General features: G+C 70.9%; 54 protein-coding genes (2 of these 54 cut by a window edge). 21 read left to right on the top strand and 33 right to left on the bottom strand.

Going from position 1 to position 56,459, the window contains the following annotated elements; genetic code table 11:
• A protein-coding gene (locus tag PHA84_RS20685) for a rhamnogalacturonan lyase family protein (protein ID WP_333742211.1) crosses the window boundary here: on the bottom strand, window positions 1-1,585 show its 5' end (the start). The gene continues 1,733 nt to the left of window position 1, outside the view; 1,585 of the gene's 3,318 nt are visible here — the first part of the coding sequence; its start codon is at window positions 1,583-1,585; the stop codon falls past the left edge of the window.
• 341 nt (window positions 1,586-1,926) lie between these two features.
• On the opposite strand from PHA84_RS20685, the gene PHA84_RS04570 reads away from it, so the two are divergent.
• Complete coding sequence (locus PHA84_RS04570; protein WP_270886911.1) at window positions 1,927-3,093, top strand: serine hydrolase domain-containing protein; 1,167 nt, start codon at window positions 1,927-1,929, stop codon at window positions 3,091-3,093.
• Window positions 3,094-3,159: 66 nt separating this feature from the next.
• Here the strand turns inward: PHA84_RS04570 and PHA84_RS04575 are convergent, their stop codons facing one another.
• The 7 genes from PHA84_RS04575 to PHA84_RS04605 form a co-directional block, all read right to left on the bottom strand.
• Entirely contained in the window at window positions 3,160-3,573 is a 414-nt protein-coding gene (locus tag PHA84_RS04575) for an SRPBCC family protein (RefSeq protein ID WP_270886912.1), read from the bottom strand.
• Window positions 3,574-3,695: 122 nt separating this feature from the next.
• Window positions 3,696-4,028: an ArsR/SmtB family transcription factor gene (locus PHA84_RS04580; RefSeq protein ID WP_270886913.1), complete on the bottom strand. Its 333-nt coding sequence runs from the start codon at window positions 4,026-4,028 to the stop codon at window positions 3,696-3,698.
• Window positions 4,025-4,489, bottom strand: coding sequence for an SRPBCC domain-containing protein (locus PHA84_RS04585; protein ID WP_270886914.1), 465 nt, complete (start codon window positions 4,487-4,489; stop codon window positions 4,025-4,027). Before PHA84_RS04585 ends, PHA84_RS04580 begins: the two co-directional genes overlap by 4 nt.
• Window positions 4,490-4,662: 173 nt before the next feature.
• Window positions 4,663-5,787 (bottom strand): sensor histidine kinase, encoded by a 1,125-nt coding sequence (locus PHA84_RS04590; protein WP_270886915.1) that lies wholly within the window; start codon window positions 5,785-5,787, stop codon window positions 4,663-4,665.
• Between the two features lie 23 nt (window positions 5,788-5,810).
• Window positions 5,811-6,614 (bottom strand): SAM-dependent methyltransferase, encoded by an 804-nt coding sequence (locus PHA84_RS04595; protein ID WP_270886916.1) that lies wholly within the window; start codon window positions 6,612-6,614, stop codon window positions 5,811-5,813.
• Between the two features lie 202 nt (window positions 6,615-6,816).
• Complete coding sequence (locus PHA84_RS04600) at window positions 6,817-8,424, bottom strand: Hsp70 family protein (protein ID WP_270886917.1); 1,608 nt, start codon at window positions 8,422-8,424, stop codon at window positions 6,817-6,819.
• 78 nt (window positions 8,425-8,502) lie between these two features.
• Window positions 8,503-8,949, bottom strand: a complete 447-nt coding sequence (locus tag PHA84_RS04605; protein ID WP_270886918.1) for a nitroreductase family deazaflavin-dependent oxidoreductase — start codon at window positions 8,947-8,949, stop codon at window positions 8,503-8,505.
• A 285-nt stretch (window positions 8,950-9,234) separates the two neighbouring features.
• Between PHA84_RS04605 and PHA84_RS04610 the strand changes: the two genes are divergently transcribed.
• Window positions 9,235-9,951: an FMN-dependent NADH-azoreductase gene (locus PHA84_RS04610; protein WP_270886919.1), complete on the top strand. Its 717-nt coding sequence runs from the start codon at window positions 9,235-9,237 to the stop codon at window positions 9,949-9,951.
• A gap of 8 nt (window positions 9,952-9,959) precedes the next feature.
• Here PHA84_RS04610 and PHA84_RS04615 read toward each other — a convergent pair whose 3' ends face one another.
• The 4 genes from PHA84_RS04615 to PHA84_RS04630 form a co-directional block, all read right to left on the bottom strand.
• Window positions 9,960-13,025, bottom strand: a complete 3,066-nt coding sequence (locus PHA84_RS04615) for an alpha-mannosidase (protein WP_270886920.1) — start codon at window positions 13,023-13,025, stop codon at window positions 9,960-9,962.
• A 28-nt stretch (window positions 13,026-13,053) separates the two neighbouring features.
• Window positions 13,054-14,352, bottom strand: coding sequence for a PP2C family protein-serine/threonine phosphatase (locus PHA84_RS04620; RefSeq protein ID WP_270886921.1), 1,299 nt, complete (start codon window positions 14,350-14,352; stop codon window positions 13,054-13,056).
• 132 nt (window positions 14,353-14,484) lie between these two features.
• The gene (locus tag PHA84_RS04625) at window positions 14,485-15,570 is read right to left on the bottom strand and encodes an AI-2E family transporter (RefSeq protein ID WP_270886922.1); all 1,086 of its coding nucleotides are present in this window, start codon (window positions 15,568-15,570) and stop codon (window positions 14,485-14,487) included.
• Window positions 15,571-15,800: 230 nt separating this feature from the next.
• On the bottom strand, window positions 15,801-16,196 hold the full coding sequence (locus tag PHA84_RS04630) for a hypothetical protein (protein WP_270886923.1): 396 nt from the start codon (window positions 16,194-16,196) through the stop codon (window positions 15,801-15,803).
• A gap of 227 nt (window positions 16,197-16,423) precedes the next feature.
• Here PHA84_RS04630 and PHA84_RS04635 point away from each other — a divergent pair, with 227 nt between their 5' ends.
• Entirely contained in the window at window positions 16,424-16,831 is a 408-nt protein-coding gene (locus tag PHA84_RS04635; protein WP_270886924.1) for a hypothetical protein, read from the top strand.
• An 80-nt stretch (window positions 16,832-16,911) separates the two neighbouring features.
• Window positions 16,912-17,583, top strand: a complete 672-nt coding sequence (locus PHA84_RS04640) for a DUF6766 family protein (protein ID WP_270886925.1) — start codon at window positions 16,912-16,914, stop codon at window positions 17,581-17,583.
• Window positions 17,584-17,629: 46 nt separating this feature from the next.
• Here PHA84_RS04640 and PHA84_RS04645 read toward each other — a convergent pair whose 3' ends face one another.
• Window positions 17,630-17,818 (bottom strand): BldC family transcriptional regulator, encoded by a 189-nt coding sequence (locus tag PHA84_RS04645; protein WP_270886926.1) that lies wholly within the window; start codon window positions 17,816-17,818, stop codon window positions 17,630-17,632.
• A gap of 191 nt (window positions 17,819-18,009) precedes the next feature.
• Here PHA84_RS04645 and PHA84_RS04650 point away from each other — a divergent pair, with 191 nt between their 5' ends.
• The 3 genes from PHA84_RS04650 (at window position 18,010) to PHA84_RS04660 (ending at window position 21,102) form a co-directional block, all read left to right on the top strand.
• Entirely contained in the window at window positions 18,010-19,101 is a 1,092-nt protein-coding gene (locus PHA84_RS04650) for a Glu/Leu/Phe/Val dehydrogenase dimerization domain-containing protein (protein ID WP_270886927.1), read from the top strand.
• A gap of 180 nt (window positions 19,102-19,281) precedes the next feature.
• The gene (locus PHA84_RS04655; RefSeq protein WP_270886928.1) at window positions 19,282-19,479 is read left to right on the top strand and encodes a DUF3073 domain-containing protein; all 198 of its coding nucleotides are present in this window, start codon (window positions 19,282-19,284) and stop codon (window positions 19,477-19,479) included.
• Window positions 19,480-19,608: 129 nt separating this feature from the next.
• Window positions 19,609-21,102 carry a purine-cytosine permease family protein gene (locus PHA84_RS04660; RefSeq protein ID WP_270886929.1) on the top strand — a complete coding sequence of 498 codons (1,494 nt, stop codon included), beginning with the start codon at window positions 19,609-19,611 and terminating at the stop codon, window positions 21,100-21,102.
• A 121-nt stretch (window positions 21,103-21,223) separates the two neighbouring features.
• Here the strand turns inward: PHA84_RS04660 and PHA84_RS04665 are convergent, their stop codons facing one another.
• From PHA84_RS04665 to purM, 3 genes are all read right to left on the bottom strand, one after another.
• On the bottom strand, window positions 21,224-22,060 hold the full coding sequence (locus PHA84_RS04665) for a hypothetical protein (protein ID WP_270886930.1): 837 nt from the start codon (window positions 22,058-22,060) through the stop codon (window positions 21,224-21,226).
• Between the two features lie 171 nt (window positions 22,061-22,231).
• A complete protein-coding gene (locus PHA84_RS04670) occupies window positions 22,232-22,720 on the bottom strand; it encodes a hypothetical protein (RefSeq protein ID WP_270886931.1) in 489 nt (162 codons plus the stop codon).
• A 53-nt stretch (window positions 22,721-22,773) separates the two neighbouring features.
• On the bottom strand, window positions 22,774-23,886 hold the full coding sequence (purM, locus tag PHA84_RS04675) for a phosphoribosylformylglycinamidine cyclo-ligase (protein ID WP_270886932.1): 1,113 nt from the start codon (window positions 23,884-23,886) through the stop codon (window positions 22,774-22,776).
• A gap of 96 nt (window positions 23,887-23,982) precedes the next feature.
• Here purM and PHA84_RS04680 point away from each other — a divergent pair, with 96 nt between their 5' ends.
• A complete protein-coding gene (locus tag PHA84_RS04680; protein ID WP_270886933.1) occupies window positions 23,983-24,858 on the top strand; it encodes a hypothetical protein in 876 nt (291 codons plus the stop codon).
• Between the two features lie 67 nt (window positions 24,859-24,925).
• Here the strand turns inward: PHA84_RS04680 and purF are convergent, their stop codons facing one another.
• Both purF and PHA84_RS04690 read right to left on the bottom strand, forming a co-directional pair.
• Window positions 24,926-26,464 carry an amidophosphoribosyltransferase gene (purF, locus tag PHA84_RS04685; RefSeq protein ID WP_270886934.1) on the bottom strand — a complete coding sequence of 513 codons (1,539 nt, stop codon included), beginning with the start codon at window positions 26,462-26,464 and terminating at the stop codon, window positions 24,926-24,928.
• A 22-nt stretch (window positions 26,465-26,486) separates the two neighbouring features.
• Window positions 26,487-26,711 carry a hypothetical protein gene (locus tag PHA84_RS04690; protein WP_270886935.1) on the bottom strand — a complete coding sequence of 75 codons (225 nt, stop codon included), beginning with the start codon at window positions 26,709-26,711 and terminating at the stop codon, window positions 26,487-26,489.
• Between the two features lie 79 nt (window positions 26,712-26,790).
• Here PHA84_RS04690 and PHA84_RS04695 point away from each other — a divergent pair, with 79 nt between their 5' ends.
• The 4 genes from PHA84_RS04695 (at window position 26,791) to PHA84_RS04710 (ending at window position 30,612) form a co-directional block, all read left to right on the top strand.
• Window positions 26,791-28,359, top strand: coding sequence for a molybdopterin-dependent oxidoreductase (locus tag PHA84_RS04695; protein ID WP_270886936.1), 1,569 nt, complete (start codon window positions 26,791-26,793; stop codon window positions 28,357-28,359).
• Window positions 28,360-28,461: 102 nt separating this feature from the next.
• On the top strand, window positions 28,462-29,118 hold the full coding sequence (locus PHA84_RS04700) for a fasciclin domain-containing protein (protein WP_270886937.1): 657 nt from the start codon (window positions 28,462-28,464) through the stop codon (window positions 29,116-29,118).
• Window positions 29,119-29,143: 25 nt separating this feature from the next.
• A complete protein-coding gene (gene sigK / locus PHA84_RS04705) occupies window positions 29,144-29,740 on the top strand; it encodes an ECF RNA polymerase sigma factor SigK (RefSeq protein WP_270886938.1) in 597 nt (198 codons plus the stop codon).
• The gene (locus PHA84_RS04710) at window positions 29,737-30,612 is read left to right on the top strand and encodes an anti-sigma factor (RefSeq protein ID WP_270886939.1); all 876 of its coding nucleotides are present in this window, start codon (window positions 29,737-29,739) and stop codon (window positions 30,610-30,612) included. The genes sigK and PHA84_RS04710 overlap by 4 nt, the downstream gene beginning before the upstream one ends.
• A 92-nt stretch (window positions 30,613-30,704) precedes the next feature.
• On the opposite strand, the gene PHA84_RS04715 is transcribed toward PHA84_RS04710, so the two are convergent.
• Entirely contained in the window at window positions 30,705-31,586 is an 882-nt protein-coding gene (locus tag PHA84_RS04715; protein WP_270886940.1) for an LLM class flavin-dependent oxidoreductase, read from the bottom strand.
• 55 nt (window positions 31,587-31,641) lie between these two features.
• Here PHA84_RS04715 and PHA84_RS04720 point away from each other — a divergent pair, with 55 nt between their 5' ends.
• From PHA84_RS04720 to PHA84_RS04730, 3 genes are read left to right on the top strand one after another with little or no spacing between them, the layout of a single operon-like run.
• Window positions 31,642-32,688, top strand: a complete 1,047-nt coding sequence (locus PHA84_RS04720; RefSeq protein ID WP_270886941.1) for a zinc-dependent alcohol dehydrogenase family protein — start codon at window positions 31,642-31,644, stop codon at window positions 32,686-32,688.
• A 22-nt stretch (window positions 32,689-32,710) separates the two neighbouring features.
• Window positions 32,711-33,556 (top strand): spermidine synthase, encoded by an 846-nt coding sequence (locus tag PHA84_RS04725; protein WP_270886942.1) that lies wholly within the window; start codon window positions 32,711-32,713, stop codon window positions 33,554-33,556.
• A gap of 24 nt (window positions 33,557-33,580) precedes the next feature.
• Window positions 33,581-34,612: a Gfo/Idh/MocA family protein gene (locus PHA84_RS04730; protein ID WP_270886943.1), complete on the top strand. Its 1,032-nt coding sequence runs from the start codon at window positions 33,581-33,583 to the stop codon at window positions 34,610-34,612.
• Window positions 34,613-34,722: 110 nt separating this feature from the next.
• Here the strand turns inward: PHA84_RS04730 and PHA84_RS04735 are convergent, their stop codons facing one another.
• From PHA84_RS04735 to purS, 4 genes are all read right to left on the bottom strand, one after another.
• A complete protein-coding gene (locus PHA84_RS04735) occupies window positions 34,723-35,085 on the bottom strand; it encodes a sterol carrier family protein (protein WP_270886944.1) in 363 nt (120 codons plus the stop codon).
• A 286-nt stretch (window positions 35,086-35,371) separates the two neighbouring features.
• Window positions 35,372-37,684 (bottom strand): phosphoribosylformylglycinamidine synthase subunit PurL, encoded by a 2,313-nt coding sequence (gene purL / locus PHA84_RS04740; protein ID WP_442952821.1) that lies wholly within the window; start codon window positions 37,682-37,684, stop codon window positions 35,372-35,374.
• The gene (gene purQ, locus PHA84_RS04745) at window positions 37,681-38,352 is read right to left on the bottom strand and encodes a phosphoribosylformylglycinamidine synthase subunit PurQ (RefSeq protein ID WP_270886945.1); all 672 of its coding nucleotides are present in this window, start codon (window positions 38,350-38,352) and stop codon (window positions 37,681-37,683) included. Before purQ ends, purL begins: the two co-directional genes overlap by 4 nt.
• A complete protein-coding gene (gene purS, locus PHA84_RS04750) occupies window positions 38,349-38,606 on the bottom strand; it encodes a phosphoribosylformylglycinamidine synthase subunit PurS (protein ID WP_270886946.1) in 258 nt (85 codons plus the stop codon). Before purS ends, purQ begins: the two co-directional genes overlap by 4 nt.
• A 153-nt stretch (window positions 38,607-38,759) precedes the next feature.
• Between purS and PHA84_RS04755 the strand changes: the two genes are divergently transcribed.
• Together PHA84_RS04755 and PHA84_RS04760 are read left to right on the top strand one after the other, a co-directional pair.
• Entirely contained in the window at window positions 38,760-39,542 is a 783-nt protein-coding gene (locus tag PHA84_RS04755) for a histidine phosphatase family protein (protein WP_270886947.1), read from the top strand.
• Window positions 39,529-40,425, top strand: a complete 897-nt coding sequence (locus tag PHA84_RS04760) for an NAD(P)H-hydrate dehydratase (protein ID WP_270886948.1) — start codon at window positions 39,529-39,531, stop codon at window positions 40,423-40,425. The genes PHA84_RS04755 and PHA84_RS04760 overlap by 14 nt, the downstream gene beginning before the upstream one ends.
• A gap of 33 nt (window positions 40,426-40,458) precedes the next feature.
• Here the strand turns inward: PHA84_RS04760 and PHA84_RS04765 are convergent, their stop codons facing one another.
• Window positions 40,459-41,367, bottom strand: a complete 909-nt coding sequence (locus PHA84_RS04765; protein ID WP_270886949.1) for a phosphoribosylaminoimidazolesuccinocarboxamide synthase — start codon at window positions 41,365-41,367, stop codon at window positions 40,459-40,461.
• Window positions 41,368-41,538: 171 nt separating this feature from the next.
• Here PHA84_RS04765 and PHA84_RS04770 point away from each other — a divergent pair, with 171 nt between their 5' ends.
• Window positions 41,539-43,035: an MFS transporter gene (locus PHA84_RS04770; protein ID WP_270886950.1), complete on the top strand. Its 1,497-nt coding sequence runs from the start codon at window positions 41,539-41,541 to the stop codon at window positions 43,033-43,035.
• Here the strand turns inward: PHA84_RS04770 and purD are convergent.
• The gene (gene purD / locus PHA84_RS04775) at window positions 43,032-44,315 is read right to left on the bottom strand and encodes a phosphoribosylamine--glycine ligase (RefSeq protein WP_270886951.1); all 1,284 of its coding nucleotides are present in this window, start codon (window positions 44,313-44,315) and stop codon (window positions 43,032-43,034) included. The genes PHA84_RS04770 and purD overlap by 4 nt on opposite strands.
• A gap of 329 nt (window positions 44,316-44,644) precedes the next feature.
• Here purD and PHA84_RS04780 point away from each other — a divergent pair, with 329 nt between their 5' ends.
• Complete coding sequence (locus tag PHA84_RS04780; RefSeq protein ID WP_270886952.1) at window positions 44,645-45,646, top strand: helix-turn-helix transcriptional regulator; 1,002 nt, start codon at window positions 44,645-44,647, stop codon at window positions 45,644-45,646.
• Window positions 45,647-45,791: 145 nt separating this feature from the next.
• Complete coding sequence (locus PHA84_RS04785; RefSeq protein ID WP_270886953.1) at window positions 45,792-48,017, top strand: HelD family protein; 2,226 nt, start codon at window positions 45,792-45,794, stop codon at window positions 48,015-48,017.
• 190 nt (window positions 48,018-48,207) lie between these two features.
• On the opposite strand, the gene PHA84_RS04790 is transcribed toward PHA84_RS04785, so the two are convergent.
• The 6 genes from PHA84_RS04790 to PHA84_RS04815 form a co-directional block, all read right to left on the bottom strand.
• Window positions 48,208-49,509 carry an adenylosuccinate synthase gene (locus tag PHA84_RS04790; protein ID WP_270886954.1) on the bottom strand — a complete coding sequence of 434 codons (1,302 nt, stop codon included), beginning with the start codon at window positions 49,507-49,509 and terminating at the stop codon, window positions 48,208-48,210.
• A gap of 86 nt (window positions 49,510-49,595) precedes the next feature.
• The gene (locus PHA84_RS04795) at window positions 49,596-50,462 is read right to left on the bottom strand and encodes a helix-turn-helix domain-containing protein (protein ID WP_270886955.1); all 867 of its coding nucleotides are present in this window, start codon (window positions 50,460-50,462) and stop codon (window positions 49,596-49,598) included.
• Between the two features lie 351 nt (window positions 50,463-50,813).
• Window positions 50,814-51,218, bottom strand: a complete 405-nt coding sequence (locus tag PHA84_RS04800; RefSeq protein ID WP_270886956.1) for a DUF3151 domain-containing protein — start codon at window positions 51,216-51,218, stop codon at window positions 50,814-50,816.
• Between the two features lie 91 nt (window positions 51,219-51,309).
• Window positions 51,310-52,338, bottom strand: coding sequence for a class II fructose-bisphosphate aldolase (gene fbaA, locus PHA84_RS04805; protein ID WP_270886957.1), 1,029 nt, complete (start codon window positions 52,336-52,338; stop codon window positions 51,310-51,312).
• Between the two features lie 141 nt (window positions 52,339-52,479).
• Window positions 52,480-53,268 (bottom strand): GNAT family N-acetyltransferase, encoded by a 789-nt coding sequence (locus tag PHA84_RS04810; protein ID WP_270886958.1) that lies wholly within the window; start codon window positions 53,266-53,268, stop codon window positions 52,480-52,482.
• Window positions 53,258-53,974 carry a TrmH family RNA methyltransferase gene (locus PHA84_RS04815; RefSeq protein ID WP_270886959.1) on the bottom strand — a complete coding sequence of 239 codons (717 nt, stop codon included), beginning with the start codon at window positions 53,972-53,974 and terminating at the stop codon, window positions 53,258-53,260. The genes PHA84_RS04810 and PHA84_RS04815 overlap by 11 nt, the downstream gene beginning before the upstream one ends.
• Window positions 53,975-54,122: 148 nt before the next feature.
• On the opposite strand from PHA84_RS04815, the gene PHA84_RS04820 reads away from it, so the two are divergent.
• Entirely contained in the window at window positions 54,123-54,836 is a 714-nt protein-coding gene (locus PHA84_RS04820; RefSeq protein WP_270886960.1) for a DedA family protein, read from the top strand.
• Window positions 54,837-54,848: 12 nt separating this feature from the next.
• Here the strand turns inward: PHA84_RS04820 and PHA84_RS04825 are convergent, their stop codons facing one another.
• The gene (locus PHA84_RS04825; protein WP_270886961.1) at window positions 54,849-55,649 is read right to left on the bottom strand and encodes an ABC transporter permease; all 801 of its coding nucleotides are present in this window, start codon (window positions 55,647-55,649) and stop codon (window positions 54,849-54,851) included.
• Window positions 55,646-56,459, bottom strand: the 3' portion of a protein-coding gene (locus PHA84_RS04830) for an ABC transporter ATP-binding protein (protein ID WP_270886962.1). Its footprint extends 71 nt past the window's final position; only the last 814 of its 885 coding nucleotides appear in the window; its start codon lies off the right edge, out of view; the stop codon is at window positions 55,646-55,648. Before PHA84_RS04830 ends, PHA84_RS04825 begins: the two co-directional genes overlap by 4 nt.

Consider the following 56,459-nt stretch of genomic DNA (forward strand, 5'->3'; position numbering starts at 1 on the left):
CATACGCGTCGACGTAGACGTTGCCGGTGTAGCCGGTCAGTGAGTTGTCCTTGGAGTTGGACGGGTCCCACTTCAGGATGATCTCGTACTGGCCGTCACCGTCCACGTCACCGATCGAGGCGTCGTTCGCGCGGTAGTCGTAGGCGACGCCGTCCGGAGTGGTCCCGCCGGCCGGCTTGTTCAGCGGTACGTCCAGGGTCTGGTCGTCCCAGACGGTGAACTCCTTGGTCGCCCAGCGCTCGACGCCCCCCACCACGGTGGCGATCCGGTAGACCGACGTGGCCTTCCCCTGAGGATCCAGGCGGTTGGTGGCCCCGGTGACGGGCGAGTCGGTGATGCGCTGCCCGTCCCGGTACACGTTGAAGGCCAGGTTCTGGGGGTCCAGACCCAGCAGGCGCCAGCCGACGTACACGCCGCCGTCCGTCGCTACGGCGACCGGCGCGCGGTCGAGGCGCTCGGCCTGGCGCACCAGGGTTGCGGTGTGGGCGACCTCGACAGGAGCGGACAGGTCCGAGCGGCCACCCGGGGCCACGGCGGCGACCCGGTAGACATAGTCGGCGGACCGCTGCGCGGCGGTGTCCGTCCACGTGGTGGCCTGCACCCGGATGACCCGGACCGGCTGGCGGTCGGGCCGGGACCGGTACACGTCATACGCCACGGCACCCGGCGTCGCGGTCCAGGACAGCGCGACACCGCCGTCCCGCCAGGCCCCGCTCAGGCCGGTCGGCGTGGCCGGCCGGGGGGCGGACGGGTCCACCACGGTGACCCTCAGCGGTTCGGTCCGCTCGCTCTCGAGGCCACGCGAGCTCAGGCTCGCGACCTGGTAGGTGTAGTCGTCGGCCAGCTGGACGTCGGCGTCGGTCCATGACGGGCTCGCGCCCGGTGCAACGTCGGACACCGCCACCGGCGCCGCACCAGCGGTCGACCTGAAGACCCGGTATCCGGCCGCGTTGCCGACCGCGTCCCACGCCAGCGTGACCGAGGCGCTGTCCGGGCGGGCGACCACGGTCGACGTCACGGCCTTCGGGGCCGCGACCGGCCGCAGGATCTGGATGGAGTTGACCCGGATCGAGCTGCCGGAGAAGCGCACCTCGAGCTGTCCGCCGGTGACCTGCACGTCATCGACGACACGCTCGTCGATCGCCCCCTTCGTGGTGCTTCTCGCGGGCACCGTGATGCCACCCACCACGAAGCCGGAGTTGCTCGTGTTCTCCGCGTCGCCGGACCGGATGACGACGGTGTAGGTACCGTCGGGTACCGAGGCACGGAACACCGACGCCGTCGTCGGCAGCACGAAGTCCTGCAGCGCAGGGTCCGCCGTGCCGGTAAGGCGGTTGCGGCACGCCGTCGACGCCAAAGGCGTGTCGAAGCCGAACCCGCCGGCCGACCAGGCGGTCGTCGGCAGCACCGCGGTGTAGCCCTGGGCCGTCGGGTTGCCCGCGCACTGGAAGTCGAACAACAGGTCCTGGGCGGCGGTGGCGGCCCCTGCGGTGACGCCTGGACCGACCACTAGAGCGGTAGCCGTCACGGCCAGACCGAGCGCCCGAAGGCACCGCGAACCACGCAGCGAGATCCGTGAAGACACGTGAACACCTTTGTCTCGTCGTTGAGCAACAGAACACTCGCACCTCGGGAGAGGCACTGCCCCGGCGTCGGTGGAACGTCGTGACGCCATTGCAACTAGCCCGCTGGGCCAGTGCGGTAAGCCGATGATGCGGGCCAGGACCCCATCGCGGCAAGCGCTATCCCACGATGCGGGCAACCGCTTTCCATTGCAAGCAGGTGCGCTGCCCGGCTCATGGCCGAGCTCAGGCGAGTGATCTCGGCCGAAGGCCGCGGCCGGTGAACCGCCGTACCCCGTGACCAAGGACGCGCGGGCGGCGACGCACGTTGGCCCAGGGCGCCGAGCAGCGCTTGACTGGTGTCATGCACGTAGCGGAGGGGTTCGGAGCAGTCGCTGACGCCTTCCGGCGCAACTTCGTCGACCCGGGCGAGGACGCCGCAGCAGTCACCGTCCTCCACCGCGGAACCAGGGTGGTCGACCTGTGGGGCGGCACCGACGTGGTGAACCAGCGGCCTATGCCCGAGGACGCGCTGATGATGGTCGCGTCCTGCAGCAAGGGTGTCACCGCCACAGTCCTGGCCATGCTGGCCGAGAGAGGCGTGCTGGACCCGGAGCAGCGGGTCGCCGCCTACTGGCCCGAGTTCGCCGCCGCGGGAAAGGACCGCGTCACGGTCGCCATGGTGGCCTCGCACACCGCCGGCTTGCCGTACCCACCGGTCGGCACGGGCCTGCGCGGGCTGGACCTGCACCGCGGGCCGGGCGTCACGGCGGCCCTCGCGGCCGCCGCGCCCCTCTGGGAGCCCGGCACGGCCATGGCGTACCACCCGGTCACCTACGGCACGCTCCTGGACGAGATCGTCCGGCGGGCCTCCGGTCACAGCATCAGCCATCACGTCCGACAGCTCATCGCCGAGCCGCTGGGTGTCGACCTGTGGATCGGCCTGCCGGAGCAGCACATCCACCGTGTGGTTCCCGGCCTGTGGCATGAGGCGGACCCGATGCAGCCGAACGAGGAGGCTCCGGCGCCGGGCAGCTACGCCGCACTTCGCCAACAGTTCCTTCGTGAGAACCCGCCGATGGACCCGGACTTCGACGACCCTGTCGAGACCCGGGAGCACTATGCCGCGGAACGGCCCGGCATCGGTGCGATCACCGATGCACGGGCCCTGGCCACGATGTACGCGGCGCTCCTGGCTCCCGTGGACGGCGTACGGCTGATCGGCGAAGACACCCGCACGGCCGCCACTGCTCCCCACACCGACCACGTCGAGACCCTGGTCGAGAGCGGCACGACCGGCCCCGACATCCGCTTCGGCCTCGGCTACCAGCTGGCTTCGCCGAGCATGCCCGGGTTCGGACCCGCATCCTTCGGCCACACGGGGGCGGGCGGACGCCTGGGTATCGCGGACCCCGACTACGAGGTGGCGTTGGCCTATCTGTGCAGCCGCATGCGCAACATCGGTCCTCAGGGAGATCCGCGCTGGAGGACGCTCCTCGACGCCGTCAAGCAGTGCCTGGAAACGTCCTAGAGGTTCGAGCCCCAGACCGCCGAGCCCGAGTGGACCGGGCCCCGGACGACCCGGCCCAGTGCGGCCCTAGTGCCAGTTGCTGATCCTCACGTCGTGCGGCGCCGGCTGCCCCTTGCCCGTCTCCAGCACGCTCTTGAGGCTCATCAGGAAGGTCGCCCACTTGGTGCTGCAGTGGTACATGAAGTCCACCGGCCCCTTCCAGCCTCCGTGCCGGAACTTCAGGATCGTGAAACCGTCCTGCTGGGCGAGGTCGAAGCGGATCTCTGTGCCCACCCACTCCTGCGGCCCGTCGACGACCTCCCACCGGACGAGCTCAGCGGGCTGGGCCTCCAGCACCTTCATGTCGAAGCCACCGGGCTCGAAACGGAACCTCACCAGCCCTCCGACACTGCCGTCGCCTCCCGTGTCCTCGGTCCACCAGCTCGCCAGGCCTTCCACCGTCGTCAAGGCCGCGTACACGTCGTCGGGAGACGCCGTCACTCCGATCCTGTGCAGGATATCGACCATCTCGGTACCTCTTTCTCGTGTGACTTCCGCACTCCGGCATTCGGGCGCGGACCATCGAGCCGCCACGGGGGTGGCGACGTCGTTCTTCGTGAGCGTCAGCCCTCCCGGCTGCGCTGGACCCGCTCGGCGATGCGCTTGATCCGGTCCAGCCGGGCGTCCCAGGCGGCTCCGACCGACGAGAGCTGCGCGACCGCACGCGCCAGCTGTGCCTGGTCCACCTCGTAGAGGCGCTCGCGCCCGGACGGGGTCACATGCACCAGACCCACCCTGTCCAGTACGCCGAGGTGCTTGGCGACCGCCTGCCTCGTGACCGGCAGCTGCTGGCTCAACGTGGTGGCCGTACCGCCCGCGGACAACAGGAGGTCGAGCATCCTGCGCCTGGTCGGGTCCCCCACCGCCGACCAGAGCTCGTCGTCGACCACGTTCATGACGCCGACACCAGCCGGGCAACGTAGGGGACGAGGCGGGGCAGGAAGTGGTCCCAACCGGCGACGTGCTCGCGGAACTGCTCCTCGAGCACCGCGGCCTCCCAGCCCTTCTCGTGGAACCCGGCCTCAGTGAAGCGCAGCAGGGTGCCCGCACCCGAGGGGACGAGCTCGAAGGTGACCAGGAGCGAGTTGGTCGGCGTCGCCACCTGCCCCTCGTCGTACACCCACCGGAAGGAGAACCGCCGCGGCGGGTCGGCCTCCACGACGGTCAGGGGCGCCACCTTCACGTCCCCCGACGACGCGTCACCGAACGAGACCGCTCCCGTGGCGCCAGGCACCGGTTGGAGGTCGGCCGAGTCCGGCCACCACTCCTGAAGGTGTTCCGGCGTGCTGACCACCTCGTAGACGACGGACGGTGCCGCGTCGACGTGGATCTCACGGTGGATGCTTCCGTACTCCATCGGGCCTTCTCCATTCTGCAACCTTTGGTTGCACGTCACTCTAGGACCTGGACGCGGCAAGCGCAACCATGGGTTGCCTGTGGTTTTGGTGACCACCCACGCAGGACGAGCCGACCTCGCCGGACTGCTCCTGCACCTCCTCGGCGAAGAGCTGCGGCCCCTTGCCGTGACGCTCAGCGAGGCGGTCGAGGAACCGTGACGTGAAAGGCCGCTCCGGGGGCCGCGTCGGTGACCCAGATCCGACCGCCCATGGTGTCCATCAGTCGACGAGCGATGTGCAGCCCGAGCCCCGTTCCGGCCGTGGGGCCGCGCTCCAGGCGGCTGAACGGCTCGAACACCGTCTCCGCCAGCTCGGCCGGGACCCCGGGACCGAAGTCGCGTACGACGATCTCCACCAGGTCGCCGGTCCCCTTGGCCGACACCTGCACGGGGCTGCCCGGGCCCGCGTACTGGTCCGCGTTCCTGAGGAGGTTGGTGAGCACCTGGCGCAGCCGCACAGGGTCACACACGGCAGTACCGACGTCGTCATCGCCCAGCCACTCGAACGTCCGCACGTTCGCCGGCCCCAGACCGTCGAGCGCACGCCTCACCACCCGAGCGACGTCCGCCTCTTGCAGCGTGACGCTGAAGTTCGTCTCGCCGATGCCTGAGGCGGCGGTGAGGAGGTCGTCGAGCAGGTGCTGGATGAGGTCCGCCTCGGAGAGCATGACGCGGTAGAACTCGGCCCGCTGCTCGCTGTCGATCGCCTCGCCGCGGGAGAGAAGGATCTGCAGGTATCCCTTGATCGGGGTCAGGGGTGTCCGCAGCTCGTGGGTCACCGTGGCGATGAAGTCGTCCTTGGTCTGTTCGAGCCTCCGCTCACTGGCCCAGAGGGCCTCCTCCGCCTGCTCCCGGGCAACCAGGGCGGCGTCGAGGATCTCCTGCTGCTCGCTCAGCACGTGGTTCCTGAGCGCGGTCGTGTATCCCTCGGCGAGGGCCGCGACGACCTGTCGCCACCGCTGCGGCATCTCGTCCGTGGGCGCACCCAAGTGGTCGGAGAGCCCCAGCAGCACGACGAGCGTTCTCGACAGGCTGCGCGGCTGGGTGAAGTGCGCCTCGACGAGCCGCGCGCCGACCCGCAGCGCGGACTCGGGACTGAACGGTCGGCTGACCAGCGCGACCTCCAGCTCTCGGACGAGCTCGGCCAGCAGAGCCCTGGCCTCCTCCCCGCTGAGGGAGACGTAGCTGGTGCCCAGGACGGCCCGCGCCCATACGTCGGCGGCCTCCGCCGGGAGGCGCCGAAGCTGCTGGTCAGGCACGGTCGCTCTCGTCTACGGCGGGGTCACGTCTTGGCGCCGACTCCGGCGTACCCGACCATGCGCTCACCGGCCACGTCGACGGGGTCGTCGTCGGGTCGCCACCGCGGGATCGGCACCAGGCCGGGTGGGACGAGCTGCAGCCCGGAGAAGAACGTCGCGATCTGTTCCCCGGTCCGCATCGTCATCGGCGTAGGGGTCCGCTGGTAGAGCAGCTGGTGGGTGGCCGCCAGGTCGGGCTGGCCATCCGAGCTGGCATGCGAGATGGCCACGTGGCTGCCCGGTGGCAGCGGTTCGCAGAGGCGCCGCACCGCCGACTGCGGATCGTCCTGGTCCGGGACGAAGTGCAGCACGGCCACGAGCAGCAAGGCGACCGGAGCCCCGAAGTCCACCAGCGACTTCACGGCCGGGTCCTCGAAGATCTGCTCGGGCTGACGAAGGTCGGCCTCCACCACGGTCGACCCGCGGGTGTCGGCCAGGATCGCCCGGCTGTGCGCCACGGCGACAGGGTCGTTGTCCACGTACACGACTCGTGCTTCAGGGTTGACCCGCTGGGCGATCTCGTGGACGTTGCCCGCCGTGGGGATCCCAGAGCCCACATCCACGAACTGGCTGATCCCCTGACCGGCGAGGTAGTGCACCGACCGGCGCAGGAAGCTCCTGTTCGCCTGCATGATGTGCGGCAGCTCGGGCCACAGCCGGATCGCCTCGTCGGCCATCTTCCGGTCCACAGCGAAGTTGTGCGAGCCGCCGAGGTAGTAGTCGTACACCCTGGCCGCGCTGGGACGTGACACGTCGATGCCCGCGGGCGCCCACTGAGGTCGGTTCATGGATCCTCCCCACGCCGGTCGCGGAGCCTCTAAAACAGAGACCCGCGAAGGTTCGCTCCCCACACCGGACCCGACGACAGCGCACGCAACACGCCGCAAAACGCACTCGGTCGCCAAGCCACACCGCTAGACGCACTCAACGTACCTCTCGCGGCCCTTCCCCGCAGGCAGCCAGAGAAATCCCGTCGGCACTGCCCGGACGTCACGCCTGAAGCACGTGCTCCTGACGGTACCCCGTTGTCAGGTCGGTCAGGGCCACGGAGATGATCCCCGCCGGGTCCACCGTGTACCGCTCCTCGATGGTCGGACCGTTGTCCTGCCGCACGACCGGTATGTCGTGCAGCCCGTTGGAGGGGGAGTCGGAGGCCGAGTCGAGGCCGCCTCCAGCGTGCAGCCGCTGCAGCTTCGGCTCGAACGGGAAGGAGATGTCCGCGACCGGTACGAGGTCGCCGCGAGGCTCGCCGTACTCGTCGACCGACGAGTACTCGACGAACCGGAACCAGCCTACGTTGTGGGCCGCCTGGTAGCGCCGGGTGACGACGACGGGTTCCGCGGGTGACTCGACACCGACCACCTCCGCAGTGACGAGCGAGCGGTCCAGCACCGGGTCGAACGACAGGGACGCGCCACCTTCGCGCTCACGGAAGACTCCGAAGCCGCGGGACAGGCGGTCGCGCAGCGAGAAGCCCGCATCCCGGTCCGCCGCGATGGCCAGGCCCACGGCAGTCGAGGCGCTGGGCATCGGTGAGCGGTGCACCCTCCGACCGAAACGGGCTCTGAGCACGCGCGGCACGAGTGGGAGGCCACTGGCCCCACCGACGATGTAGATGCCCGCCACACCCTCCAGGTCGGTGCTGTCCTCCGCCTGGGAGCTGAGGTGCCGGACGAGAGGTTCCATGGCGTCGACCGTCGCCTCCACGAGGGGAGCGGCGGCGGCGTAGTAGTCGTCCACCCCCACGTTCACGACGGTGCCTTCGTCGCCTTCTTCGTCGCGGCGCGCCAAAGGGACCTCCACGGCGACTCTGCGGGACTGCGGGGTGAGCCGCTCCTTCGCGTCGCGGCACTCGTCGAGCAGCGCCTCCCAGGACTCTGGCGCCAGCTCCTGCCGGCTGCGTCCCGCCACGCGGAGAGCGGTCTCGGCCAGGACCTCGTCGAAGTCGTCACCGCCGAGGCGGTTCACTCCGAAGGAGGCGAGGACCTCGTGCGCGGTGCCGGACAGCTCCAGCAGAGACGCGTCGAAGGTGCCGCCACCGAGGTCGTAGACGATCACGAGGTTGCGCCGGGACGTGATCGAGCGGGCCTGCCGGTGGGCGAACTCGAAGCTGGCGGCCGACGGCTCGTTGACCATACCGACGACCTCGAAGCCCGCGCGGCGGCACGCCTCCAGGGTGAGGAACCGCTGAGCGCTGTCCGCGTGTGCCGGCACGCCCAGCACGGTGCGTGGGGCGTCCTCGCCCAGAGCGCCCTCGACGCTCGAGTCGCCCCGCAGCGCCTCCAACAGGGCCTCGAAGAAGCCCGTCAGCACCTCGAGCAGCGGCACCCGGCGCTCACCGAGGCGCATCGTCGTCTCCGCGGTGACGCGCGGCTCGGCCAGGACGCGCTTGAAGGAGCGGACGAAGGGCGCACCTCGGCGCGCCGCCTCGAGGGCCGCGAAACCGTAGACGACCTTTCCGCCGTCGTCCGCCGCGACGGTGGGGAAGTGGCCGTGCGCGTCACCGTCCTGGTCGAGGAAGGTCACCACGGGGTAGTTGCCCCTGTCCGCATGGGCGATGACGGTGTGTGTCGTGCCGAAGTCGAGGCCCAGATCCATGCCCCAAGGGTAGGCGGAGTGCCCCGACGGTCCTGAGCGTGCCCGCGATGCGTCCTGCGGGACGTCCGGACGGGAACGTCAGCCGGTCCGGGTCAGCTCCGCCAGCGGTATGGTGCGCCGCCCTTTGACCTCGTACTGCGCGAAGCTGGGGGCACGGGCAAGGACGACGTCCCGCCATACCCGGTCGCGCTCCTCGCCCTCGAGCACCCTCACGCTCGCGGCGAACGTCTCCCGCCCGACCTGCACTTGGGCGCTCTCCGCGTGCCGAAGGTTCTTGAACCACTGCGGCTCCTGGGGCAGGCCGCCCGCGGACCCCACGACGATGTGACCCTCACCGTGCGGGAACCAGCTGACCGCCGCGGTGCGCGGCTGCCCGCTCTTGCGGCCGGCAACCGTGAGCAGCACGACCTGCAGGCCCCTGACCCGACCGCCGACCCGTCCGCCGGACTTCCGGTACAGCCACACCATCGTCGTCGAGCCGAACCGCCACAGCGTCTTCTGCACGCGGCTCCCGAGACTGCTCACGTGTCCTCCTAGGGACAAGCCTGCCGGTCCTACGATGGCCGGTGCAGCCGATCCTCCCACCGCGGACCGTCTGCGTCGACGCCCGAACGTACGGTGCGGTGACCAGGCTGGATGACGTGGCGACCACGCGAGAGGGCGTCGTGCCGGTGCCTGCCTGAGCGCGCGCTTGACCGCCTCTACGTCAATCAGGCCTTGCTCGCAGGCGGTCCAGCGAGAAGAGTGCGGTCGAGGACGCATCGGTCCTCGACCGTGCAGGGACATCTCTGGCTCGAGGAGGCCACCCCGATGAAGCTCCTGCACGTCATCGCGTCGCCACGCGACAAGAACTCCAACACCCTTCGGGTGTCCCACGCGTTGATCGACGAGCTGAGGGCCGCCCATGCCGACCTCGTCGTCGACGTCGTGGACCTCTATCGTCACGACCTGCCGGCCATTGCCGGCCACAACATCAAGGCGAAGTACACGATCATGATGGGCCAGCCCGTCAGCAAGGCCCACGTCGAGTCGTGGCGAGAGATCGAGCGGGCGATCGAGCGCTTCCTGTCCGCGGACCTGTACGTGATCTCCACGCCCATGTGGAACTTCAGCATCCCGTACGCCCTGAAGTACTACATTGACTGCATCGTCCAGCCGGGATATGTGTTCACCTACAACGACCTCGGCCAGGCGGTCCCTCTGGTGCACGGACGGAAGATGATCTGTGTCACCTCGCGAGGTGGGGACTACGGTCCCCTCAGCCCGATGCACGCGTACGACTTCCAGGAGCCCTACCTGCGGACGATCTTCGGGTTCATCGGCATCACGGACGTCGAGTTCGTCAACTCCCAGCCCATGGATGTCACTCCGGCCCTCCGGGAGATGGCGCAGCAGGCCGCGATGGAGCAGGTCCACACGCTCGCAGCCGCGCGCGACTGGGCAGCGGTGTCGAACGAGCCGGCCGAGGCCAGCCCTCTTGGGCTCAAGCCTCAGCCGCTCGCCACGGCAGCCGACCAGGTGTACTGAGAAGTAGGTCAACGCCGGGTGACGCGCATCGTGACGACCTCGAAGGCCCCCAGCCTCACCTCGACGACCCCGTGGGCAACCTCCAGGGCAGCCTCGTTCAGCGGTTCCTCGATCAGGTTCGTCAGGACCACTCGCTCCCCCGGGAAGGCCAGGTGGACCGTTCCGGAGGTACGCCCGCCGAGGCACTCGTACAGCCTCACGACGAGGTCGCCGGACCGGTCCGCCGACTCCTTGACGCTCGAGAGCACGAGTCCCTCGCCGTGGACGCTGACGAGCGGCTCGAACCCATGGTCACCGGAGCTGTGACGTGCCGGCACGTTGAGGAGAGCGCCTTCCGCCGTGGCCGACGCCACGTCGGCCCCGACGACCAGACCGTACCGGTGCACGTGCAGCCCCTGGTCGGTCTCCGGGTCGGGGAAGCGCGGCGCCCGCAGCAACGACAGCCGCACGCAGGTCACGATGCCCTCGTCCCCCGGCTCGCGCGCGACGTCGAAGCCGTACGTGGAGTCGTTGACCAAGGCGACGCCGAAGCCAGGTTCCTGCACGAGCAGGAACCGGTGCATCGAGGTCTCGAACCTCGCCGCCTCCCAGCTGGTGTTCCTGTGGGTCACCCGCTGGTAGTGCCCGAACTGCGTCTCCGCGACCGTGTGCTGCGCCCGCACGTCGAGGGGGAAGGCCACCTTGAGCAGCTTCTCCGTCTCGTGCCAGTCCGTGACCTGCTCGACCTGCAGAACCCGCGCGCCGGCCGCGAGCGAGATCACCTGGCGGACGGTGGAGTGAGGCGTGATGGCTCGCTCGACCACGACGTGCGCGCCGCCAGCCTCGATCCGCGCGTCAAGCCTTGACACGTCCCGCAGATCCGTGACGCGGTTGCGGTAGAACGAGTCGACGTCCCAGGCGTCCCACCGGTTCGGGAAGTCCTGGTGGAGCTGAAGGAGGTTCGCCTCACGGCCGGGAGCGACCGACTCTCGGCCCGTGGCAAGATCCACGGCCGAGGTGACGAGCCCCTGCGCCGAGATGGCGACGCGGACCACGCCGTTGTCCAGGACATAGCCGCCGCCCTCATGGTGGAGCCGGACGGCGGCGACCGCGCAGGGGCGCGGTTCGGCAGCACGCCCTGCACGGGCCTCAGGGTCCGCGACGACCCTCCCGCCCCCAGCCGGTATGCCGTGTCGCACGAACGGTGCAGGGTTCGCCTCGACCTCCCGGTCGCCCTCGCCGACGAGCGCGGCGAGCGCCCGAGCCACCAGGGCCTCCGCCTCACGTGTGACCCGCTCGTACTGCGCGACCGCCTCACGATGGACCCACGCGATCGACGTGCCGGGGAGGATGTCGTGGAACTGTTGCAGCAGCACCTGCTTCCACAGGGAGTCGAGCTCGTCGTGCGGGTACTCGACGCCCGCGCGCACGGCCGCGGTGGCCGCCCAGAGCTCTGCCTCCACGAGGAGGTGCTCGGTCCGGCGGTTGCCCTGCTTGGTCCGGTGCTGCGACGTCAGGGTCGCCCGGTGCAGCTCGAGATAGAGCTCGCCCACCCAGACCGGGGGGTCCCGCAGCTCCAGCTCGCCGTGCGCTCGCTCGAAGAAGTCGTCGGGATGCTCCCATTGGACCGTCGGGCTCCCTTCGAGGGCGGCCAGCCGGCTTGCCTTGCCCGTCATCTCACGCGTGGTACCGCCGCCCCCGTCGCCCCACCCGACCGGCGCGACGGACCCGGTCGCCACGCGGCTCTCGGCGAACTGACGGGAGGCCTTGGCCAGCTCCATACCCGACAGCTGGGAGTTGTAGGTGTCCATCGGGGGGAAGTGCGTCAGGACGCGAGAGCCGTCGATGCCCTCCCACAGGAAGGTGTGGTGCGGGAACCGGTTGACCTGGTTCCACGAGATCTTCTGAGTGAAGAACCAGTCGAACCCGGCCCGCCTGACGAGCTGAGGCAGCGCCGGGGAGTACCCGAAGCTGTCCGGCAACCACACGCCCCGGCACCGCACGCCGAGCTCCTGCTCGAAGAACCGCTGCCCGTAGAGGAACTGCCGGACCAGAGACTCTCCAGAAGGCATCACCGTGTCGCTCTCCACCCACATCCCGCCCAGCGGCACGAACCGTCCGGACGCGACTGCTTTGGTGACGCGCTCGTAGACCTCGGGACGGTGCTCCTTGAGCCAGGCGTACTGCTGCGCACTGGACATCCCGTACAGGAAGTCGTCGGTCTCCTCGATGAGCGCGACCATGGACGACGTCGTGCGGGCGACCTTGCGGACCGTCTCGCGCACCGGCCACAGCCAGGCCGAGTCGATGTGCGCGTGCCCGATGGCCGAGATCCTGTGGACGGTGGTGCTGGCCGGCTTGGCCAGCACCCTGGCCAGCGCTTGTCGGCACTCCCCCGCAGTGCCGCTGATGCCCTGGAGGTCGAGCCGGTCCAGCGCGTCGTCGAGAGCCTGGAGGACCTGCATCCGACGTGGCCCCTGCGGTAGCTCCGCCTGGAGCTCGAGCAGCACCTCGAGGTCGAGAGCCAGCTCCCAGACCTCGCGGTCGAACAGGGCGAGGTCCATCCGGCGCGATCGGTACAGCTTCGTGCCGGAGGCCGTCGTGAGGTCGCCCTCACGCGTCGGCGCGAAGGGGTGGTGGGGGTCGAGCAGGAGGGGGTTGGAGGCCGCCTCGACGAACAGCTCGACGTGCTGTCCCGCCTGCGCCGCCTCGGACACCAGGACCCACTGGCTACGGGGGTTGACCCCCTTCAGCGGGACACCGTCGCGGCGGTACACCAGACCCTCGCACTGGAACCCGGGCAGCTCGGCGTCGAACCCCAGGTCGACGAGGGCCTCGACCCTGCTGCCGGCCCACTGCGACGGCACCGTTCCGCTCAGCCGGAACCAGGTGGTGCCCCACGGCGCTCCCCACGGCGTCCCGACGGCATACGGCCCATAGTCCAGCGCGAGGCCCTCCACCGGCGGCACCGGTTCGCCGGGCAGCTCACACCATTCGACGGTGAGCGGCACCGAGGTCGCGTGGACCGCCGGCCGCACGCGTTCGGCCAGGACGCGGGCCGCCCGTCCGATGGTCAGCTGGACGTCGTCGTGCATCGCTGCCTGCCGGGGTCCGTACTCGTCGTCACGCCCGCACGACGACCAGCGCGACGTCGTCCCGCAGGGCCTCTCCGGGGACCAGCTCCGCGAGAAGGCGGTCGGCCAGGTCCTCCACCGGGAGGCCGCGGTGACGCGTGAGGGCATCCTCGAGTCGCTGGATCCCCGCGTCGATGTCCTCGTCGCGGCGCTCGACCAGGCCGTCGGTGTACATGACCAGCACGTCGCCCGGGCGGACCGCCGCGGTCGCGAGGGGGCGGGGCATGATCTCTGGGGCGGCGGCCAGCGGCGGTCCCAGCGCCTGGTCGAGGTGCTCCACCTCGCCGTCGAGGTGTGCGAGCAGCGGTGGCAGGTGACCGGCGCTGCTGTAGACGGCGATGTGCTGGGCCGGGTCGAGGACGACCTTGATGGCGGTGGAGGCGGTGGCGTCGGGGTTCGTGCCCGCGATGCGGTCCAGAGCGCGGAGCGCGTTCGCGGGACCCACGTCCGCGACGGTGAGGGCGCTCAGCGCCGTACGCAGCTGTCCCATGACCGACGCCGCACCGACCCCGTGGCCGACGACGTCACCGACCGCGAGCGCCACCCTGCCGTCGCCGATGTCAGCCACGTCGTACCAGTCACCGCCCACCCCGAGCGCCTCGGTGGCAGGCCGGTACCGCACCGCGACCGCGACCCGCTCCGTCACGGCGTCGGGCACGAGCTGGGGCAGCATGAGCGCCTGGACCGCGACGCCGAGCTGGCGCCCCGCCTCCAGCTCGGCGTCGAAGAGGCGGCTCTGGTCCGCGACCGCGGCGGCCGCACGGACCGCGTCCTCCACGGACAGAGCGGTCGCGCCGGCCTCGGCGCCTCCAGGCAGGTGCGCAGCGAGGGCACTGACGTCGTGGATGGCGTACAGCAGCCAACGGAGCTTCGTGAGCGAATCGCTGAGTGGCACCACCGTGCTGGCCCAGAAACGGGCGGCCTTATGGCCCTCCGGCAGCTGGAGGTCGTAGCGATGGACTCCCAAGGCGGCCGGGCGGCCGGTGGCCAGGGCCGTCAGCAGAGCACGGCGTACGGAGTCGGCCGCGGGTACCCCGGCGTCCGTCACGTCCGGGAAGGCGTCGAACAGCCGGCGACCGAGGAGCTCGGTGGGACAGCGCCCGACCACCTCGAGATAGGCCCGGTTGCAGTCTCGGATCACCAGCTCGCCGTCGAGGAGGACACAGGGGCTGGGCAGCAGCTCGAACAGCGTGCGGTAGTCCAGGCTGCTGATCCTGGACGTCGGGTCGGCCTCGGGCGCGAGGGGCCCCAGGTAGCCTTCCAGCCGCGCGGCGGCCCGGTCAGGCACGGCGGTCCGCCCTGTCGAGGAGGCGACCCCACCGTTCGGTGCCGTGGACCCACGCCATGGCAGCACCTTAGAGCCTGGACGGGATCGGTTGGCGGGGAACACCAGAACGGACGTTCGTCGCGAAGGGGGCGGTCACGATGCCTCCGGTTCCGGTGGAGGTGGCGAGTCCACTCCGAGCTGGGGGACCGTGTCGTCGCCCACGTAGTACCGGATGACGCTGTTCGCCATCGCCAGCACGGGCACGGCGAACAGCGCTCCGACGATACCGAGGAGGAAGGAGCCGATCGCCACGGCGGCGATGACGGCCAGGGGGTGGAGGGCCACCGCGCGCCCCATCAGGAACGGTTGCAGCACATGGGTTTCCAGCTGTTGCACGATGATGACCACAGCGAGCATGACGAGGGCGGCAGTGGGCCCCTTGGCGACCAGCGCGACGAGGACCGCGACGGCGCCGGAGACGATGGCACCGACGATCGGGACGAACGAGGAGAGGAAGACCAGCAAGGTCAGCGGGACGACGAACGGCAGCCTCAGCACCAGTGCGCCGAGTCCGATCCCGACGGCGTCGACGCCCGCGACGATGACCTGCGTACGCGCGTAGTGGCCCACGCTCACCCAGCCCCGGCGGAACGCCTCGAAGGTCGGCTGCTGCGCCGCCTGCGGCAGCATGCGGACGAAGAACCGCCAGATCTGCCCGCCCTCGGCGAGGAAGAAGAACGTCGCGATGAGACAGATGAGGAACCCCGCGACGAAGTGCCCGGCAGAGGTCCCCGCGCTGAGCAGCCCCGAGGTCAGCGCGTGGGAGTTGCCCTTGAGCGACTGCTGCGCCTTGGCGAGGTACTCGCCCAGCTGGGCGCTGGTCAGGTGCAGCGGACCCGTGCGCAGCCAGTCCGCGACCTGCGTGACTCCCTGCTCGGCACTGGCGCGCATGCTGCCCGCTCCACTGGCGAGCTGGGACCCGGCCAGGGCGAGCAGCCCGAACACCACCACGACGGTCAGCAGGAGGACGACTCCGGACGCCGCGCCGCGACGCAGCGGGGTGCGGGTCGTCACCGTTCCCACCACGGGCGACAGGAGGGCCGCGAAGAGGACCGCGACGGCCAGGGGGACGACGATGAGGCTGGTGGCCCGCAGGGCGACGACGAGGAGCGCGAGCGCCCCGGCGATGACCAGCAGCCGCCAGGCCCACGCCGCCGCCACGACGAGCGCCCTCGGCACCGGGTCCTCGTCGTCAAGGTCGACCAGTGCCTCAGGCTCGGGGAGTACTGGCTCAGCTGCCGGCGGTCCCAGGTCCCCCTCACGCAGTACCGCCTCGACTTGGTCGCGGGCAGGGCCCCGGAGGCTCGGTCGCTGCTCTGCCGGGAGGGAGTCGTCATGCGCCTACCCTCTCCCGAAGTCAGCCGGCACGCGACGGCAGGACTGCGCACGGCCGCTAGGGGTACTGGCACCTAGGCGGACTGAGTGCCTGACTGCGCCGTCCAGGGCTGGACGGCCACGCTGGTGGGGTAGCCGCCCATCCGGGCGCCGAGCGCGAGGCGGCGGCGCATCTCACGGATCAGCTCGTCGTTCGACGCGAGGAGCACCGTCTCCGTGGTGCTCAGCGCGGACGTCACGTGGAGGCCGTTCGCCTCCGCCGACCGGAGCACGACCTCACGGACCGGCACGGAGAACACCCGGGCCAACGCCAGGATCGTCTGGTTGTCAGGCCACTCGGCAAGCACCGGCGCGTCCAGGATCGCCTCGAGCGTCCACTCGTCCAGGCACGCTCGCTGAGCCAGCATGTCGCGGCTCCAGCCGAAGTGGGACATCTGCTCCTGCACGAACAGACCGAGGCTATTGGTCAACGCGGGCTCCCAAGGTCGTGGTGACTTCCATCGACTCGTGATGCAACACGGTCCGCGCACCGGCGAGCGGCGACTTTGCCAAGCCTTGACCATTCGCTCCCCCATTCGGTTGAGCAGCCTCCATCCGAACGTGGACCCTTCGCACTGCGTACGGACGCGCCATGGTGCGCGGCGTGGCGTGCGGGACTGCGGTTGCAGTGGGGCACCCAGCGCCTACAGTGCCATGCGTGTCCACGACCCTGACCTCGCGGTATGCCGTGGTGGCCCTCGGCGTCGTACTGCTCTCGGGGTGTGGGGCGGCGGGCCGTTCGCAGCAGGGTGCCGCCTCCGCGGCCGCACTGTCCTTCGAGCGGTCGGTCGCCGACGACCCCGGCAAGGCGTGCCGCCTCCTCGCGCCCAAGACACGCCAGGACCTCGAGTCGGACGGGCCCTGTCCACAGTCCCTGCGGGAGCAGGACCTCCCCCAGGCGCACGCCGTGCGGCGGACCCAGGTCTTCGGCACCGACGCCATGGCGGAGCTGGACGGCGACACCCTCTTCCTGGCCCTGTTCCCGGACGGCTGGCGGGTCACCGCGGCGGGCTGCAAGCCGCAGGCCACCGACCGGCCCTACGACTGCACCGTGAAGGGGACCTAGATGCGTACGGTCTTCGTGTCCTACCTGGTCTTCGTCACGGCGGGCCTCGCCTTCTGCTTCGTCATAGCGGTGCTGCACCGATGAGGTGGCTGCGGGAGCAGGGACTCACGCTGGCCTTCACAGTCCTTCTGCTCGGCGCTCTGGCTGGCCAGGCGGTCAGCGGGCTGGCGCAGGTCAACGAGCAAGCGGCGGATGCAGGGCTGGCGATGATGTCGATGGCGCAGTACCTGACCTCGTCGAGCTTCGCGGTGGACGTTGCCGAGAACTGGCAGTCCGAGTACCTGCAGTTCCTGCTCTACATCGTCCTGACCGTCTGGCTGCTCCAACGCGGCTCACCGGAGTCCAAGCCGTTGGACTCCGCGGGACGGGAGAGCGACGAGAAGCAGAAGGTCGGGCAGTATGCCGCCCCTGGGGCCGCGGCCTGGGCCAAGGTGGGGGGGTGGCGCCGAAGCGTCTACTCGCACTCCCTCGGCGTGGTCATGGGAGTGGCCTTCCTCGGCTCGTGGAGCGCCCAGTTCGTCGCGGGCCGCAGCGCCTACAACTCCGAGCAGATCCAGGACCTCCAGGCGCCGGCAGGCTGGCTCGAGTACGCGAAGGCGCCGGACTTCTGGAACCGCACCCTGCAGAACTGGCAGTCGGAGTTCCTGGCGGTCGCCAGCATGGTGGTGTTCAGCATCTACCTGCGTGAGCGCGGGTCACCGGAGTCCAAACCGGTCGGTGAGCCGCACGGGTCGACCGGGATCGAGGGATGAGCGGACGGTCCGGGCCCTGCACCCGGGTCGTCGAGGCGGGCGAGGCTCAGAGGACGTCGGACAGCAGCGCCCGGACCTCAGCCTCTCGGTAGCGGCGGTGTCCGCCGAGTGTGCGGATGGAGTTGAGCTTTCCTGCCTTCGCCCAACGAGTCACTGTCTTGGGGTCGACCCGGAACAGCGACGCCACCTCCGCAGGTGTGAGCAGCTTCTCGACCTCGGTGGTGCGAGCAACCATGACTTCTCCTCGTGCAGGGAACGTCTGTTAATAATCGGACAACCGCGACCCTTTGGGAACATTCCGTACGGGTGGTCCGGCATGGCCCGTTCGGACTAGTCACAGGTCCAGCCCGTGAGCGGGATTACGCTGGGCTCGGCGCGTGACCCGCGCCGGCCGGCCGATACACCCGAGCTCAAGGAGTCACCACCGTGACCACGTCCTCGCCGCCCCCGCCCACCACCTCCCAGCACGAACAGGTGGTCTTCTGCCACGACAGGACCACCGGTCTGAGGGCCATCATCGGGATCTACAGCACGGCGCTGGGGCCGGCGCTGGGCGGGACGAGGTTCTACCCGTATGCCACCGAGGAGGCCGCGCTGAGCGACGTGCTGCGGCTGTCCAAAGGTATGGCCTACAAGAACGCGGTAGCGGGGCTCGACCTCGGCGGTGGCAAGGCTGTCATCATCGGCGACCCCGCTACGGACAAGACCCCTGAGCTGCTGCGCGCGTACGGGCGGTTCGTGGAGAGCCTTGGCGGCCGGTACGTCACCGCGTGCGATGTCGGGACGTACGTGGCGGACATGGATGTCGTCAGCGAGACGACCCGCTTCGCCACCGGCCGTTCCGAGGCGAACGGGGGCGCTGGGGACTCCTCGGTGCTCACCGCGTACGGCGTCTTCCAGGGCATGCGGGCCTGCGCCCAGCACCTCTGGGGCCGGCCCACCCTCTCGGGGCGCACAGTGGGGATCGCGGGCGTCGGCAAGGTGGGACGCATCCTCGCCGGGCATCTGCTGGAGGACGGCGCCGACGTGGTTGTCACCGACGTCGACCAGCGCGCGGTCGCGGCGCTGCTAGCCGCCCACCCGCAGGTCCGCGTCGTTCCGAACACCGGGGCCTTGGTGCGGGAGGACATCGACGTCTATGCGCCCTGTGCGCTCGGCGGGGCGCTCGATGACGAGACGGTGTCCGTGCTGCGTGCCACGGTGGTGTGCGGCGGTGCCAACAACCAGCTCGTCGTCGAGGGGGTCGGGGGGACGGCGGACCGGCTGAAGGCACGCGGGATCACCTACGCCCCCGACTTCCTCGTCAACGCCGGCGGAGTGATCCAGGTCAGCGACGAGCTGCACGGTTTCGACTTCGAACGGGCCAAGAAGGGCGCCACGGCGATCTTCGACCACACCCTCGAGGTGCTCGAGACGGCTGCCGAGCGGGACATCACTCCGGCGGCGGCAGCGGACCACATCGCCGAGGAGCGGATGGCCGCCAAGCAGTCCGGCGGCATCTGGCTGCCCGGGCGCTGAGGCGCCAGCGGCCCTGAGCCTCCACCAGCCGGTAGTCCTGCCGCCAAACTTGCATCGCTCCTGTAGCGTTGTCCCCACGACATATACACGATTCCCGGGACCGCTCCGTTGAGCCGAGGCGCCTACACGGTGGCTCGACCAGGCGATGCCGTCCCGGCAGACGCATGAGGGGGTCACGCCATGGGGCGCGGCCGGGCCAAGGCCAAGCAGACGAAGGTCGCTCGGGAGCTGAAGTACTTCTCCCCGAACACCGACTTGAGTGCGCTTGAGCGAGAACTGCACGGGTCCTCCTACGCGGAGCCGGAGCGCGTCTCCGACGACTCCGCCGGCGAGGACGAGTACGACGAGTACGGAAAGTGGGCCTCAGGTCAGCAATGACCTGATCTCCACGACCTGACACCTCATGCGCGGGCCTCGGCTCGTGTGTCACCCCGCACCACGGGCGCAGCGCCATATAGGCCTGCCCAGGTGCGAGGTGAGGAGCGCGCAGCGGTCTACGCTCCGGTCATGAGCACTGCCACGCGCGCTGACCCTCGGCGCCTCGGGGTCGAGACCACCGGCATCGAGATCGTCGACGAGGCGGAGCGCACCGCGCGGCCTCGTGACCTGTTCTGGCCGTGGTTCGCCGCCAACGTGTCGGTGTTCGGGATCAGCTACGCGGGCTTCGTCCTCGGCTTCGGCGTCTCGTTCTGGCAGGCCGTCGTCGTCACCGTGGTGGGCGTCGTGGCGTCCTTCCTGCTCTGCGGGGTCATCGCCATCGCGGGCAAGCGGGGCTCGGCTCCGACGATGGTCCTGTCTCGCGCCGCCTTCGGCGTGAAGGGGCAGCGCGTCCCGGGGGTCATCTCGTGGCTGACCTCCATCGGCTGGGAGACCTTCCTGGCCATCCTGGCCACGCTCGCCACAGCCACGATCTTCAGGCAGCTGGGCTGGGGCGGCGGCACGCGCACCAAGATCGTGGCGTGCGTGGTCACGGCCGCGCTGATCGTGGTGGCGTCGGTTGCCGGGTACCACGTCATCATGCGGCTGCAGTCGTGGCTCACATGGGTCACGGGCATCGCGACCGTCGTCTACGTCGCCCTGACGCTCGGGCACGTCGACTGGCACGCGGTGAGCAGTATGAAGGCCGGGTCGGGGCAGCAGATGGTCGGCGCACTGGTCCTGGTCATGACGGGGTTCGGCCTGGGCTGGATCAACATCGCGGCCGACTGGTCCCGGTACCAGCACCGGGGCGCGGCCGGCTCCTCGATCGTCTTCTGGAACACGTTCGGCGGCGCTCTGGCTCCGGCCCTGCTCGTGATCTACGGCCTGGCGCTCGCCGGCTCCGATGCCAAGCTCCGAGAGGGCATCGCCGCCGACCCGATCGGCACGCTCGCCACCATCCTGCCGACCTGGTTCCTGCTGCCCTTCCTGGCCGCTGCCATCCTGGCGCTCGTCAGCGGCGCCGTGCTGGGGATCTACTCGTCGGGGCTGACGCTCCTCTCCCTGGGTGTGCGCATCCCCCGCCCGCGAGCCGCGTTCATCGACGGGGTGATCCTCACCGCCGGCACCATCTACGTGGTGTTCTTCGCCCAGAGCTTCATCAACCCGTTCCAGTCCTTCCTCATCACCCTCGGCGTACCCCTCGCCGCCTGGGCGGGCATCATGATCGCGGACGTCGTCCTGCGCCGTCGTGACTACGACGAGGACGCCCTGTTCGACGCGCGGGGCCGGTACGGGGGCTGGGACTGGGTGTCGGTCGGAACGATGGCCGCGACGTCTCTGCTCGGCTGGGGACTGGTGGTGAACAACTTCGCCGACGACGCCGCCTGGAACAACTGGCAGGGGTTCCTGCTGCACCCGGTCGGCCTGGGCACGTATACGACCGCGCAGGACGGCTCGCACTACTGGGAGGGCAGCTGGGCGTACGCGAACCTCGGCGTCCTCGTGGCCCTCCTCCTGTCGTTCCTGCTGACGCTTCTGCTTCGCCGTGGCACCGTCCGGCGTCAGGAGTCGGCCGCGTGAGGGAGCCCGCCTGGCTGGTCTCGCTGGACCTCCAGCGGGCCTTCGGTGACCCCACCAGCCCCTGGTCCGCGCCCCGGCAGGGGCAGGTTAAGGTGCCGCCGCCGAAACCGTCGTAGCCACGCTACGTACCGTCTCGTCCCCGTGACTGCAGCCCCGTGTGCCAGTCCTCGCCGTAGGCGCTGTCGTCGTGCTCCTGCGGCCGGGGCGGGTTCCGGCCGTCCCACGCGGCGTACCCGCCGAACAGCCCGAACGCCGCCTCGCTGTCGATGACCGCCTGAGCCAGCACCTTCAGGGGAGCCGGCGGCATGGCCTCCGTGAGCGCGCCCGGGTCACGGCGCTCGCCCAGGCAGACCAGGCGCGCCAACGGCTCCACGTCCTCCACGCCGAGATGGGCGCCCGTGACCAGCTGCGTCTGCACGGTACGCAGCACCACGGCGCGGTCGCCGGGGTCGACCTTGGAAAGGGCCTCGCGGTGCGCCGCCTCCAGCGCGTCGAGCGGGGCGGTCCGCAGGAGGTAGCGGTACTGCCGCACCACGACGTCCTCACCCGGCGGCAGGAGCGGCCTGTCTGACCCGTCCCACGAGTCGTACCCGGTGAGGAAGGGCGCGCTTGTGGGGTCCGCCAGGACGAGATGTGCCAGCCGGCCGAGCGCCATCTCGTTGTAGCCCGTCACCAGGAGTCCGGGCCTGCGCTGCTCCGCCTCGGTGATCACCCGGGCCAGTATGTCGGTGTCCTCGATGGTCAGGTCGGCCGGCGCCCTGGAGCGCTCCTGTGCGGTGCGGAGCAGGTTGGCGCGGACGCCGGGGTCGAGGACGGACAGGGCGCGCGCGTGAAGCTTCTCCAGCACCTGAGGAGGCGCGGCGCGCAGCAGATAGCGGTAGCGACGCACCTCCGGGCGCTCCACCGGGGGTGGCGGCTCATGGTGCTCCTGGCGCCGGAGCAGGTGGCGCAGACCCACTCTTCGGAGGCTAGGCACGCCAGCAGGGCAAGGGCACCCACGAACGGCGCCCCGGTGCTCCACCAAATGAGGGACGTTCGGGGGCCCGAACACTTCTCGACGGCCGGGTTTGACTGCGGACGCCCCGGGCACCGCGAGTCACCGTGACTCCCGCGTCGCGCGTGAGGGCCTTCAGTGCCCGCCGAAAGCGGCGTCCGGCGAGCTCGGGCCACCGACGAAGTTGCGATAGACGACCCGGGTGACGAGCGAGTCGTGCCAAGGCTCACCGAACCCCGCGTCGGTCCACCGCTCCGCCAGCGTGACCGGCTCGGCACCGTCCCAGGCGGCATACCCCCCGAAGAGGCCGAACGCCGCCTCGGCCAGCACGACCCGCTCGGCAAGGGCGCGCAGCGTGTGCGGCTCGAGGGTGGACATGACCGCCCCAGGGGTCCGGCGCTCTCCGAGGGTCAGGAGGTGGCCCAGCTCACGTATCTGGTGGCACTGCAGCCGCAGACCCGCCACGAGCCCGGTCTGGACCGCCCTGAGCACGGCCGCCCGGGACTCGACCCCCAGGCCGTCGAGGGCCTCGGCATGAGCGGCCTCGAGCGCGTCCACGGGCGCCGTGCGCAGGAGGAACCGGTACTGCCGGACGACGACATCCTCGTCCTCGGGATGGTCCACGACTCGACGGTACGTCGCCGCGGCACGGACAGGAAGGTGCCCGGGCGCAGCGCTCAGGCCGGGTGCTCGCCGACCACCTGGACCGAGCCACCCTCGACCCCCTTGGCCCCGTGGACGACCTCGGCGCCCTCCTCGACCGTCGCCTGCGCCGCGACCACGACCTCCCCGGCCACCCACGCCCGGATGCCGCGGCGCTCCAGGACCCCGGCCGCCGCGTCGGCCTGGTCGCGAGGAAGGATCGCGAGGAAGCCGACGCCCATGTTGAGGGTGCGTTCGAGGTCCACCCGCGGGACCTGACCCAGGTCGCCGATGGTCGAGAAGACAGCAGGCGGCGTCCAGGTGGACCGGTCCAGGTGGGCGAACATGCCAGACGGCAGGACGCGGGCGAGGTTCGCCGCGAGCCCTCCTCCGGTCACGTGCGAGAGAGCGTGGACGTCAAGCCCGTCGGTCCGCACGAGCTCCAGGAGGTCGGCCGCATACACCTGCGTGGGCCTCAGCAGCTCCTCCCCCAGCGTGCAGCCGAGGTCCTCGACGTGTCGGTCCAGGGCCCAGCCCGCGTCGCGGACCACCTTGCGCACGAGCGAGTAGCCGTTGGAGTGCAGTCCGCTGGAAGCCAGCGCCAGCACCACGTCCCCGCTGGCCACTCGACCCGGTCCGAGCAGCTCGTCATACTCCACGACCCCGGTTGCAGCCCCGGCGACGTCGTACTCGTCCGCGGCCAGCAGGCCCGGGTGCTCGGCCGTCTCCCCTCCGACGAGCGCCACGCCAGCCTGCGCGCACGCCGCCGCGATCCCGGAGACGATGGACGCGACCCGGTCCGGCACGACCTTTCCCGTCGCGATGTAGTCGGTCATGAACAGCGGCTCGGCGCCGCATACGACGATGTCGTCGACCACCATGCCCACGAGGTCGTAGCCGATCGTGTCGTGCTTGTCCAACGCCTGGGCGATCGCGACCTTGGTGCCGACACCGTCGGTCGAGGTGGCCAGCACGGGCCGCGACATGGCCCGGAGGGCACTGGCGTCGAAGAGGCCGGCGAAGCCTCCGAGGTCCCCGAGCACCTCGGGTCTGGTCGCCCGGCGGACGGACGCCTTCATCAGCTCGACGGCACGGTCACCGGCCTCGACGTCGACGCCGGCGGAGGCATAGGTGATCGGCTCGCTCACGCCGCCCACCCTAGACCGGTACGAACGGCGGACCCGCTCCTGTCCCGCGATGGCAGACACTGGCAAGCACAGGCATCCGCACGGGAAAGGGCCGCCATGCCCAGTACGAGCAGCTACCAGTTCGACCTCCTGCGCACCTACCGCTACCTCCGGCTGGCCATGGTGCTGCTGGTCCTCCTCCTGGGGACCTCGGTCGGCATCGAGGTCGTGTCGCAGGGCCATCTGCTCCAGTCAGTCAGCGCGTCGTACTACACGCCGGTGCGGTCGGTCTTCGTCGCCAGCCTCTGCGCCGTTGGCGCCTGCCTGATCGTCTACCAGGGCAACACCGACGTCGAGGACGTCCTGCTCAACGGCTCAGGGTTCTTCGCATTCATCGTCGCGTTCGTGCCGACGCGCCCCGAGGACCACTGCGTCGCCTCGGGGATCGCTCCAGACGTGCGAGCCGCCATCACCAACAACGTCTCCGCCCTGCTCGTCCTGGCCACCATCGCGTTCCTCGTCGTCATGGGCATCGAGGTGTTCGCCACGCCGCCGAGCGAGCGAGCGCTGTCCCCCGACAGTGGCATCGCCATCCTCGTGTCGGTCCTCGCCTTCCTCGGGCTGGCGGCGTACTTCCTGTTCGACCGCGACGGCTTCATGTGCCATGGCCACACGACCTCGGCCCTGCTGCTCTTCCTCGGCATCGTCGCCGTGGTGCTGGTCAACGGCCTCGGTCTGGCGCGCTCGCAGGCACGTGAGGACGGGCATCCGTGGCGCGAGCACCTGTGGAACCGCTACTTCTGGGGCTTCGTCCTCATGGTCGCCTCGATCGTCGTCATCGTCGTGACGGGACCATGGCTGGGATGGCTCGACAACTGGGTGTTCTGGCTGGAGGGCGCGCTGATCACGCAGTTCGCGACGTTCTGGCTCACCCAGACGATCGAGCTCTGGCGAGAGCCGCGAAGGACGGACACACCAGTCCGCAGCGCCTGACCGACCTCCACCGCGTCGCGGTCAGGAGAGACCACGAGCGGGCCGGGAGGGTGGGTAACGCGCGAGGTCAGGGGCGGGTGAGCGCGTCCTGGGCGCCGCCGCCGACCCCGAGCGAGACTCCCCCGACGTCGAGAGGCAGCGTCTCGAACAGGTTCTTCCCCAGCCGGCTCGCGTGGGGAAGCTCGACCGGGTAGACGCCCGTGAAGCACGCCGTGCAGAGCGCGTCCGCAGGTTGGTCGGTCGCAGCCACCATCCCCTCTTCCGAGATGTAGCCGAGGGAGTCCGCGCCGATCGAGGTGCAGACCTCCTCCACGCCGATGCCCGTGGCGATGAGCTCGGCGCGGGTCGCGAAGTCGATGCCGTAGAAGCAGGGCCACCGCACCGGCGGCGAGGAGATCCGGACGTGCACCTCCGCGGCGCCCGCCTCGCGCAGCATCCGCACCAGGGCCCGTTGGGTGTTGCCCCGCACGATCGAGTCGTCCACCACCACGAGCCGCTTGCCCTTGATCACCTCACGCAGCGGGTTGAGCTTCAGCCGGATACCCAGCTGGCGGATCGTCTGCGACGGCGCGATGAACGTGCGGCCGACATAGGAGTTCTTCACCAGCCCTTGGCCGTAGGGGATGCCGGACTCCTGCGCGTAGCCGATCGCAGCGGGCGTGCCGGACTCGGGCGTCGGCATGACGAGGTCTGCCTCGACCGGATGCTCGCGAGCCAGCGCCCGCCCCATCTCGACCCGCGCCTCGTGCACCACCCTGCCGCTGATCGTCGTGTCCGGTCGCGCGAGGTACACGTACTCGAAGACGCAGCCCTTGGGCGCCGCCGGGGCGAAGCGCTGGGATCGCAGGCCGTCCTCGTCGATGGCGATGAGCTCGCCCGGCTCCACCTCCCGGATCATCGACGCGCCGACGATGTCGAGCGCGGCCGTCTCCGAGGCCACCACCCAGCCGCGGTCCAGCCGGCCGAGGACCAGTGGACGGATGCCCTGGGGGTCGCGAGCGGCGTACAGGGTGTGCTCGTCCATGAACACGAAGCAGAACGCACCGCGCAGCCTCGGGAACAGGTCCAGCGCCGCCGCCTCCAGGGAGCGGTCGGGGTCGTCGGCGAGCAGCGCGGTGACCAGCGCCGTATCGGTGGTGTTGCCGCGACCCATCTCGCCCCCGCCGTTGGCATAGCCCTCGGCCCGGCGCTCCGCGACCAGCTCGCGCAGCTCCGCGGAGTTGATGAGGTTGCCGTTGTGCGCCAGCGCCACCGTGGACTCCTCGTGGCCGCCGAGGGTCGGCTGGGCGTTCTCCCAGGTCGACCCCCCGGTCGTGGAGTAGCGACAGTGTCCGACAGCCACATGACCGCGCAGGGAGGCCAGCGAGCGCTCGTCGAAGACCTGGGACACCAGGCCCATGTCCTTGTACACGAGGATCGACCGGCCGTCCGACGTCGCGATGCCCGCCGACTCCTGCCCGCGGTGCTGCAGCGCGTACAGGCCGTAGTAGGTCAGCTTCGCGACATCCTCGCCGGGCGCCCAGACACCGAAGACGCCACAGGCGTCCTGAGGGCCCTTCTCGCCGGGGAGCAGGTCGTGGGAGAGATGTCCGTCGCCGCGTGCCACGTGCCCCAGTGTCCCACAGGGGTCAGCGGCTGCGGTCCAGCAGCACGGCGACCACAGCGGCCAGCAGACCGAACACGCACGCGCCCAGGACGCCGAGGAACACCACCGCCGAGGACATGCTGTAGCTGTGGCCGTAGGTCGCGCTGCTGTCACTGAAGTACGCCACCGCCGAGCCGACCACGAAGCCGAGCACGGCACCGGTGACGATGAAGGCTGTGAAGTTGGGGTAGCGACGGGTCGCGGGCACGCCTCAACGCTACGGCGTCACCGGATCGTAAGCCGTAGGGGGCACCCATCCACCGCGGCCCGGAGTACGAATGGGAGGTATGGAACCCCCGAGGACCCAACGCCTGATGTACGCCGCGTGCGGCCTGCTCGCGGCCGTCGGCGCGATGGCAGTCGGTCACCTCGTCGCGGCGTTCGTCAACCCGGCCGCCTCACCCGTGGCGGCGGTCGGGTCCACGGTCATCGACGCGACACCGACACCGGTCAAGGAGTGGGCGGTGCAGCACTTCGGCACTGCGGACAAGCCCATCCTCGTCACCAGCGTCGCCGTGGTCACCGCGCTCGCCGCCGCCGGGATCGGCCTGCTGTCGCGCCGGCGTCCGACGCTCGCAGGCATCCTCCTCGTGGCCCTGGCTGCGCTGGCCGGTCTCGCCGCCTACCTCCGACCGGCCGCCGTGCCGCAGGACCTGCTGCCGGCGTTCGCGGCCGCCGTCACGGGGGCGGTGCTGCTCCACGGACTCCGAGGTCTGCTCACGGGCCGGGAACCGGCCGCCACTGCTGCGTCCGAGTCGCCGCTGGACCACACGGCGTACGCGCACGGCCGGGCCGCGACTCCGGGCCGGCGCAGCTTCCTCGTCGGAGCCGCCGGTGCCACGGTGGGCGCCGCGGCCATCGGCACGCTCGGTCAACGGCGCTCCGCGCCCCCCACCCTCCCGGCCTCCGTCACCCTTCCCGAGCCCGCGAACCCTGCACCCGCCCTGCCGACCGGGATCGAAGGGACCGTCAAGGGAGTGAGCCCCTTCCGCACCCCGGTGGACACGTTCTACCGGGTCGACACAGCGCTGGTGATCCCACGCATCGACGTCGCCTCGTGGAAGCTGGAGGTCGGGGGAATGGTGGACAGGCCCTTCTCCATGACGTTCGCCGAGCTGCTCGCGATGCCCCTCGTCGAGAAGGACATCACCCTCAACTGCGTCAGCAACGAGGTGGGCGGTCCGTACATCTCCTCGGCGCGCTGGCTGGGGGTCCGCGTGCGCGAGGTGCTCGCCCGAGCCGGGGTGAAGAGCCAGGCCGACCAGATCCTGAGCACCTCCACCGACGGCATGACCATCTCCACCCCTGTCGAGGCGTTCACGGATGACAGGGACGCCCTGATCGCCGTCGCCATGGACGGGAGGCCCCTTCCCGCGCGGCACGGCTTCCCGGCACGCCTGGTGACCCCCGGGCTCTACGGCTTCGTGGGAGCGACCAAATGGCTGACCCGGCTGACCGCCACGACGTACGCCGCGGAGCCTGCCTACTGGACCGAGCGGGGGTGGGCGACGGACGCACCCGTGCAGACGCAGTCCCGCATCGACACACCGATGGGCCTGGGGACGTACCGGCCGGGAAAGGTCGCCGTCGGCGGCGTGGCGTGGGCGCAGGGGCGCGGCATCAGAGAGGTGGAGGTCCGCGTCGACCAGGGGCAGTGGCAGAAGGCCACGCTGGGACCGGACGGAGGGACCGACTACTGGCGTCAGTGGTACTGGGTCTGGGACGCCTCGAGCGGCCGGCACGAGCTCACTGTGCGCGCCACTGACGGGACCGGCGCTGTGCAGACCTCCAAGGAGGCCGACCCGTTCCCTTCGGGGGCCACCGGATACCACAGCATCGTCGTCCTCATCTCCTGAGCCGAACGACGACTTCTGAAAACAGTTGCGAGGCAACCCAATCCGCTTTGGCGTGGGGACCGAATACCTGATGTCAGAACGTCCCCGCACCAGGAGCACATCATGCGACTTGCACGCCGCAGCGCCCTCGCTGCCCTCTCCCTCGCCGTCCCGCTCAGCCTCGCCGCGTGCGGCAGCTCCGGCTCGGACGAGGCCGCGGCCGCCGACACCTCCGCGTCGTCGTCCCCCAGCGCGAGCCCCAGCTCGTCCAGCACCAGCTCGTCCAGCAGCCCGGCCGACGACATGATGGCGGCACCGTTCGGCGCCGGCTGCGCGGCAGTGCCGAAGGATGGCAAGGGGTCCTTCTCCGGCATGGCCACCGACCCGGTGGCGACCGCAGCGAGCAACAACCCGGTCCTGAGCACCCTGGTCTCCGCGGTGGGGAAGGCGGGTCTGGCACCGACCCTCAACTCTGCCAAGGACATCACGGTCTTCGCGCCCACGAACGACGCGTTCAAGGCCGTCCCCGCGGCCACGATGAACGCCGCCATGAAGGACCCCAAGGGCCTGCTCACCAAGGTGCTGACGAACCACGTGGTGGCCGGCAGGCTCACTCCGGAGATGCTCGCCGGCGACCACAAGACCCTGGGTGGCGGCACCATCACGGTCTCCGGATCTGGCGAGTCGTTCAAGGTCGGCACGGCCAAGGTCATCTGCGGCAACGTGCAGACCGCCAACGCCACCGTCTACATCGTCGACGGCGTCCTCCTGCCGAAGTGATCCCTGGTCCACGATGATGGTTCCCATGGCAGCCACCCCCTCAGGTCCCCAACCGGCCTGGGGAGGTGCTGCCGTGGGCCAGGACCTCGCAGGTCTGCTGCGAGCCTGCGCCCTCGGTGACGAGTCCGCGTTCGCCACGCTGTACGACGCCGTGGCGGCCCGGGTGTACGGCATGGTCCTGCGGGTCGTGCGGGATCCCTCCCAGTCGGAGGAGGTCGCGCAGGAGGCACTGCTCGACATCTGGCGGACCAGCGCACGGTACGACCCCGAGCGGGGCAGCGCCGTGAGCTGGATGCTCACGATCGCCCACCGCAAGGCGGTCGACCGGGTCCGCTCCGCGCAGGCGTCCACTGACCGGGACCACACGTACGGCGCCCGTAACCAGGAGCGCACCTACGACGAGACGGCCGAGGTCGTCGAGCGTCGACTCGACGCCCAGCGGGTACGTCATGCGTTGGACACGCTGACCGACACCCAGCGCAGCGCTGTCGAGCTGGCGTACCTCGGCGGGTACACGCACACCGAGGTGGCGTCCCTGCTCGACGTGCCGCTCGGCACGGCCAAGACCCGAATCCGTGACGGCTTGATCCGCCTGCGAGACACCCTGGGGGTGCAGTCATGAGTGCCGACATCCACGGCTTGGTGGGCGCCTTCGCGGTCGACGCGGTGGACGAGCAGGAGCGTGAGGCCTTCGAGCGGCACCTCGCCGAGTGCCCGGAATGCCAGGAGGAGGTCGCCAGCCTGCGCGAGGCGGCCGCGCAGCTGTCGAGCCTGACCGAGACGACTCCCCCGCCGGCCCTGCGTGATGCAGTGCTGGCGAACATCCGGACCGTCCGGCCGCTTCCTCCTCTGCAGGCTGGCCCCCAGACGCACGGGAGTGCGGCAGCGGCGGCCGACGCGCCCGCAGAAACCGGCGACGCCACCACGGAAGGCGGCACGACCACGGAAGGCGGCACGACCACGGAAGGCGGCGCCACCACGGAAGGCGGCACGACCACGGAAGCCGGCGAGGCGACCGGCACCCTCCTCCCGCTGCGGCCTCGCCGCCGTGTGGTCACCTGGCTCACCGCCGCAGCGGCCGCTGCAGCGGTACTGGTCGGCGGCCTGGTCTGGAGTCCGTGGGACGACACGCCCCCCAACGGTCGGCTCACCGCGACCGAGCAGGTCCTCGAGGCCAAGGACGCGCAGCGCTTCCAGAAGACGATCGGCGGGGCTCGCGCCACGATCGTGCGAAGTCGCTCCCTCGGCAAGGCCGTCATCATCGCGGACAACATGCCGGCCGCTCCCGCGGGCAAGGACTTCCAGGTGTGGTTGGACCAGCCGAACAAGGGCATGGTCAGCGCCGCCGTCATGCCGCATGGGTCCGCGCCGACGGTCACGGTGCTCCTCCAAGGAGACGCGGCCACGGCGTTGGGGGCCGGGATCACCGTCGAGCCCGCCGGCGGGTCGAAGTCACCCACCAGTGCCCCGGTGGCGCTCTTCACCTTCTCCTAGGCCCCCTGGCACCTTCGCGTAAGCGCGCCTGGCACCTTTTCCTAGGCCCCCTGGCACCTTCGCGTGGGCGCGCCTCGGCAGCCGCGTCCTGTCTAGGCCAGCCCGGGCAAGCGTGAGGCGACCTCGTCGAGGACCTCTGCCCGGCCGGCGTACGGGCCATCCCGACGGGGCCAATGCGTCACGACGTCGGTGAACCCGAGCTCGGCGGCTCGTCCGGTCATCTCCTCGAACAGCTCCGCGCTCTCCAGCGAGAAGCGGGGGCCGCCGTCGAGCGACAGGTAGCGGTCCAGCGGCGCGTCGCGGCCGGCGCCCGCCTCGATGTCGTCCAGCTGCCGCGACAGCTGGGAGACCCCGCCCCACCAGTCCTCGAAGCTCTCGCCACCACGCCCGTAGGTGACCCAGCCCTGGCCGAAGGCGGCGGCGAGGCGCAGTGCCCGCGGTCCGTTCGCCGCCACGACGAAGGGCACACGAGGCCGTTGCGCGGTGTCGGACATCCAGGTGGAACCGGGCAGCGTCCGGGCATCGACGGTGCGGTAGTACGTCCCGACATGGTGGACATGGTCTTCGCGCAGCAACCTGTCGAGCAGCTCCACGAACTCCTGGAAGCGGGCGACACGCTCCTTCACGCTCCACTGCTCGCCCAGGATCCCGGAGTCGAGATCGCCCCCGGTGCCCAGGCCACAGACCAGCCGACCGCCGCAGATGTCGTCCAGCGCCAGCAGGTCACGCACGAACGGGTACGGATGACGGTAGTTCGGCGAGCTGACGAACGTGCCCAACCGGATGCCGGACGTCACCCCGGCAGCGGCCGTCAACGTGGGCAGGGCACCGAACCACGACGAGTCCGGAAGTCCCGCCCAGACAAGGTGGTCATACGTCCAGGCGTGGTCGAAGCCGTACTCCTCGGCGCGGCGCCACAGCGGTGCCGCGTCGGCCCACCGGTGCTCGGGGAGGATGACGATGCCGAAGCGCATGCGGTGACTGTATGCCGCGAAGCACCGTGACCACCCCCGTGGCAGGCTGTCACGCATGAAGGCGACGATCCTGTACGCACCCGGCGACGTCCGCGTCGACGAGGTCCCGGACCCCGGCATCCAGCGTCCCAGCGACGCGCTGGTGCGGGTCACCGCCGCCTGCGTCTGCGGAAGCGACCTCTGGCCCTACCGCGGCGTCAACGAGGTCCACGGGCCGACGCGCATCGGTCACGAGTTCGTGGGGATCGTGGAGGAGGTCGGCGCGGAGGTCCGCAGCGTCCGGCCGGGCGACTTCGTGGTCGCGCCCTTCATGTACTCGGACAACACCTGCCCGCACTGCCTCGTCGGCATCCAGTCGCGCTGCAGCCATGGCGGTTTCTGGGGTGGGCCCGACCGGGACGGGCTCATGGTCGACGGCGGGCAGGGGGAGTGCGTCCGCGTCCCTCTGGCCGACGGCACGCTCGTAGCGACCCGGGAGGTGCCCGACGAGTCGCTGGTTCCGTCGCTGCTGACGCTGTCCGACGTGATGGGTACGGGCTGGCACGCGGCCGTCGCGGCGCAGGTGCAGGAAGGCGACACCGTCGTGGTCGTCGGCGACGGTGCCGTCGGCCTCTGCGGGGTACTGGCCGCCGTGCAGCTGGGCGCCGAGCGGGTCGTGGCGATGTCACGCCACGCGCCGCGCCAGAAGATCGCCCGCACGTTCGGGGCGACCCACGTCGTGGAGGTCCGCGGGGAGGAGGCCGTCGCAGCGGTGGCCGACCTGACGGACGGCGTGGGGGCGGACGCGGTGCTCGAGTGCGTCGGCACCAACGACTCGATGCAGACCGCCATCGCCGTGGCCAGGCCCGGGGCGACCGTCGGGTATGTCGGCGTGCCGCACGGCATCGAGTACCCGGTCCGCGACCTGTTCGCCCGCAACGTCGGCATCGCCGGTGGGATCGCACCGGCCCGTCAGTACCTACCCCGGCTGCGCGACGAGGTGCTTGCCGGAGCCATCGAGCCGGGCCTCGTCTTCGACCTGGAGCTACCGCTGGACGAGGTTGGCGAGGCCTACGCCGCCATGGACGAGCGGCGCGCGGTCAAGTCCCTCGTCCGTCCCTAGCGTCACGGCGCGCCGTCGGCCCGTGGACCAGGTGGATGACGTCGGGGGCGTCGAGCATATCGAGGGCGTCCAGCACGTCGAGCTGGTCGCCGACGAGGCCGGCGGCACCCTGGTCATGGTCGACGGCCAACCTCAGTCGTACGTGGTGCTCGGCGACCCGGAGCTGCTGGCCTTCGAGTACGTGCAGTTCCTCGCCGCCGTACTCGACTCGCTGCCTGCCGGGCCGCTGGCGGTCACCCATGTGGGGGGCGCCGGCCTCACCCTTCCCCGCTATGTGGCGGCCACCCGCCCCGGCTCACCGCAGATCGTCCTCGAGCCGGACGCGGTGCTCACCGACCTGGTGCGCTCGGCGCTGCCCCTGCCGCGCGGCCACCGGATCCGGGTGCGTCCCGTGGACGGCCGGTCAGGCCTGGCCGCGCTCGCCGACTGCAGCGCCGACGTCGTCGTGGTGGACGCCTTCGCCGACGCACAGGTCCCCGCCGAGCTGACGACGAGTGCGTGGTTCGCGGACGTTGCTCGTGTGCTTCGACGTGACGGCGTACTGATGATGAACACGGCTGACGAGCCCAACCGCCGTCACCTCGCACGCGTGCACGCCTCAGCCGCCTCGGCGCTCCCGTACACGGCATCCGTCGCGACGCCGGAGGTCCGCAAGGGTCGGCGGTTCGGCAACACCGTGCTGGTGGCCGGAGCACGGCCGCTGCCCCTGGACGCCATCGTCCGTCGCGTTGCGATGACCCCTTCTTCCGGAACGGTGCTGCACGGCCCCAGCCTCGCAAGGGCGCTCGGCTCCGCCAGGGCGTTCGAGGACGGCGATGCGCTCCCGTCGCCGGCGCCACCGGTTCTCGATCGCTGGAGGGTGCGCTGAACCGCGCGGCGGCAGGATGGCCACATGACCTCAGCCCTGCTTCCGCCGCCGCGCACCCCGGACCCGATGGACGCTCCCTCGCTGCGGTGGGGAGTCCTGGCCCCAGGAAAGATCGCGCACTCGTTCGCGCGCGCCCTGCGGGCGCGGACCGGCCAGCAGCTCCAGGCGGTCGGCTCCCGCAGCCGTGAACGCGCGGAGGAGTTCGCCCGGGAGTTCGGCGTGGCCGCCGCGTACGGCTCCTATGCCGAGGTGGTGGAGGACCCGGACGTGGACGTCGTCTATGTCGCCTCGCCGCACTCCGAGCACCACGAGCACGCGCTGCTCGCTCTGGCCGCGGGAAAGCCGGTGCTGGTGGAGAAGGCCTTCACGCGCAACGCCCGTGAGGCGGGGGAGGTGGTGGACGCGGCGCGCCACGCAGGCGTGTTCGCCATGGAGGCGATGTGGTCCCGCTTCCTGCCGCACATCGACGTCGCACGCCGGTGCCTGGAGGATGGGGTACTCGGCGACGTCCGGACCGTCTTCGCCGACCATGGTCAGGCGCTGCACCCGGGGGGCCCACAGCGGCTCCACGACCCGGCCCTGGCTGGCGGGGCGCTGCTCGACCTCGGCATCTACCCGATCTCGTTCGCCCATCTGGTGCTCGGGTCCTTCACCGGCGTCCACGCCAGCGGTGTGCTCGCCGAGACGGGGGTCGACGCCCAGGAGGCGGTGACCGTGGTCGGCCCCAGGGGATCCCTGGGCGTGCTCGGTGCGACCATGCTCGCGAAGACCCCGACGACCGCGAGCGTGTGCGGGACCACGGCGCGGCTGGAGATCGAGGGGGACTTCTACGGTTACGCAGCCAGGGTGCGGCTGGTGACGCCGGACGGCACGGTCGTCGACGAGTTCCGCTCTCCGGAGCAGGAGTTCGGGCTGCATCACGAGGCGGTCGAGGTGGCGCGCTGCGTCGGGTCGATGCTGGAGTCGCCGCTCATGCCGCTCTCCGAGACGGTGGACATCATGACCGCGATGGACGACATCCGCGCGCAGCTGGGGGTGCGGTACCCCGGCGAGTGACACCATCTCGCCCGCCGCTCCTCGCCGACTGAACTACAGAATTTGTGAGTGTCGGGCCCGTTGAGGGCCAGGACACGCACAAAAGGTGAGTTCGGTCGAGAGGGGGGAGGTCAGGCGAGAGGTAGGTAGGGCGACAGGTCGGCGCGGTGGCCGCTGACCCGCAGCGTGCCCTGCTGCCAGGCAGCCTCCCAGGACAGCGACCCGGTGGAGACGGCAAGCCACGTCTGCGCGTCCGTCTCGATCACGTTGGGCGGCGTACCGCGAGTGTGCGTAGTCCCGGCGATGCACTGGACCGCGCCGTATGGCGGCACTCTCACCTCGACGCTGCGGCCGGGCGCCCGCGAAGCCAGCTCCTCGAGGGTGAAGCGCACCGCAGTCGCGAGGACCCCCGCGTCGGCGGCATGTTCCAGGGCCACCCACCGCCGCACTGCCTCGCGCCCCGCCTCCACGGGAACCCTGCGGCGCGGCGGCATACGGCCATCGTAGGCAAGCTCCTCGCCCCGATCGCGGCCGGCGTTGCGGACAACGGTGGCAGACGGGCACAGGGCCGGACGAACAGAGCTGGTGCCGCAGAGGCGTCGGCTCACGGCTCGGGCGGTCCGCGGACTGGGCACCACATGGTCACCAAGATGGGTACTTCTACCCATCGACGGGCTACGCCCCCCGGCTTACTGTTCTTCCTGGGGACACCACAGGGGACGAACGGCCCGGGCGCGCAGGGGGATGCGGACCGGGCCGCTCGCGTGCCCCTGGCGGGCCTCAGCGGCCGAAGACCGCCGGCAGGGTTCCGGTGTGGGCGTCGCGAAGCTCCGCGAGCGTGACGGTGAGCTGGCCCTGGAGGTCGAGGCCGTCGGTCTCGTCGTCGACGACCCCGATCCGCGCGTGAACCTGGCCTCGAGCGGTGCACATGTCGGTGAACCGCACCTCCTCCGACCGGGGTACGGCGACGACCGCACGGGCCGCGGACTCGCTGAACAGCGCCGTGAACAGGTCGATGCGGTCCCGCTCGCACACGGCGTCCAGCCAGATCCGGGCGCCGACGCCGTAGCGCAGGGTCGCCTCGGCCAGCGCGATGGCAAGGCCCCCGTCGGAGAGGTCGTGGGCCGCGTCGACGAGCCCGTCCCGGCTCGCGTTGACGAGGATGTCGGCCAGCAGCCGCTCGGCGTCGAGGTCCACCCGCGGCGGCCTGCCTCCGAGATGGCCATGCAGCGCATGCGCCCACTCGCCGCCACCGAGCTCGTCACGCGTCCGGCCGAGCAGGTAGATGACCTGTCCTGGGGCCTTCCAGCCAGAGGGCGTGCGTCGAGCCACGTCGTCCATCACTCCCAGGACACCGACGACCGGGGTCGGATGGATGGCCGTGTCCCCCGTCTGGTTGTAGAAGCTGACGTTCCCGCCGGTGACCGGGATGCCCAGGTGCCGGCAGCCCTCCGCGATGCCGCGGACGGCCTCGCGGAACTGCCACATCACGCCCGGGTCCTCGGGGGAGCCGAAGTTCAGGCAGTCGGTCACCGCCAGCGGCACAGCGCCTGCCGTCGCGACGTTGCGGTAGGCCTCCGCGAGGGCCAGCTGGGCCCCCGCGTACGGGTCGAGCTTGGCGAAGCGGCCGTTGCAGTCCGTCGAGATCGCGACTCCACGGCCGGTCTGCTCGTCGACCCGGACCACCCCGGCATCGTCCGGCATCGCGAGCGCGGTGTTGCCCTGCACGTAGCGGTCGTACTGGTCCGTGACCCATGACTTGTCGCAGAGGTTCGGCGAAGCCAGCAGGGACAGCAGGTCCGCCTTGAGGCCTTCCGCGTCGGCGGGCCTCGGCAGCGAGTCGGGGGTGCTGTCGTGCAGCACGTCCAGGTACGCCGGACGCTCCAGTGGGCGGTGGTACGTGGGCCCCTCGTGGGCCACCGACCGCGGTGGTACGTCGACGATGACCTCGCCGTGCCACGTGATGACGAGGTGGTCCCCGTCGGTGACCTCCCCGAGCACCGTCGCCTCGACGTCCCACCTGTCCGTGATCTCGAGGAACTGGCCCAGCCTGGACGGCTCGACGACCGCCATCATCCGCTCCTGGCTCTCCGACATGAGGATCTCCTCCGGCCGGAGGCTGGCGTCACGCAGCGGCACCCGGTCGAGCTCGACCCGCATGCCACCGTCGCCGTTGGACGCCAGCTCGCTGGTGGCACAGGACAGTCCCGCGCCACCGAGGTCCTGGATGCCGTCGACCACGTGGGCGGCGTACAGGTCGAGGCAGCACTCGATGAGCACCTTCTCGGCGAAAGGGTCACCCACCTGGACGGCCGGTCGCTTCGTCGGCCCGCCCTCGTCGAAGGTCTCGGAGGCGAGGACCGACACGCCGCCGATGCCGTCGCCGCCCGTCTTCGCGCCGAACAGGACGACCTTGTTGCCCACGCCGGAGGCCTTGGCCAGGTGGATGTCCTCCACCCGCATGGCGCCCACGCAGAGCGCGTTGACCAGCGGGTTGCCCTGATAGCAGTCGTCGAAGACCACCTCGCCACCGATGTTGGGCAGGCCCAGGCAGTTCCCGTAGCCGCCGACGCCGGCCACCACGCCGGGCAGCACCCGGAGGGTGTCGGGATGGTTGAGGTTGCCGAAGCGAAGCGGGTCCATGACGGCCAGCGGCCGGGCCCCCATCGACATGATGTCGCGGACGATGCCCCCGACGCCGGTGGCGGCCCCCTGGTACGGCTCGACATACGAAGGATGGTTGTGGGACTCCGCCTTGAACGTGACGGCCCAGCCGTCGCCGATGTCCACGACGCCGGCGTTCTCACCGATGCCGACGAGAAGCCTCTCGCGCATCTCATCCGTGGTGTTCTCGCCCCAGAGGCTGAAGTGCACCTTGGAGGACTTGTACGAGCAGTGCTCCGACCACATCACCGAGTACATGGCGAGCTCAGCGCTGGTGGGCCGGCGGCCCAGGATCTCGCGGATGCGCTCGTACTCGTCCGACTTGAGGCCCAGCTCGAGCCAGGGCTGCTCCACGTCCGGCGACTGGGCGGCACGGGAGACCGTGTCGACGTGCGCGGCGGACCGGGTCACCTCGTCCATCGCGGTCATGCCTGCGCCATGGCCTGGAGGACGGAGGTGAAGAACGGGAGACCGTCGAGCGAGGGACCGTAGCCCGGCTCGACACAGTGCTCGGGGTGGGGCATCAGGCCGACCACGTTGCCGCGCTCGTTGGTGATCCCCGCGATGGCGCGGTACGAGCCGTTCGGGTTGTCCCCGGCATACCGGAAGACGACGCGGCCCTCCCCCTCGAGCTCGTCCAGCGTGCGGTCGTCCGCGACGAACCCGCCCTCGCCGTTCTTGAGGACGATCGTGATCTCCTGACCCTGCTCGAACTGCGAGGTCCATGCGGTGGCGGCGTTCTCCACGACCAGCCGCTGGTCGAGGCAGCTGAACTTCCGGTGGTCGTTGCGGATCAGCGCGCCCGGCAGCAGGTGGCTCTCGCAGAGCACCTGGAAGCCGTTGCAGATGCCCAGCACCGGCAGGCCACCGCGGGCGGCGGGAACCAGTGCCTCCATCACCGGAGAGAACCTCGCGATTGCGCCGCAGCGCAGGTAGTCGCCGTAGGAGAAGCCCCCTGGGAGGACGACCGCGTCCACTGCGCGTAGGTCGGCGTCGCCGTGCCAGAGCGGGACCGCTTCGGCGCCGACGGCACCGACTGCCCGCACTGCGTCACGGTCGTCCAGCGACCCTGGGAAGGTGACGACGCCGATCTTCACTGGGCCGAGCCCTCCGCCCGGACCGAGACCACGTCCTCGATGACCGGGTTGCTGAGCAGCTTCTCGGCGGCCTGGCGTGCGGCAGAGAGGTGCTCCTGCGTGACGTCACCGTCCACGGTGAGGACGAAGCGCTTGCCCTGCCTCACCTCGGTGAACTGCTCGAAGCCGAGCCGCGGGAGGACGCCACCGACTGCCTGGCCCTGCGGGTCGAGAATCTCTGGCTTCAGCATGACGTCAATGACGACGTTGCCCATTCGGGTGTCTCCTGGGGATGCGGGGAGGGAAGCGACCGCAGTCTATCCGGGCTCGCGGAGCCCGAATGCCACGCGGCCGGCCCCCCACGGTGCGTGGAAGGGCGCCACCGTGGGTAGGAGGGGCGGCGAGGTCCCGTCTCGAGAGGAGAGCCCATGCCCAGGGGAGCCCTGGCGGTGTCAGGCCCGTGGCCGGCGGAGCTCGTGCTGGTCCGGCACGGCGAGAGCGTGGGCAACGTTGCCGACGCGGCCGCGCAGAAGGCCCACGCGGACCGTCTGACCCTGGACTACCGTGACGCCGACACCCCTCTGTCCGAGGCCGGGGAGCGCCAGGCGGACGCGGTCGGCGAGCACCTCGCCGCCCGCGGCTCGGACACCCCCGATGTGATCGTCACCTCGCCGTACGAGCGCGCCGCCCAGACGGCCGCTCGAGCGGTCAGGGGGTGGGGCCACCGGCAGGAGGTCATCGCCGACGAGCGACTCCGCGAGCGCGACCTCGGACTCTTCGACGGCATGACGGGCTCCGGGATCAGAGCGGAGTATGCCGACGAGGCCAAGCGTCGCGCGTGGGTCGGCAAGTTCTACTACCGGCCGCCGTCCGGCGAGAGCTGGTGCGACGTGGCGCTGCGGGTCCGCTCGCTGCTCGTAGACCTGCGCGCCGGGTATGCCGACCAGCGCGTCTGGCTGTTCACCCACCAGGCCGTGATCATGGCGTTCCGGTACGTGCTGGAGAACCTCACCGAGCAGGAGCTGCTGGAGATCGACCGCACCCGAGACCTGCCGAACTGCTCGATCACGACGTACAAGGGCACGGCGCACGGCCTGGAGCTGGTGTCGTTCGCGGACCCCGCGGTGGTCTCAGACTCCGCCGCGCCGCAGACCACCGAGCCGTCAAGGTCGTCGGAGGGCTCGTCCGAGGGGTCCGATGGGGACCGCTGAGAGGGGCGAACGGGTCACGCCGTCGCTCCTGCGGTCCTGGGCCCTCCCAGGCCCGGGCGGGGACAAGGAGAGCCGCGGCCGCATCCTGCTGCTCGCGGGGACGGCTCTGACCCCGGGCGCGGTCCTGCTGGCCGGTGAGGCGGCGCTGCGCGCTGGGGCAGGCAAGCTCCAGGTTGCGACGGTCGAGTCCGTCGCACCCGCCCTGGCTGTCGCCCTGCCGGAAGCCTTGGTGCTCCCCCTGCCGGCGGACGGTAACGGGGCGATCGCCGTGAAGGCGGCCGACCGGTTCCTCGAGGCGGCCGAGGGGGCGGACGCCGTCCTCCTCGGTCCCGGCTTCGCGGACCCCGAGGCCTCCGTCCGCCTGCTGGAGAAGGTGCTGCCTGGGCTCCGGGTGCCGATCGTCCTCGACGCGCTGGCGTCCGCGTACCTCACGGAGCACCCGGACGGAGCCGACGGCCACGCCCGCGGCGTCGTGCTGACCGTCAACCCCGGCGAGCTGGCCAAGACCCTCGGTGTCGAGGACCCGGCCGTGCAGGAGGACGCCGCGGGCGCAGCCTCCCGACTCGCGGAGCGAAGCTCGGTCACGGTGCTGTGCGGAGGCCATGGCAAGACGATCGCCTCACCGACAGGCGGCCTGTGGCAGTCCAGCACCGGCGGTCCGGGGCTCGGGGTCTCGGGCTCGGGCGACGTCCAGGCCGGCATCGTGGCCGGCCTGCTGGCGCGCGGGGCGGAGCCTGACCAGGCAGCCGTCTGGGGCGGTCACCTGCACGGGACGGCCGGTGACCGGCTGGCCGCCCGCGTCGGCACCGTGGGCTTCCTCGCGCGAGAGGTGGCCGCCGAGGTGCCCGGGCTGCTCGAGGAGTGGACGCCCCGCGAGGACTGAGAGGACGGATGAGGCGAGCGCGCCCACCCGCGCTCAGCCGAACCGGCGCCCGGTGATCCGTTCGTAGGCCTGCACGTACTTCGCGCGGGTCCGCTCGACGACCTCGTCGGGCAGAGCGGGTGGCTCCTCACCCGAGGCGCGGTCCCAGCCGCTGCTCGGCGACGTCAGCCAGTCGCGCACGTACTGCTTGTCGTAGGACGGCTGAGGGTGCCCTGGCTCCCACGACTCCGCGGGCCAGAACCTGGAGGAGTCCGGGGTCAGCACCTCGTCCGCAAGCACGACCTCGCCGCCCTCGAGTCCGAACTCCACCTTGGTGTCCGCGATGAGAACCCCTCGCTCGGCGGCGATGTCGTTCCCCCGAGCCAGGATCCGGGTCGTCAGGTCGCGGACCCGCGCAGCGAGGTCGGGCCCGATCTCCCGCTCCACGGCGGCATACGGCATGGGGTGGTCGTGCTCCCCCAGCGGCGCCTTCGTGGACGGGGTGAACACGGGCTCCGGAAGCCGCGAGCCGTCGACGAGCCCGGGGGGCAGCCGTACGCCGCTCACGTGACCGTCCGCCTGGTACTCGGCCAGACCCCCTCCCGTCAGGTAGGCCCGGGCGACGCACTCCACCGGCAGCATGTCGAGGCGACGGACCAGGACGGCCCGGCCCGCGACCTGTGCCGGGACCTCGGACGACACGACGTGGTTGGGCACCAGGTCCTCGAGCCGCTCGAACCACCACAGCGAGAGCTGGGTGAGCACCGCTCCCTTGTCCGGGATCGGCGTCGTGAGCACGAAGTCGTACGCAGAGAGCCGGTCGCTGGCGACCAGCAGCAGCTGGTCGGCTCGCACCTGGCCGGACACCCGGTCGAGCGGCGCGTAGAGGTCCCGAACCTTGCCCGAGTAGACGTGGGTGTAGCCAGGAAGCTCGGGTGACGGGAAGGCCGGCGCGCTCGTCATGGCGTCATCCTCGCAGCCTCGGAGCTGCGAGATCCTCCGAGGCTGGCAGCTACGCCCCCGCCTGCCACAGAGGGAGCGCCGGCCAGCTCCCGGCCGCCCGGCAGGTACGTCACCCCCCTGGTCTCGCCGCCGCTTGACCTCAAGTGCACTTGAAGTCTCAGACTGCACACCATGCCCCATCCCAACACGCTCCCCGCGCAGGCGCGGCTGCTCCACCCCGCCCACCTGCCGTTCACCGTCGGCGCGGTGGCGCTGGTGACCTTGGGCGCCTTCGAGAACAGGGCCGTGACGACCATCCTGCCCAGCGTCGCCCGGGACCTCGAAGGGCTGAGCCTCTTCGGCGCGGCAAGTGCCGCCCCGTTGGTCTCGTTCGTCGTGGCGACCACCCTGGCGGGTCTGTGGAGCGACAGTCGCGGACCGGTCCCCGTGCTGCGCGCGGGAATGGGGGCCTTCGTGGCGGGTGAGCTCACCATGGCCCTGGCCCCGTCGATGCAGCTCTTCGTCCTCGGCCGGCTCCTTGGCGGTCTGGCGGAGGGACTGCTCGACATCGGCCTCACGGTGCTCGTCGCCCGGGCGCTCCCCGCCGAGCTCCGTCCCAGGGTGTTCGCCGCCTTTGCTGCGGCCTGGGTGCTGCCGTCGCTCCTGGGGCCGTCGATGGTGGGGGTGGTCGCCGAACACCTGGGCTGGCGGGTGGTGTTCTTTCTCGGGGTTGCCCTTCTGGGCCCCGTGGCCGCGTGTCTGCGCCCGGCCCTGAGGGCGGCGAGGTCGCCGGGGGACCTGGGCTCCGCCGGGTCCAGGCTCGTGCGCGCGGGGACCACCGAGTCCGACGCCCCCACTCTCACCGGCTCGCGGCGGCAGGCAGGCTGGTCCGTCGTCGCCGCTGCAGGTCTCGTGGCTCTCAGCGTGGGAGGGTCGATGGTGGCCGGCGCCGAGGCCGTCGCGCTCGTCGGCTGGGCGTTGCTACTGGCCGGGCTTGCGACCGTCCTGCGGTCGGCTCGCGCCGTGCTCCCGCCGGGAAGCCTGACGGCGGCTCCCGGCATTCCGGCGCTCACCGCCCTGCGTGCCCTCCTCGGTGCGGCGTTCGGGACCGCGGGAGGGCTGCTGCCCCTCATGCTCACCGACGTCCACGGCTATGGGCCAGCCGCTGCCGGGGTCAGCCTGACCGTCACCGGGCTCTTCTGGGCTCTGGGGTCGCAGCTGCAGGGTCTGGACCACGTGCAGGCACGGACGTCGGTCCCGAGCCGGCTCCGGATCGGCTTCGCGCTCGTGACGGTTGGCCTGGTGGGTCCCACCCTGCTGGCGGTCAGCCTCCTCCCGGCGTGGGCGGGGCTGGGGATGTGGGCACTGGCGGGCGTCGGCATAGGGATCTGCTCGCCGACCATCTCGACGCACGTGCTCACGCTGAGCCGCGAGCAGGACCAGGGCCGGAACTCGGCGGCCTCCGTGCTCGCGCCGGCGATGGCACAGGCGGTGTCCTTCGCCGCGAGCGGGGCGCTCATCGCCTGGGAGGCCCCAGACCTGGGGGGCGGCCTCTTTGCCGGCATCATCGCCGCGTGTGCCGGCCTCTCCGCGCTGGCCCTGGTACTCGCTGGGCGAGCCGCCCAGCCACGACCAGCGGGTCAGCGGCAAGGAGGCCAGGTGGCAGGCCAGCGGGGCGGCCAGCGCTAGCCCACGTGCAGCTCGTTGCTCTCGGCGGCGAGCGCGATGTCCGAGCGGTACTGGGAACCGTCGAGCTCGATGAGGGCCACCGCCCGGTAGGCCCGCTCGCGGGCCTGGCTGAGGCTGTCCCCGACGGCCACCACGGAGAGCACGCGTCCACCGGCAGAGACGAGCAGTCCCTCGTGGTCGCGCGCCGTACCGGCATGCAGCACAGAAGCGCCCGGTACCTCGCTGGCCGCCTCCAGTCCTGAGACGGGGTCTCCGGTACGCGGCGTCCCAGGGTACCCGTGCGCGGCGACGACGACGGTGACGGCATGCTGCTCGGTCCAGTGCAAGGGACTCACCCCATCGAGCTCACCGCGGGCCGCGCTGAGCAGCAGGCCGCCGAGCGGGGTCTTCAACCGGGCCAGCACGACCTGCGTCTCGGGGTCGCCGAACCGGGCGTTGAACTCGATGACCCGCGGGCCTCGCGGCGTCAGGGCCAGCCCGATGAACAGCACCCCGACGAAGGGCGTCCCCCTGCGGGCCATCTCCTCGACCGTCGGCTGCGCCACCCGGACGACGAGCTCGTCGACCATCGTGGGCGGCGCCCAGTCCAGCGGCGAGTAGGCCCCCATGCCGCCGGTGTTGGGGCCCGTGTCACCGTCGTACGCCCTCTTGAAGTCCTGGGCCGGCGCGAGAGGGATCACGCTCCGCCCGTCGCACAGGCAGAACAGCGACACCTCGGGACCGTCGAGGTACTCCTCGACCACGACGCGCCCGTCCATCTTGTCCAGACAGCGCCGGCCATGCGCCAGCGCCTCGTCCCGGTCGGACGTGACGACGACGCCCTTACCGGCGGCCAAACCGTCATCCTTGACGACGTAGGGGGCGCCGAGTGCGTCGAGCGCCTCGCGGAGCTCGTCCAGGGTGGTGCAGACGTGCGCCATCGCGGTGGGCACGTCGGCCGCGGCCATGACCTCCTTCGCGAAAGCCTTGCTGCCCTCCAGCATCGCGGCAGCCGCCGAGGGGCCGAAGACGGCGAACCCTGCAGCGCGGACCACGTCGGCGACGCCTGCCACCAGCGGTGCCTCCGGGCCCACGACGACGAGGTCGACGGCGTGCCGGCGAGCCAGGGCGACGATGCCATCGCCGTCGAGGAGCCCTGCCGGGAGCGGCTCGCAGAGCGCCACCGCATCCATCCCCGGGTTGCCCGGAGCCACCACCACCGCCTCGACGTCCCGGTCAGCGGTCAAGGACCTGACGATGGCGTGCTCGCGCGCACCCGACCCCACGACGAGAACCCTCACCCGCCCAGCGTAGAGAACGACGCGCCGCGGGCGAGACAACCTGACGCCCGGCCCCGCCGGAGATGAGTGCGCGGCGTCCCGGGGAGGCAGGGGGGACATCTCCCGGGGACGCCGCGCAGCCGACGTGCGGTCGCCTGGCGGGGGAACCTGCAACCATGCACGTGGGTCGACAGTGTCGACTCCTCAAGCGTGGACCATTGGTGCCCGCAGGTAAAGCCCTGAGGTGGCGGAGTTGCGTCATTGACGGATAGTCGACACGCCACCACCATGACGGACGTGACCGTGTCGCTCTTCGCCAGGAGGGACCCCGGAACGAGGAAGGCCCCGGTATGACGCAGGAGACCCCGCTGCTGCCCTTGGACGCGGCCGACAAGGACGCCGAGGAGCTGGCCACCCGGGTCTACCTGGCGGTCCTCCAGCACTCCGAGCCCTCCCGCTCGCTACTGGTCGCGCAGGGCATGCACGCACACCTGGTGGACCGGTCCCTCAGCCTGCTCCAGGAGCGCGGCCTGCTGCGGGTGGGGACCGGAGGGCAGGTCGAGGTCATCCCCCCGGACATCTCGCTGCCGGCGCTGGCGCTCACCTACGAACGGCAGGCCCGCAGCACGCGGTCCGCCGCTCACGAGCTGGCCCAGGTGTTCTTCCAGGCCCGGTCGTCCTCGGGCGGACCCGACGCCGCTGCGGTCCGGGTCCTCACCTCGATGGACGAGATCGCCGCAGTGACCGCTGAGGCGGTGGCGTCGGGCACCGAGGTCGTCCGCGCCTTCAGGTCCTTCTCCCCCAGGACCGAGGCGATCTTCGCCGCCCCCACCCACAGCCACGAGGAGCCGACGCACGGCGCCGGCGGGAAGCTTCTCGAGACCCGCACGGTGTACGACACCCAGGTGCTCGAGCTGGACGGGGCGCTCGCCGTCCTGCAGGCCCGGGAACGTGGTGGCGAGACGTTCCGGTTCACGAGCTCCGTGCCCTTCTCCGCGGTGATCATCGACGAGGCGGCGGCGATCGTGGACGTCACCAGCTTCGACCCGACGGGGTTCGGCTCCGCACTGCTGCGCGCACGTCCGATGGTCCTCGCCCTGACCGCCCTGTTCGACCAGCTCTGGAACCTCGGCTCACCGCTGCACCGGGCGGGCAGCGGGGCGGCCGCAGAGCGGCGCGACCACATGATCCTGTCCCTGTTGGCGGCCGGCGCGCCCGATGCCACGATCGCCCGTCAGACGGGGGTGTCGCAGCGGACGGTGGAACGACGGGTGCGGGCACTCATGGATCGGCTGGGCGCGGGTACCCGGTTCCAGGCCGGCGTGCAGGCTGCCCGGCGAGGGCTCGTCTGAGCGGAGCGCCTTCGCCCGGCTGACGGCCCGCTCGAGGTCGCCCAGACCCTGATCACGGAATGGCCGGCAGGCCCGCCGGCGGCTGTCGCTAGACTCGTGCGCTCTGCACGGAGACCACACCCGCACCACCAGAAGGCATCTCACTGTGACCGCTTCGGACCACTCGGGCGACAAGGCCACCTCTGCCGAGGTCGCCCGTGAGATCGCTGTAGAGCAGGCACACGTCGACCTCGTCTACGCCGAGCTCGCGAAGGCCCAGGCCCGTGCCGGGCTCGTGGAGGCGGACGGGCTGGCCCGGGGCCGGACGGACCGGACGGGTGACGTGCGCGACGAGGAGCTCACCGGCCTCTTCGAGCGAGATGCTCTGGTGTTCAACGCGGCCCGGCGCCGCTCCACCTTGGACACCCAGTACGAGGGTCTCGTCTTCGGCCGCCTCGACCTCGACCATGCCATCTCCAGACAGGAAGCGCCCCCGGACCGGGAGACGCGGTACATCGGGCGCCTCGGCGTCAGGGACGACGACTACGAGCCGTTGGTCGTGGACTGGCGCGCGCCCGCAGCGGCAGCCTTCTACCGGGCCACTCCGGTGGAGCCGATGGACGTCCTGCGCCGCCGGGTCCTTCGGTGCAAGGGCCCGGACGTCGTGGGCGTCGAGGACGACCTCATGGTGGCCGAAGCCCCCGACGACCTCGTCGTCGTGGGGGACGGAGCGCTGCTGGCCGCGCTGACCCGCAGCCGTGGCGCTCGGATGCGCGACATCGTGGCCACCATCCAGCGCCATCAGGACGAGGCGATCCGCGCGTCGGCCCGTGGCGTCACCGAGATCACCGGCGGCCCGGGCACCGGAAAGACCGTGGTCGCGCTGCACCGCGCGGCATACCTGCTGTACTCGGACCGGCGCAGGTTCGAGTCCGGCGGCATCCTGGTGGTGGGACCGTCCGCGGCGTACACCGCGTACATCGAGCGGGTGCTGCCCTCCCTCGGCGAGGAGTCGGTGACCCTGCGGTCGCTCGGGGACATCGTCGACGGCGTGACCGCGACGAGGCTGGACGCCCCGGAGGTCGCGGCGGTCAAAGGCTCGACGCGGATCCGGCGGCTGCTGGCGCGGGCCGCGGCCGACGTCCCCCCGGGCGCGCCGGACCAGTTCCGGGCCTTCGTCAACGGCAAGGCGGTCCGGGTGGAGCGAGCCGCGCTCGACCGGATCCGCGCCCAGGTCCTGCGGAACCACCAACGCAACCTCGCGGGCAAGGCGGTGCGGACCGCCCTGGCGGAGGCGGCCTGGGCCGGCGTCCGTGAGGGCGAGCGGGCCGAGTTCATGGACCGCTTCGCCGACCACCTGGAAGTCGAGACCTTCCTCGAGCAGTGGTGGCCGCAGGTGGACCCGCGGGAGGTTCTCCTCTGGCTGGCCGACCGCGACCGCGCCCGCCGTCACGGCCAAGGCGTGCTCACGCCGGCCGAGTGCGACGCCTTCGCCGCCTCCATCGACGACGCCGCCAGGTCAGGGTCGTGGTCCGTGGCGGACGCGGCGCTGGTCGACGACCTGGCGGCCCGGCTGGGGCCGGTCCAGGAAGGGCCGGCGGAGGAGCGCGGGTTCTACGAGATCGAGGAGCTCGACGACGTCTCGGGGTATGGCGTCGACGAGGTCCGCGCGGGGCGCCAGGGCAGGCGGCCGGGCGGGTCCCCGGTCTCCGTGACCGCGTCGAGCGACCCTCGCGAGCGGCTGCTGCACGGCCGCGTGGAGGGCCCCGGGGAGTACGCGCACGTGCTGGTGGACGAGGCGCAGGACCTCTCACCCATGCAGTGGCGGATGCTCGGACGGCGCGGGCGGTACTCGTCGTGGACGGTCGTCGGCGACGCGGCTCAGGCGTCGTGGCCGGACGCGGAGGAGGCCCGCCAGGCACGCGAGGAGGCTTTCGGCACCCAGGAGCGCCGGATGTTCCACATGGACACGAACTACCGGAACGCCCGGGAGATCTTCGACTACGCGGCCAAGGTCGTGAAGGCGCAGGTGCCGGACGCGGACATCCCCCAGGCCGTGCGCGAGACCGGTGTCGAGCCGGTGGAGCTCGCCGTGCCGTCCGGGCAGTGGCTCCAGGCTGCGACGGATGCAGTAGAGGCCCTGCTCGCAGAGGTCGAAGGGTCGGTGGCCCTGGTCACCCCGGCCTTGCACGCCCAGGAGGTCGCCGGCGTCAGCGCGGTGAGCGACCGGGTCGTCGTCATCGACCCCATGTCGACCAAGGGCCTCGAGTACGACGCCACGGTGATCGTGGATCCGGACCGGATCACCGCGGAGTCGCCGGGAGGGGTCAGGGTGCTCTACGTGGCCCTGACCCGAGCGGCCCACCGGATGACGGTCCTGCGCCCCGCCTAGTCCCGGCGGACCCCGGCCGCCCCGCGCCCCCGCCCGCACCGGGCCCGCCGGCCGACTTTGTATCAGCAAAGCCGTTGTCGGCGGCCGGAAAAGGGTTACCCGCGGCGAATCTCATACAACGTCGGCGGGTTGGGGCGGCGGACCCCTACGACGTCGGTATGGGTGGGGGGCGCCTGGTCCGGCGCGAGGCTCAGTCGCCGAGGAGCGAGTGCCGGCTGATGATCTCGTCACGACCCGGGCCGACGCCGACGGCCGAGACGCGCGCGCCGATGAGCTCCTCGAGCCGGAGCACGTAGGCCTGCGCGGCGGCGGGCAGCTCCTCGAACGTCCGGCACTTCGAGATGTCCTCCCACCACCCGTCGAGCTCCTCGTAGACCGGCTTGGCGTGATGGAAGTCGGTCTGGTTGACCGGCATCTCGTCGTGCCGTACGCCGTCGACCTCGTATGCCACGCAGACCGGCACCTTCTCCAGGCCGGTGAGCACGTCGAGCTTCGTGACGACGAAGTCGGTGACACCGTTGATGCGCGTGGAGTAGCGGCCCACGACCGTGTCGACCCAGCCGCACCGGCGTGGGCGGCCGGTGGTGGTGCCGTACTCCGCCCCCGTCTTGCGCAGGAACTCACCGTTGGCGTCGAAGAGCTCGGTGGGGAACGGGCCCTCGCCCACGCGCGTCGAGTAGGCCTTGAGGATGGCGATCACCCGGTCCACGCGGGTGGGCGGGATGCCGGAGCCGGTGCAGGCCCCGCCGGCCGTGGCGTTGGACGACGTCACGAAGGGGTAGGTGCCGTGGTCGACGTCGAGCAGGGTCGCCTGACCCGCCTCCAGCAGCACGGTCTTCCCCTCGTCGAGCGCCCGCTCGAGGACCAGGGAGGTGTCGGCGACCATCGGCCGCAGGCGCTCCACATACCCGAGGAGCTCACCCATCACCTCGTCCACGCCCACGGCCCGACGGTTGTAGATCTTCGCCAGCACCTGGTTCTTGAACGCCAGCGCTGCCTCGACCTTCTGCCGCAGGATCTTCTCGTCGAAGAGGTCCTGGACCCGGATGCCGTTACGCGACATCTTGTCCGCGTACGTGGGGCCGATCCCGCGACCGGTCGTGCCGATCTTGCGTGAGCCGAGGAAGCGCTCGGTGACCTTGTCGAGCACCCGGTTGTACGGGGCGATGACGTGCGCGCTGGCGCTGACCAGCAGCCGCGAGGTGTCCACCCCGCGCGCCTCGAGCCCGTCGATCTCCTCGAAGAGCACCGCGAGGTCGACGACCACGCCGTTGCCGATCACGGGCGTACACGTCGGCGTGAGGATCCCGGAGGGGAGCAGGTGCAGGGCGTACTTCTCCCGCACGCCGTCCTTCTCGATGACGATGGTGTGGCCCGCGTTGTTGCCGCCGTTGAACTTCACGACGAAGTCGACATCGCTGCCCAGCAGGTCGGTGGCCTTGCCCTTGCCCTCGTCGCCCCACTGTGCGCCCACGAGCACGATCGCCGGCATACCCGCACCTCTCCTGTCTCAGTGTCATCCTGCACTCAGGCAGCAGGCCCCTGGCGCATGCGCAAGGGGGCCCGTACCGATGCAGGCTACCGGTCCTGTGTGTCCCGAAGGGACACCAGATCATGGCGGGCCGCCGCAACACCGAGCTGGAACCGGGTCTGCACCCCGTGTCGGTCCATCACCTGGGCCACCCGGCGGCGCACCGTACGCAGGCTGCAGCCGAGGTACCGCGCGATGGACTCGTCCTTGAGGCCGAGGGCAAGCAGCCGCAGCAGCCGCAGATCCTCCTCCTGGTCCGGCGGCCCTAGGGCCGGCACGACCGGGAGCGCCCGGGCGAACGAGCGGTCGAACAGCTCGGCGAAGGCGCGCACGAGCATGGGGTGGCGGATGAGGACGAGCTCACTACCCACTTCGCCCCAGGTGGCCGCGGTCACCACGGCGTGCTGGTCGAAGACGGCGAAGTCAGTGGGCGGCACCAGGCTCAGCCGCTGGTCCTCGCCCACCGCACCCCACGACCGGACCCGCTCGCGACCGTCGGGCGAGTCCATGATCTCGATGGGGTAGATGGTCCGTTGACGGAACTGCCGCCGCGCGAGGCGCTCCTGGGTGCTGCGCACGCTCTCGTCGTCCGGACCGGGACCGGCGTCATGACTCATGATGCAGGTGCGCAGCGTCTGCCGGGTGCGCTCCGTCAGGTGGCGGACCACCGCGGGCGCGACAGGCGCCGGCAGCCGCTCGACGGGCTGGTCCTGCGGTGACACGTCGGCGACGCCGCCGGCCGAGCTGAGCTCCGATAGCGCGGCCCGCATCTCGGCCAGCTCGGCTCGCCGCTCGTCGAGGTGCTGTTCGCTGTCGGCGAGGATCCGTTGAAGGCGCTCCATCGGGCCGGCGAGGAAGCGTTGCACCGACCCGCCGAGCGCCTCGTCATCGGTGAGCGCCTCGTCATCCGTCATCGGTCCGCCCTTGGTCTGGATGCCTGGCATCCTCTGTCCAATGGCACCATAGTGCCAAGACAGGCACTGAGAGAACGGCAGAATGACGTCGTCGAAGGTCAACCGGACGAGGGGACGCGCGACCGGCGGCACCCAGCAGGCCTCGGCCTGCCGCAGGGGGCGCGGCGCCGGGGGGCTGGACCCCCGGGTCCCGCCCCCCGCGCCACTGGGTCGGCGCACCGGGCCCCGCGCCGGTGGGCCGGCTTTCAGCTCCGCCGGTGGGCCGGCTTTCAGCTCCGCCGGTGGGCCGGCTTTCAGCTCCGCCGGTGGGCCGGCTTTCAGTTCCTCAGACCGCAGGCTCCGAGCGAATGCTCAGAAGCCGAGTTCGGCTGCCCCCGTCGCGGAGGAGTCACGCAGGAACTGCGCGCAGCGCTGCTCCTCGTCACCCTCGCCGATCTCGCCGGCCGCTTTGGACAGTGCCGCGAGGGCGCGAAGGAAACCGCGGTTCGGCTCGTGCTCCCACGGGACGGGACCCTGACCGCGCCAGCCGTTCTTGCGCAGCGAGTCGAGGGCGCGGTGGTAGCCGGTGCGGGCATACGCGTACCCCTCCACGGTCCGACCGTCCGCGAGCGCGTCTTCGGCGAGCGTGGCCCAGGCCAGCGAGGAGGTGGGGTACGCCGCCGCCACCTGGTCCGGCGCGACGCCTTCCTCGAGTCGCGCGGCGGCCGGGTCCTCGGGCAGCCGCGTCTCCGGGATGCCCAGCAGGTTGTCGGTCACGCGACGACCTCCGGAGGACACGAGCGAGGAACGAGGGAGGCCCGAAGGGACGAGGAGGGAGGCCGTGCCAAGACGGGCCGAGCCAAGACGGTCATGCGGTGTGCTTCCCGGCAGACCGCAGGTGCTCGCAGGCCTCGACGACGCGGGCCGCCATACCGGCTTCTGCCTCCTTGCCCCAGGCGCGCGGGTCGTACTGCTTCTTGTTACCGACGTCGCCGTCCACCTTGAGCACCCCGGCGTAGTTGGTCAGCATGTAGCCGGCGACCGGCCGGGTGAAGGCGTACTGCGTATCGGTGTCGATGTTCATCTTCACGACGCCGTAGTCCACCGCCGCGGCGATCTCCTCGGCCGACGAGCCCGAGCCGCCGTGGAAGACGAGGTGGAACGGCTTGTCGTCGGCTGTCTTCAGCTCACGGTGCACCGCGTCCTGCGCCGCCTTGAGAACCTCGGGGCGCAGCTTCACGTTGCCCGGCTTGTAGACGCCGTGGACGTTGCCGAACGTCAGGGCGGTCATGTAGTACCCGTTCTCGCCGGTACCCAGGGCCTGGGCCGTCGCGATGGCGTCCTCGGGCGTGGAGTACAGCTTGTCGTTGATCTCGTTGGCGACGCCGTCCTCCTCGCCGCCGACGACGCCCACCTCGATCTCCAGGATGACCCGCGCCTCCTTGCAGAGGTCGAGGAGCTCCCGGGCGATCTTCAGGTTCTCCTCGAGCGGCACGGCGGACCCGTCCCACATGTGTGACTGGAACCACGGCGTGCCCGCCGACCTGACGCGGTCCGTGCTGGCCGCCAGGAGCGGCCGCACGAAGCCGTCCAGCTTGTCCTGGGGGCAGTGGTCGGTGTGCAGGGCGATGTTGACGTCGTACTTCTTGGCGACCTCGTGCGCGAACGCCGCCAGCGCGAGCGAGCCCGTGACCATGTCCTTGACCGTCGGTCCCGAGAGGTACTCGGCGCCGCCGGTGGAGACCTGCACGATGCCGTCGCTGCCTGCCTCGGCGAAGCCGCGGATCGCCGCGTTCAGCGTCTGCGAGGAGGAGACGTTGATGGCGGGGTACGCGAAGGACCCTGCCTTCGCGCGGTCCAGCATGTCGGCGTACACCTCGGGGGTGGCGATGGGCATGGATGTCTCCTTGGACTCGACAGTGACGTCCTGCCGATCCTTGCATGTCGCCGGCGGCGGCGGACACCCGTGTCTCGCCGCTCGTGGCGCGAGTGCGGCCCGCACTTACCGCATTGGGTCACTCGGGCACCACCTGTGGCGTCACCCGTGCAGCACGTATGGCGTCGTGGTCGCCACCTGGTGAAGGCCCAGCCGCTGCAGGATCGGACGGGACCGGGGCGAGGCGTCCACACGCACGTACCGAGCACCTCGCGCGAGCGCCAGCCGCGCCCGGTGGCCAACGCTGGCGCGGTACAGCCCCTGGCGGCGATAGGTCTCGAGCGTGGAGCCGCCCCACAGCCCACAGAAGTCGGTGTCCGGCGTGAGCCGCACCCAGCTCGCGGTGACGACCAGCCCGTCCTCGACGCGTTCCACGAGACAGCCCTGCATGTGTCCCAGGTCGGCGGCCAGCTCGGCGAAGTGCTTCTCGGTCACCCACGACGACCCGGGTCCCCACACGCCGTCCTGGAAGGCGGCAACGGCGGGGAGGTCCGGCGCCGTGATGGCACGCAGTCGCAGCCCCTCCGGCACGACCTCCGGCAGGCCGGCCAGGACCGCGAGGTCCCCGAGGACCAGGGCCTCCACCTCCTCGGCCTGGAAGCCTGCGCGCTCAAGACGTGGGCCGAGATCGGCCGGCTCGTCGTAGGAGTACGTCTTCCACTCGACCGTCTGCCCACGGCCGGCGAAGAACTGCCGCTGCGCCTCGATCGCCGGTTCCGGGTCCCCGCCCAGGCCCTCGGGACTCTCGATCATCGCGCCTCGCTGAGCCGGGTCGCCGGGGTAGTTACGGTGCACCAGACCGTCGCGCTCCACGACGTGGGCGCTCTCGGCGTCGCGGTCCCGTAGGCGGATCTGCTGGTGGAACGTCGCGAGAAGCTCGTCAGGGGTCACCGAGCGATTGGACCGGATGGGCACGTCGGCCGTCCAGCGCATTACCCTCCGGCACCTGCCCTCCGGCGCCTTGTCTCCCGGCGATCTGGCCGAAGACGTGTCGGCGGACCCAGGCATGCATGGCGACCGCCGCGGCGGCCCCGGCGTTGATGGACCGCGTGGACCCGAACTGCTCGATGTGCAGGACGACCTCGCAGGCGGCGCGCATGGCGTCCGAGAGGCCAGGACCCTCCTGGCCGAACACCAGCACGCACTCGCGCGGCAGCGGGTAGGTCTCCAGCGGGCGCGAACCCGGAAGGTTGTCGATGCCGATGAGCGGTATGGCGCCGCGCTCCGCCCCCGCGCGCGCCGCCCACTCCGTCAGCTCCTCGACCGTGCCGTGGTGGTACTCGTGCTGGTAGCGGTCGGTGACCATGGCGCCCCGACGGTTCCAGCGGCGTCTGCCGAGGACGTGGAAGGCCTTGGCGTTGAAGGCGTTCGCTGTGCGGATGACCGACCCGATGTTGAAGTCGTGCCCCCAGTTCTCCACCGCGACGTGGAAGTCGTGGCGACGGGAGTCCAGGTCGGCGACGATCGCCTCCTGCCTCCAGTACCGGTAGCCGTCGACCACGTTGCGACGGTCTCCGTCGCGCAGGAGCTCGGGGTCCCACTGGTCGCCTGCGGGCCATTCCCCCTGCCAGGGGCCCACCCCGATCTCCTCGCCCACGCCGCAACCCTACGGCCGGCACGGCGAGGACGATGCGCGCGTCGGCTGACGTTGCCCACGGCGTGGCGTGCGTGGCAGGACCTGGGCAAGGTGGTCTGCCTGTCCACGCCCTCTCAGGCGGTGCTCAGGTGAGGATTCGGATGGCCTGATGGCCACGGCATACCCTGAGCGGATGATGCACAGCCTCGGCACCAGCTGGATGGACCCCCAGTGGCTCCTCGACCACTTCGGATCGCAGTTCTTCTGGGTGAGCGTCGCCATCGTCTTCGTGGAGTGCGGGTTGCTCTTCCCTGTCCTTCCCGGGGACTCGCTGCTCTTCGCCATCGGGCTGTTCGTCAGTGGCGGGGACCTCCGCATGAACCTCGTCGTCGCGCTGCTGGTGTTGGGCGTGGCGGCGTTCGCCGGCAACGTCGTCGGCTACGAGATCGGCCGGGCTGCGGGTCGCCCGCTCTACGAGCGCGACGGGCGGATCCTCAAGAAGAAGTACTTCGACGACAGCCACGCGTTCTTCGAGAGGCACGGCGCCAAGGCGCTCGTCCTGGGGCGGTTCGTGCCGGTCGTCCGGACCTTCATCACCGTGGTCGCCGGTGTCAGCCGCATGGAGCGCCGTCACTTCTTCGTATGGAGCGGGGTGGGAGCGGCGCTCTGGGTGTGCGTCGTCACCCTGCTCGGGTACTTCCTCGGCAACAGCTTCCCCGCCCTCAAGGACCATCTCGAGCTGGCGATCCTGGCCATCGTGGCCGTCTCCGTCATCCCGATGGCCATCGAGGTGGTCCGGTCGCGGCGCGGGACGACGGCCTCCGAGACGGTAACGGAGGAGACCGGCGAGGCGGTCCAGGACCTGACCGACCGGCGCCCCTGAGCGCCGGCCCCGCTAGCTGGTGCCGCGTCGGGTCCAGCGGAAGGTGCGCGCGCACAGCACCAGGCCTGCCAGCAGCCAGGCGGCGAGCACGAGCGCGGTCCGGCCGGGCTCCCACGTACCGGCCATCTCCTGGCTCTGCCAGTGTTCGGGGAAGAACACCGAGCGCATGCCCTGAGCGACCCACTTGAGCGGGAACAGGGAGGCCACCTGCTTCAGCCACTCGGGCAGGTCGGTGAACGCGAAGTAGACGCCGGAGATGAACTGCAGGATGAGCATGGGGGCGATGACGACAGCCCCGGCGGAACGCGCCGAGGTGGCGACCGACGAGTACGCGATCCCCAGGACGGTCCCGCACCCGACGCCGAGCAGGAACACCCAGACGAACGTCGTCCAGTGCCCGAGGTCCGTCGGCAGCCGCACGTCGAAGGCGACACCGGAGAGGGCGAGCAGCAGGCCGAACTGGGCTATGGAGGTGACGGCCACGAGGCCGACCTTGCCGAGGAAGTAGGCGACGGGTGGCATGGGCGTCGCGCGCAGCCGCTTGAGGGTGCCGTCGTCGCGCTCGGCCGAGACGCTGAGCGCCACCGACTGGAAGCTGGTGAGCATCACCCCGGCAGCCACCATGCCGGGCAGGAAGAAGCGCGCCGCATTGACGCCGGAGGCCTTGTCGAAGTCCTGCCCAGCGAAGATCACCGAGAACATCGAGAGCATGACGATGGGGAAGGCGAACGAGAAGAACACCGCCTCCCTTTCCCGGAAGTACATCTTCAGCTCCAGGACCGTCCGGTCCCAGCCGATCGAGAGTGCCCTCATGCGTGGACGTCCTCCTCGTGCGGCTCGGCCGCCGAGGTGTTCACGTGTGGCGCGATCAGCGTGAGGTAGGTGTCCTCCAGAGTGGGCCTGGTCACGGTCAGCCGGGGGATCTCCCCGCCCAGCCGCGACGCGAGCCGAGCGACCGCCTCGGTGGGCGTGCTGGTCCGCTCGGTATGCCGCGTGCCCGCCTCGTCCCAGCTCACCGCCGCCTCGGACGAGGCCCGTCCGCCGAGGTTCGAGGGCGTGTCGACGGCCAGCATGCGACCCGCCGCGATGACCCCGACCCGGTCGGCGAGGTGCTCCGCCTCGTCAAGGTAGTGGGTCGTCAGCAGGATCGTGGTCCCGCTCTCGGCCAGCGAGGTGATGAGCTCCCAGAACTGTCTTCGGGCCTCGGGGTCGAAACCGGTCGTGGGCTCGTCGAGAAAGAGCAGCTCGGGGCTGCCCACGATGCCCAGGGCGACGTCGACCCGACGCCGTTGTCCTCCGCTGAGCCGGCCGATCCTGTCCTGCGCCCTGTCCGCCAGCCCGACCGCTGCGATCACCTCGTCCACCTGGCGTGGACGCGAGTACGCCCGGGCGGTGGACCGCACCGCTTCCCGGACCGTCAGCAGGTCCAGGCCGGAGGAGGTCTGGAGGACGACGCCGAGCCGGTCGCGCCAGGCCAGACCGGCTCGCTCCGGGTCCTCACCGAGGACGGTGACCTCGCCGCCGTCTCGGTGCCGGAAGCCCTCGAGAATCTCCACTGCGGTGGTCTTGCCGGCGCCGTTGGGGCCGAGCAGGGCGAACACCTCACCGCGCTCGATCCGTAGG

Origin of the sequence: Pedococcus sp. 5OH_020 (assembly GCF_027812955.1) — a bacterium.
Classification (GTDB): domain Bacteria; phylum Actinomycetota; class Actinomycetes; order Actinomycetales; family Dermatophilaceae; genus Pedococcus.

Coding starts and splice junctions, on each gene's coding strand:
- PHA84_RS04570 (WP_270886911.1), top strand. CDS start 1,927: ATGCACGTAGCGGAGGGGTTCGGAGCAGTCGCTGACGCCTTCCGGCGC.
- PHA84_RS04580 (WP_270886913.1), bottom strand. CDS start 4,028: ATGAACGTGGTCGACGACGAGCTCTGGTCGGCGGTGGGGGACCCGACC.
- PHA84_RS04585 (WP_270886914.1), bottom strand. CDS start 4,489: ATGGAGTACGGAAGCATCCACCGTGAGATCCACGTCGACGCGGCACCG.
- PHA84_RS04595 (WP_270886916.1), bottom strand. CDS start 6,614: ATGAACCGACCTCAGTGGGCGCCCGCGGGCATCGACGTGTCACGTCCC.
- PHA84_RS04600 (WP_270886917.1), bottom strand. CDS start 8,424: ATGGATCTGGGCCTCGACTTCGGCACGACACACACCGTCATCGCCCAT.
- PHA84_RS04610 (WP_270886919.1), top strand. CDS start 9,235: ATGAAGCTCCTGCACGTCATCGCGTCGCCACGCGACAAGAACTCCAAC.
- PHA84_RS04615 (WP_270886920.1), bottom strand. CDS start 13,025: ATGCACGACGACGTCCAGCTGACCATCGGACGGGCGGCCCGCGTCCTG.
- PHA84_RS04640 (WP_270886925.1), top strand. CDS start 16,912: ATGAGGTGGCTGCGGGAGCAGGGACTCACGCTGGCCTTCACAGTCCTT.
- PHA84_RS04645 (WP_270886926.1), bottom strand. CDS start 17,818: ATGGTTGCTCGCACCACCGAGGTCGAGAAGCTGCTCACACCTGCGGAG.
- PHA84_RS04655 (WP_270886928.1), top strand. CDS start 19,282: ATGGGGCGCGGCCGGGCCAAGGCCAAGCAGACGAAGGTCGCTCGGGAG.
- PHA84_RS04660 (WP_270886929.1), top strand. CDS start 19,609: ATGAGCACTGCCACGCGCGCTGACCCTCGGCGCCTCGGGGTCGAGACC.
- PHA84_RS04680 (WP_270886933.1), top strand. CDS start 23,983: ATGCCCAGTACGAGCAGCTACCAGTTCGACCTCCTGCGCACCTACCGC.
- PHA84_RS04695 (WP_270886936.1), top strand. CDS start 26,791: ATGGAACCCCCGAGGACCCAACGCCTGATGTACGCCGCGTGCGGCCTG.
- PHA84_RS04700 (WP_270886937.1), top strand. CDS start 28,462: ATGCGACTTGCACGCCGCAGCGCCCTCGCTGCCCTCTCCCTCGCCGTC.
- sigK (WP_270886938.1), top strand. CDS start 29,144: ATGGCAGCCACCCCCTCAGGTCCCCAACCGGCCTGGGGAGGTGCTGCC.
- PHA84_RS04710 (WP_270886939.1), top strand. CDS start 29,737: ATGAGTGCCGACATCCACGGCTTGGTGGGCGCCTTCGCGGTCGACGCG.
- PHA84_RS04715 (WP_270886940.1), bottom strand. CDS start 31,586: ATGCGCTTCGGCATCGTCATCCTCCCCGAGCACCGGTGGGCCGACGCG.
- PHA84_RS04720 (WP_270886941.1), top strand. CDS start 31,642: ATGAAGGCGACGATCCTGTACGCACCCGGCGACGTCCGCGTCGACGAG.
- PHA84_RS04730 (WP_270886943.1), top strand. CDS start 33,581: ATGACCTCAGCCCTGCTTCCGCCGCCGCGCACCCCGGACCCGATGGAC.
- PHA84_RS04735 (WP_270886944.1), bottom strand. CDS start 35,085: ATGCCGCCGCGCCGCAGGGTTCCCGTGGAGGCGGGGCGCGAGGCAGTG.
- purL (WP_442952821.1), bottom strand. CDS start 37,684: ATGACCGCGATGGACGAGGTGACCCGGTCCGCCGCGCACGTCGACACG.
- purS (WP_270886946.1), bottom strand. CDS start 38,606: ATGGGCAACGTCGTCATTGACGTCATGCTGAAGCCAGAGATTCTCGAC.
- PHA84_RS04755 (WP_270886947.1), top strand. CDS start 38,760: ATGCCCAGGGGAGCCCTGGCGGTGTCAGGCCCGTGGCCGGCGGAGCTC.
- PHA84_RS04760 (WP_270886948.1), top strand. CDS start 39,529: ATGGGGACCGCTGAGAGGGGCGAACGGGTCACGCCGTCGCTCCTGCGG.
- PHA84_RS04765 (WP_270886949.1), bottom strand. CDS start 41,367: ATGACGAGCGCGCCGGCCTTCCCGTCACCCGAGCTTCCTGGCTACACC.
- PHA84_RS04770 (WP_270886950.1), top strand. CDS start 41,539: ATGCCCCATCCCAACACGCTCCCCGCGCAGGCGCGGCTGCTCCACCCC.
- PHA84_RS04780 (WP_270886952.1), top strand. CDS start 44,645: ATGACGCAGGAGACCCCGCTGCTGCCCTTGGACGCGGCCGACAAGGAC.
- PHA84_RS04790 (WP_270886954.1), bottom strand. CDS start 49,509: ATGCCGGCGATCGTGCTCGTGGGCGCACAGTGGGGCGACGAGGGCAAG.
- PHA84_RS04795 (WP_270886955.1), bottom strand. CDS start 50,462: ATGACGGATGACGAGGCGCTCACCGATGACGAGGCGCTCGGCGGGTCG.
- fbaA (WP_270886957.1), bottom strand. CDS start 52,338: ATGCCCATCGCCACCCCCGAGGTGTACGCCGACATGCTGGACCGCGCG.
- PHA84_RS04820 (WP_270886960.1), top strand. CDS start 54,123: ATGGCCACGGCATACCCTGAGCGGATGATGCACAGCCTCGGCACCAGC.
- PHA84_RS04825 (WP_270886961.1), bottom strand. CDS start 55,649: ATGAGGGCACTCTCGATCGGCTGGGACCGGACGGTCCTGGAGCTGAAG.